Raw genomic sequence first — 54,750 nt, 5'->3', positions numbered from 1 at the left:
TTGCCGATCGGCTTCTCGGGGTCGCGCAGGCCCGCGCGGGACAGCTTGATCGCGGCCGAGAGCGCCTCGATCGCCTTGTCCTGGCCGAAGACCATGGCCTTGAGGTCGCGCTCGAGGTTGCGCAGCTGCTCGCGGTCGTCGGTACTCACGCTCTTGGGCGGGATGCGCGCGATCTTGGCGACGATGTCCTCGACATCCTTGAGCGTGACCGTCTTGCGCCGCTTGTTCTCGGGCAGGAGCATGCGGGATGCGCCGACCTCGTCGATCACGTCGATCGCCTTGTCGGGCAGCTTGCGGTCGTGGATGTACTTGGCGCTGAGCTCGACGGCGGCCTTGATGGCCTCCGGCGTGTAGCGGACCTTGTGGTGCTTCTCGTAGTTGCTCTTGAGGCCCTGCAGGATCTTCACCGCATCCTCGACCGTGGGCTCGTTCACGTCGATCTTCTGGAAGCGGCGGACCAGCGCGCGGTCCTTCTCGAAGTAGTTGCGGTATTCCTTGTAGGTCGTGCTGCCGATGCAGCGCAGCGTGCCCTGCGCGAGCGCGGGCTTGAGCAGGTTCGAGGCATCCATCGCCCCGCCGGAGGTCGCCCCGGCGCCGATCACGGTGTGGATCTCGTCGATGAAGAGGATCGAGCCGGCCTGGTTCTCCAGCTCCTGCACCACGGCCTTCAGCCGTTCCTCGAAATCGCCGCGGTAGCGCGTGCCGGCGAGCAGGCTGCCCATGTCGAGCGCGTAGATGGTGGACTTGAGCAGCACCTCAGGCACGTCGCCCTCGACGATGCGCTTCGCCAGCCCCTCGGCGATCGCGGTCTTGCCCACGCCCGGGTCGCCCACATAGAGCGGGTTGTTCTTGGTGCGCCGGCAGAGGATCTGGATGGTGCGCTCGATCTCCTGGTCGCGGCCGATCAGCGGGTCGATCTTGCCCTGCTGCGCCTTCTTGTTGAGGTTGACGCAGTAGTTCGACAGCGCGTCCTGGCCGCGGCCGCCGCGCGGCTTCTCCTCCTTCTCGGCGCTCTCCTCGCCGCTGTTCGCGCCGCCGGAGCCCTGCACCGGCCGGGGCTGCGAACGCCCCGGCGCCTTGGCGATGCCGTGGGAAATGAAGTTCACCGCATCGAGCCGCGTCATGTCCTGCAGCTGCAGGAAATAGACGGCGTGGCTCTCGCGCTCGCTGAACAGGGCGACGAGCACGTTCGCGCCGGTCACCTCGTCGCGTCCGCTGGATTGCACATGGATGGCGGCGCGCTGGACCACGCGCTGGAAGCCCGCGGTCGGCTTCGGGTCGCCGCTGCGCTCGGTGACCAGGCCGGCGAGATCCTTGTCCAGGAACTCGGTCAGGTCGCGCTTCAGGCGGTCGAGATCCACGCCGCAGGCGCGCAGGACGGTGGCCGCGTCCTGGTCGTCGCCGAGGGCAAGAAGAAGGTGTTCGAGCGTCGCGTATTCGTGTCGCCGTTCGCTGGCCAGTGCCAGGGCCCGGTGGAGCGTCTGCTCGAGGTTGCGGGACAGCATGTCAGTGACGCTCCCCTGTAGGTGCCGGCCTTGCCTCGTTCGGCGCGGACCGGACCGGATATCCGGTCGTGATGTGGGCCTCCCCCCGGTAGTCTGCGACCCCTATTCCTTCTCGATCGTGCATTGCAGCGGATGCTGGTTCTGGCGCGCGAGATCCATCACCTGGGTCACCTTGGTCTCCGCGACCTCGTAGGTGAAGACCCCGCAGACGCCGACGCCGCGGCGGTGCACATGCAGCATGATCCGCGTCGCCTCCTCCCGGTTCTTCTGGAAGAAGCGCTCGAGCACATGCACGACGAACTCCATCGGCGTGTAGTCGTCGTTGAGCATGAGCACCTTGTACATGGCGGGCTTCTTGGTGCGCGGGCGCGTCTTGACGACCACCCCGGTCTGGGGTCCGCCGCTTCCCTGTCCGCCGCCGGTGCGCTTGTCCTGGTCGCTCATGGCCTGATGAAGTTGGTTGTCCCGGCGCGCCCGGCAACCGCGCGCGCCGCGTCGCAGGATATCGGACTGCGCGGCGTCAGGTGAAGGGCCGAGCGGGGCCGGGCGAGAGATTGTCCGGCATGCGCCGGGCGCCGGGCCGGAATGCGGAAGGGCCCGGCCCCGGCCGCCGCCGCTCGCGCGGTGGCATGCCGGGGACCGGGCCCTTGCTGGACCGCCCCGCCCTCGGAGGGGAGGGGGAGTGCGGGCGGGGCGGCCTGGTCTCGTCGGATCAGGCCGCGATCGGCTTGCCGAACTTCTCCATCGCGGCCGTCATGCGGGCGCTGATCGGCGCCACCGCCTGCTCGGTCAGCTTGAAGACGGCTTCCTGCATCTTCGCGGACTCGGCGACGGCCTTCTCCATCGCGGCCTTGGCGAACTTCGCCTGGACCTCGGCGGCCTCGTTCAGGCTCTTCACCGCGGCGAGCGCCTTGGCACCCTCGAGGGTGTGGTCCGTCAGGCCCTGGGCCAGCGCCATCGCCTGGCGGGCGAGGTCCTGCGTGCCGACCGCCCAGGTCTGGGCGGCCTTCGCGAAGGCCTCCATGTTGCCGCGGCCGAACTCGGCGGCGTCCTCGGCGGCCTTCATGATGCCCTCGGCACCCTTGGTAATCTGCTCCATGCTCTTCTCCATCGCCTGGCGGGCCTGCGCCGCGCCCTCGGTCACGATCTTCTGCGCCTGCGCCGCGCCCTCGGCGGCGATCTTCTTCACGTCAGCCTTCTCGGCCATGGTCTCGGTCCTCTCGTTGATGGCGACCGGGGCCGTGGCGGCCCCGTTCCTGCGGGTCGGCCCGCTCTTCCGGGCCGCTGTGCTGCGCTGCAACATGACGGGGGTGTAGACGGCCCCGATCCACTCGCGCAAGAGTTTTTTTGCGCTGCACAAAAACTCTGGAGGGGCGGGCAGAGGCGCGGCGGTGGCCTGCCATGAGGCGGTTCTGAAAGAACAATCCGTAAACCATTGCCGAAAAAGGAAGTCGCGGCATCCATGAGAGTGGACGCGGGTCCGGGCCGCGGCTATGCTTCGGCTCGCATCGTGACCGGCGCCACCGCGCCGGGCGGAGGGGGATGCCGCATGACAGCGAGGAGCGCCCGGCTGCGCCCGTTTTCCAGGATTCGTGCGCTCGGGCCGCGCCTTGCCTTCCTCGCCGCGCTGCTCGCGGCTTGCGGCCTCGCCGCCCCGGCCGCCGCGCAGATCGGCAGCGACCGGTACGCGGCCATCGTGCTCGACGCCGCGACCGGCCGGGTGCTGGTCGCCGCCAATGCCGACGAGCCGCGCTACCCCGCCTCGCTCACCAAGATCATGACGCTCTACATGGTGTTCGAGGCGCTGCGCGAGGGCCGCATCCGCCTCGACACGCCGATCCGCATGAGCGAGGAGGCCGCCTCCCGCCCGCCCTCCAAGCTCGGCCTGCCGCCCGGCGCGACGCTCTCCGTCGAGCAGGCGATCCTCGCCCTCGTCACGCGCAGCGCCAATGATGTCGCCGCCGCCGTGGGCGAGCATCTGGCCGGCAGCGAGGAACGCTTCGCCCAGCTCATGACGATGCGCGCGCGCGCCATCGGCATGTCGCGCACCACCTTCCGCAACGCCTCGGGCCTGCCGGACCCGGACAACATCAGCACCGCGCGGGACATGGCGACGCTCGGCCTGCGCATCATCCGCGACTTCCCCAACCGCTACCACTATTTCGGCACGCAGCATTTCGCCTGGGGGCGGACGATGATCCGCAACCACAACCGGATGCTCGGGGATTACGACGGCGCGGACGGCATCAAGACCGGCTACATCCGCGCCTCGGGCTTCAACATCGTGACCTCCGCGCGGCGCGACGGCGTGCGGCTCGTGGGCGTCACCATGGGCGGCTCCTCCTGGGTGGAGCGCGACCAGCACATGAGCGCGCTGCTCGACCAGGGCTTCGCGCAGATGGGCGTCGCGGCGCGGCCGCCCGCCGCCATCATGGCGGCCACCGCGGTGGGCGCGGCCCGCGCCGCCGTCGCCCCGCGCCAGGCCGCGCCCGACCGGCGCGGCACGACGGCGGCGGCACGCAACGCCGCCGCGCGCCAGACCGTCGGCCGCGGGCGCGGAACCACCGCGGCCGCCGCCGCCGGTCGCGCGGTCTCGCCGGCCCGTCCGGCAACGGCGCGCCAGGCGGCGCCGGCGACGCGGCAGGCCGCCCCGGCCCGCGCCGCATCCCCGCCGAGAACGGCGCGCGCCCCGGCGCGGATCGAGCAGGGCAGCCGTGCGGCCACGCCCGTGAGCTCCGGCCGCGGCAGCCTGCCGGCGCCGGTGCCGCGGCGGGCGGCGACAAGCCAGCGGCGCTGAGCCCGCGCGGCCGGGGCGTCCGGCCGCCGGCCGGATCTTTACACCGGCACGTCGCCTTGCAGCGTGATGCGGTGCATCTCCCGCCGGTGGCCGTGGTAGTCGTTCACCGGGTAGTGCTGCACCGAACGATTGTCCCAGAAGGCGAGGGAGCCCGGCGCCCAGCGGAAGCGGCAGGTGAACTCGGGCTTCGTGATGTGCGCGAAGAGGAAGTCGAGCAGCGGCTTCGATTCCTCGACCGTCCAGCCCTCGAAATGCGCCGTGTGGCCGAGGTTGACGTAGAGCGCCTTGCGCCCCGTCTCGGGATGGGTGCGGACGACCGGGTGGATGCCTTCCAGCACCTCCGCATTGGTCACGGCGCCGCGCTCCCTCTGCCGGTCCTCCCGCGTCTTGGAGGCATCCGCCTTGCGCGACGAGTTGACGGCGCGCAGGCCCTCGAGCGTGGCGCGCAGGCCGGGCGAGAGCGCGTCATAGGCCGCGCGCGCATCGGCGAAGATGGTGTCCCCGCCGGCCGGCGGAACCTCGCGCGCGATGAGCATCGTCGCCATCGGCGGGCGTTCGAGATAGGCGGTGTCGGAATGCCAGACGCCGCCGAAATTGATGCGCTCGTGCGGTTCCTTGATCACCGGGGTGATCTGCGGGAAGCCGTCCAGGCCGCGCACGAAGGGGTATTCCACCGGCGTGCCGAACAGGCCCGCGAACTCCAGGAAGCGCGCGGGCGGCAGGTTCGCCTCGCGCAGGAACAGCACGCCGTGCTCGAGCCAGATGGCGCGCAGTTCGGCGACGGTGCGCGCATCGAGCGGCGCGGCGAGGTCGAGGCCCGAAACCTCCGCGCCGCAGGAGCCGGATGCGCGGGAGACGGTGAGGCGTTGCGCGGTGACGGACATGGCTTCCTCCCTGGCCGCGGAGGTTACGCCGCCCCTCGCAGCCGCGCCAGGAGGGCCGGCGCCTCCTCCCGCGGCAGGGCGTAGAAGACGAAGACGTAGGGGTCGGAGGCCTCGAACACCGCGGGATCGGGCGAGGCGCGCTGCATCGTCGCGCGGTCGAGTGCGGCGACGGGCAACCATTCGCCCCCCAGTTCGAACAGCACCTCGTAGCCGAGCGCGTCGAGATAGGCCGGCACCGCCCAGGTGCTGCCTTCCCGGTGGCGTTCCTCGATCTCGATCGTCAGCACCGGGCGGCAGCGCAGCAGCGTCTCCCGCGCCCCGCGCAGGATCTCGTATTCCGCCCCCTCGGCGTCGATCTTCATCGCCGTCAGGTCCGCGAGGCCGAGATCGTCCAGGCGCAGGAGCGGCACGGCGAAGCGTTCGACCGTGACGCGGGCGGAAAGATGCGCCGCATAGTCCTTCGCCGTGCTCGCCCACTGCTCCTGCGCGATGCCGTCGAGCACCGGCATGGCGAGCGTGATCTCCCCCGACCGGTCGCCGAGCGCCGCGGCGCGGCAGTCCACATGCGCGGGCAGGCCGCCGAAGGCCGCGCGCAGCGCCGCCTCAAGGCGCGCGAAGGCCGGCGGCAGCGGCTCGAAGGCCAGCACGCGGGAGCGCGGCAGCCGGGCGAGGGGGATGGTGATCAGCCCGTCATGCGCGCCGGCATCCACGAGCGTGCCTGGTCGGTGGAGCAGGGTGTGGAAGGTGATCTCGTCCAAGAGCGGGGCATCCTGCATCCGTTCGTGCCGCCGCAGCCTATCCCAGCCGCAACCGTCCCGCGACGGGGCCGGCATGCAGGGCCGCGCATTCGGCATCGGGCACTTGCGGCGCCGGTCTCCGCGAGGGCGTCCGCGCAGGCGCGCCGCGCCGCTCAGGCGGCGGCGATCGCCGCGTTCATCGCGCGCACCCCGGCCGCCGCCCCATCCGGATGGTTCCACACCGCGCCCACCACGGCCAGGAAATCCGCCCCCGCGCGCACCAGCGGCGCGCAGTTCTCCGCCGTGATGCCGCCGATCGCGACGCAGGGGATCTCCATCATCTCCGACCACCATTGAAGCAGGTCGGTGCCGGCGGTGTGCACTGTCTGCTTCGTGCCGGTCGGGAAGAAGGCGCCGAAGGCGACGTAATCCGCGCCGATCTCCCCCGCCGTCATGGCGAGGTGGCGGGAGGCATGGCAGGTGATGCCGAGGATCCGGCCCTCGAGCAGTTTCCGCGCCGCAGCATGGTCGCCGTCCGACTGGCCGAGATGCGCGCCGTCGCAGCCAAGCTCGTGTGCGAGGCGCGCATCGTCGTTCAGGATGAAGGCGACATCGCGCGCGTGGCAGACGGGCATGAGCACCTCGGCCGCCCGGGCGATGGCGTCCTTGTCCGCATCCTTCAGCCGCAGTTGCAGGCAGGCGACATCGCCGGCGTCGAGGGCTGCCGCCAGCACGTCACGAAAGCGTGGGATGTCGATGCGCGGCGGCGTGATCAGGTAGAGACGGCAGCCTTCCGGGGAGAGGTCCTGAGATGCCGCATTCATCCGCCGTGATTCCCTGCCTGCGCTATGCCGACCCGAAGGCCGCCATCCGCTTTCTGACCGAGGCCTCCGGCTTCGTCGAGACGATGGTCGTCGAAGGCCCCGATGGCGGGATCATCGATGCCGAACTTGCCCATGGCGAGGGCGGGACGCGCGGCATGGTGACGGTCGGCGGCAACCGCCCCTTCTTCGACATGCGCCTGCCGAAGGACGCCCGTGGGGTGACCGGCTGAAGCCATGTCGTCGTGAAGGATGCCGATGCGCATGGCGCCAGGGCGCGCGCCGCAGGGGCGGAGATCCTGGAAGGTCCGCTCGACCGCGACTATTGCTTGCGCGAATACGTCGCGCGCGGTCCTTGCGGGCATCTGTGGGATTTCGGGACCGATGATCCCTGGAAGGCGTAGGGCCGGGCGGCAGCGCCACCCGGCCCCGGGGCATCAAGGCTTGGTCCTGTAGATCTCGATCATGGAGGCGAGCAGCTTCAGCGCCTCCTCCTTCGGCCGCTGGAAGGCGTTGCGGCCGACGATCGAGCCGTTGCCGCCGCCGGCATGGATGGCGCGCACCTCATCGAGCAGCGCGTCGGCGCCCTTCGCCTCGCCGCCCGAGAACACCACGAGGCGGCGGCCGTTGAAGCAGGACTGCACGACGTGGCGGATGCGCGCGGCGAGGTCCTTGCCCTCGATCTTCCGCTCGACATAGACCTTCTTGGCCGCATCGAGGGAGAGCGCGTCGGTCGGCGGCTTCACCTTGATGATGTGCGCGCCGAGAAGGGCGGCCATGTGCGCGGCATAGGCGCAGATGTCGAAGGCCGTCTCGCCCGCCTTGTCGAGCATCGGGCCGCGCGGATAGGACCACACCACCACGGCGAGGCCGGCGGCCTTGGCTTCCTCGGCCAGTTCGCGCAGCTCCTCCATCATCTCGAACTGGTATTCGCTGCCCGGGTAGATGGTGAAGCCGATGGCCGAGCAGCCGAGGCGCAGCGCGTCCGCGACCGTGCCCGTCACCGCCTGGTCCTTGGTGGTGGAGAGGCTGTTGCTGCTGTTCACCTTAAGGATGGTCGGGATGCAGCCGGCGAAGGTGGCCGCCCCCGCCTCGATCATGCCGAGCGGCGCGGCATAGGCGTTCAGCCCCGCCTCGATCGCCAGCTCGAAATGGTAGTGCGGGTCATAGGCCGCCGGGTTCGGCGCGAAGGAGCGCGCGGGCCCGTGCTCGAAGCCCTGGTCCACCGGCAGGATCACCATGCGGCCGGTGCCGCCGAGCTTCCCCTCCATCAGGATGCGGGCGAGGTTCGCCTTCGTCCCGGGATTGTCGCTCTCGTACCAGGAGAGGATCTCCTTCACGCGGCGGCTGAGCTTCATCTGGCGTCCTTCCTTCGGTTCCGTGGCGTGTGCGGGGCGCGATAGCGCAGGCGCCCCCGCCTGTCACGGGGACGGGGGTTTCGGCCATGCCTGTGGCGCTTCCGTGGCGAGCCAGGCGCGCAGCGCCGCCATGTCCCGCCGCCGCCGCGCGTCGAAGCCCGCGAGGTCGAGGCTCGGCGGCCGTTCCGCGAGCAGCAGGGCGCCCGCCTCCGCCGCCGCGGCGGCGATGGCCGGGAAGGCCGGGCAGGCGCGATCGAGCACCAGGATGCGCGCCCCCGCCCGCAGCGCCGCGAGCGCCGCCCCGCCCGCATCCGCGCAATCGAGCGCCGCCGCATGGGGCACGCCCGGGTGGCGCTCCGCCGCCAGCGCGACGAGGGCGAGGAACCAGCCCGGCCCGGCATGGCCCGCCGCGCCGCGCCCGGACAGCAGCAGCACGCCCCGCGGCCCGGCCGCGGCGAGCGCCGCCTCGGCCTGGGCGAGGCCGTGCACCGTCACCGCGGGCATGCTGACACGCTTTGTCACCGTTGACCCCGAGGGCCCTCTCTGCCAAGGCTTTCCGATAGGGCCGCGCGGCAAGGCCCGGCAAGCAAGGCGCGTATCGCAAGGGGGCGAATGAGCGAGGCGGCGGACCCGGTGGCGGCAGCCACGACCCGGCTGGAAGCGGCCGTGCAGCGCCTCTCGCGCGCCGCGGCGAACCGGCCGGCCCCCTCCGCCTCCGACGGCGCGGCCGGCGTGGACCCCGCCGCCGTTGCGGCGCTGGCCGCGCGCCTCGATGCCACCATCGCCCGCCTGCGGGGCGTGCTGGGCGAGGAGGGCTGATGGCCCAGGTCACGGTCCGCGTCGGCGGCTATTCCCACCCCGTCGCCTGCCAGGACGGGCAGGAGAAGCACCTGACGAACATGGCCGCCGAGGTGGACAAGCGCATCGGCGCGCTCAAGGCCATGGGCATGCAGTTCGGCGAGACCCGGATGCTGCTGCTCGCCGCCCTGCAACTCGCCGACGAGACCTCCGACCTGCAGGCCGAGATCGCGGCGCTGAAGGCCGGTGGCGCGGTCGCCGCCCCGCCTCCCGCCGCCTCCGACCCCGCCCTCGCCGACCGCCTGAACGCGCTCGCCGAGGCGATCGAGGGCATTGCCGCGAGCCTGGAGGGCGCCTAGGTTCCCCTTGCGGGGCTGCCCGGCGCGCCAGGCACTTCATCCCCGGGGCCAATGCACATCCTCCGGGAGCTGGCTCTGCCCGGGCCGTGGTCCGGGTACCTGGCGCCCACCTGCGCAAGCAGGCCTTGGGAGGATGAGACGCCAGCGGCCATGGTGGCTCCGCACGTATTCCTTCGCCGTCGGAGGGTGGGCGGCCCGCATGGGCGGGCCTTGCCCATGCGCCGCAGGCCGCCATGCCGGGGCCGTCGGGCGGTTCGGGCGCGGCTGCGCGGTGTTGATGCACGCGGCGGCGTGTCCGCGCGCGCCTGGCCGGAATGGCCTGGCGGGGTCCGGCCGGGTGCACCGGTCGCCCCGGTGCGGTCATGCCATGCGCGCCGGGCCGCCCCCGCCCGCGCGGCCCGCCTCGGGCCATGGCCTTCGCGTCGGGACGGCGGCGCGTGGCCATGAGCGAAGGCGGCCCCCATTGCGACGTGCTGCTCGCCGAGATGAAGGCCGAGGCGCGCCGGGTCGCGCTCGCGCGCCGCGCGGCGGTGGACCCGGCGGGCAAGGGGGAGGCGCTCGCCGCCATCGTCCTGCGGGACTGCCCGCCGCCGCCCGGTGCGGTGGTCGCCGGCTTCTGGCCCATGGGGCCGGAGATCGACCTGCGCCCCCTTCTTCTCGCCCTGCATGACCGCGGCCAGCCGCTCTGCCTGCCGGTGACGCCGCGGCGCGGCAACCCGCTGCGCTTCCGCCTCTGGGCGCCGGGGGAGCCGCTCGGCCACGGGCCGATGGGCACGCGCCAGCCGCTGCCCGAGGCGCCCGAGGTCACGCCTGGCTGGCTCTTCGTCCCGCTGCTCGCCTTCGACCGCGCCGGGCGGCGCCTCGGCTATGGCGGCGGCTACTACGACCGCACGCTCGCCGCCCTGCCGGGTGCGACCGCGGTCGGGGTTGCCTATGCGGAGCAGGAAATGCAGGAAGTCCCGGCGGGGCCGATGGATGTCAGGCTTGCGCGCGTGGCGACGGAGACGGGCGTGGTGCTCTGCGGCGGGGCCTCGTGAGGCTTCTCTTCCTTGGCGACATCGTCGGACGGGCGGGACGGGACGCGGTGAACGCCGCGCTGCCCAACCTCCGCCGCGCGCTCAGCCTCGATCTCGTGGTGGTGAATGCCGAGAACGCCTCCCACGGCTTCGGCCTCGCCCCCGAGATGGCGCGGGCGCTCTTCGCCGCCGGGGCGGATGTGCTGACGCTCGGCAACCACGCCTGGGACCGCAAGGAGATCATCCCCTACATCGCGGATGAGCCGCGCCTCATCCGCCCGCTGAACTACCCCCCCGGCACGCCCGGGCGCGGGGCGGCGGTGGTGGAGGTGCCGGGCGGGCGGCGGGCGCTGGTGGTGCAGGCGATGGGCCGGCTCTTCATGGAGCCGCTCGACGACCCGTTCCGCGCCGTGCAGGCGGAGCTGGCGAAGCATTCGCTCGGCGCGCAGGGCAGCGTGCAGGCGGTGGTGGTGGACATCCACGCCGAGGCGAGTTCCGAGAAGCAGGCCATGGGCCATTCCTTCGACGGCCGCGCCTCGCTCGTGATCGGCACCCATACCCATGTGCCCACGGCCGATGCGCGGGTGCTGCCCGGCGGCACCGCCTTCCAGACCGATGCCGGGATGTGCGGCGACTACGACAGCGTGATCGGCATGGGCAAGGGCGGCGCCTCGCTGCGCTTCTGGCGCAAGGTGCCGAGCGAGCGCCTGGCCCCGGCCGAGGGCGAGGCCACCATCTGCGGCCTGTTCGTCGAGACCGACGACGCCACCGGCCTCGCCCGGCGGGCCGAGCCGCTGCGCCTGGGCGGCGGCCTCAGCCCGGCGATGCCGCGTCCCTGACCGCGCGTCGGCGGCGGATGTCGCGGCGCACCGACAGCGCCAGCGAGACCAGCATCAGCGCGACGATCGCCACCGCCCAGGGGTAGTTCAGCACGTACCAGGGATCGCCGCCGGCGAGCTGCCAGGCGCGCAGCATCTCGGTCTCGATCAGCCGGCCGAGCAGCAGCCCCACCACCACCGCCGCCACCGGGAAGCCGTAGCGCGACAGGAGCCAGCCGAGCACCGCGAAGACGAACAGCGTGATCGGCCCGGCGATCGAGCCCTCGATCGCGAAGGCGCCCATGGTCGAGACGACCAGCACCGAGGGGATCAGGTAGCGCAGCGGCAGCCGCACGATGGTGCTGGCGCCATAGACGAAGATCGTGCCCACCACGACCAGGATCGCCGCCTGCGCGAAGTTCGACAGGATGATGGCGTAGACCACGTCGCGGCTCTGCTCCATGAAGCGCGGCCCGCCGATCACATTGTGCATGGCGAAGGCCGCGAGCAGGATCGCGGTCGCCCCCCCGCCCGGGATGCCCAGCGCCAGCATGGTCGCCATCGAGCCGCCCTCGGAGCTGGAATTGGCGGATTCGGCCGCGATCACGCCGCGCACGTCGCCCTTGCCGAAGGCCGAGGGATCCGCCGCGCTGCGCTTCGCCTCGCCATAGGAGAGCAGGTTGGCGATGGAGGAGCCGATCCCCGGCACCGCGCCGACGAAGACGCCGATCGCCGAGCCGCGCAGCAGCGTGAGGGGGCTGCGCAGCACCATCGCCCCGCCGGCGAGGATGCGGCGCAGGCTGATGCGGCGTTCCGATTCCGCCTCGACGATGAACTTCGCATTGACCAGTGCGAAGAGCTGGCTGGCGGCGAGCAGCCCGACCATGGCCGGGATGGTCGGGATGCCGTCCAGCAGCCAGGGGATGCCCATGTCGCCGCGCATGTAGCCCGCGGTGTTCATCCCCACCGTGCCGAACAGGATGCCGAGGCCCGCGGCGAAGAGCCCCTTCGCGACGCTGGCGCCGCCGATCGAGCCCAGCAGCACCATCCCCCAGATGCCGATAGCCGCCATCTCGTAGGGGCCGATGCGCAGCACGACCTCCGCCATCGGCTGCACCAGCAGCAGCAGCACCAGGTAGGAGATCAGCACCCCGATGCAGGAGGCGAAGAGGGCCGCGCCCAGCGCCTCGTTGTGCCGGCCCTGGCGCGCCATCGGGTAGCCGTCGAAGGTGGTGGCGACCGCGGAGGATGTGCCGGGGATGTTGATCAGCACCGCCGGGATCGAGCCGCCGAACCCCGCCCCCGTATAGACCGAGGTGAGGAAGATGATCGCCGGCAGGAACTCCATGTAGAGCGTGGCGGGCAGCACCAGCGCCATCGCCATCGAGACCGAGATCCCCGGCAGCGCGCCGAAGACGAGGCCGATCAGCAGCCCCGGGACCACCCAGACCCAGGCATCGAGCGAGCCCGCCAGCATCGCGACGGCGCCCGCGAAGGCCGCGGTGTCGATCATGTCAGAGCAGGCCGGTCGGGAAGGGGTAGGGGATCAGCAGGCGGAAGCCGTGAACCACCGCCAGCGTGAAGATCGGCGGGAAGAGCAGCAGCGCGGCCGGGTGGCGCTCGCCGCCGATCAGCAGCCCGGCCAGCATGAAGACGCAGATGGCGACATCGTAGCCCACGCGCTCGAGCCCCGCGATGAACAGCCCGAAGGCGGCGACCATGGTGAGCACGCGCAGCACCTCGCCCGCGCTCTCGCGCGGCGCGGCGGGGTCCGCGCGCCGCATGAGGCAGCCGGCCGCGATCACCACCCACAGCCCGAGCACGAGCCACGCCGTGGGCTGCAGAAGCAGCAGGTTCTGCGGATCGAGCGAGACGCCGCGCGCCTCGATCAGATAGGCCAGCACGCCGGCGGCGAGCGCCGTGACGACGGCGAGCTCCGCCCAGGCCGGCTGCCGGGGCGCCTGCGCCCGTTCCATCGCTCAGTTGCCGCGCAGCAGCTCGGCGTAGCGCTCCATCAGCGCCGAGGTCGCGCGATAGGCGCGGTTCGACGCCTCCGGCCCGTACCAGGTGGTCGCGAGCTGCTGGCCGCCGAGGGTGGCGATGCAGTCCGGGTCCTTCGTCGCGCGCTCGACCGCCTGGAGCAGGATGCGGTAGCGCTCGGGCTGGGCCTGCACGAAGCGGCTCGCGACCACGAAGCCGCGCTGCGAGCCCTCGACGAATTGCGGCGCGAAGCCCGCGACGCGGGCGTGCTCGGTCAGGATGGGCGCGTCCGGGTAGTCGGTGCTCTTCTCGTCGGAGAAGATCAGCAGCGGGCGGATGCGTTCCTTGATCGGCAGGAAGCCCTCCGCGCCCACCAGGCCGACATCCACCACGCCGCCCGCGATGGCGTTGCGCGCCGGCCCGCCGCCGTCATAGGTGACGACGCGCACGCGGGAGCGCTCGATGCCGTGCGCCTGGCAGAACAGCGCGAAGTTCACGAGGTCGGCCGAGGCCGGCTGGATGCCGACCGAGAGGCTGCGCGGGTCGCGCCTGAGGCTCGCCACCACCTCCTCGACCGTGCGGATCGGCTTGTCGGCGGCGCAGGCGAGCACGGTCGCATCGCGCGAGGGCAGGTTGATCATGAAGAAGTCCTCGACCCGGTAGCGCGCGTTGCGCGTGATGATCGAGACCGGGATGAAGGGTGCCGCCGAATGCACCATCATCATGTAGCCGTCGTCGGGCTGCTGCAGGAAGAAGGTGTTGCCGAGCACGGTGGCCCCGCCCGGGCGGTTCATGACCGTCACCGGCTGGCCGATGTGCTTCTGCAGGAAAGGCGCCATGGCGCGCGCCAGGCGGTCATTGTAGCCGCCGGTGGCGAATGGCACGAGCAGCGTGATGGGCCTCTCGGGGAAGCCCTGCGCGCGCACGGCGGGCGCGGTGGCGACGAGGCCCGCGCCGGCAGCGAGCAGCGCGCGCCGGCGAGGCCCGTGCATGGTGGTGGTCATTCCCGTCCGTCTCCCGTGGCAGGCCGCCTGCGCCCTCGGCGCGGCGGCATTGAGCCGCGCAAGTAGACGCGAGCCTTCGCGCCGGTCAACGGGTCCGGCTTGATCGTCGCGCCGGGGCTGCGCATGGTCCGGCCACGGCGGGCGAGGGGGATTCGATGGATCTGGGCTTTGCGGGACGGCGCGTGCTGGTGGTCGGCGCCTCGGCGGGAATCGGCTTCGCGACCGCCGCGATGCTCGCCGCCGAGGGGGCGGAGGTGATGATCGCCTCGCGCGATCCGGCCGGCATCGCCGCGGCGGCGGCGCGCATCGCGGAGCAGACCGGCCGCCGCCCCGCCCATGCTGTCGCCGACATCACCGCCGCGGGCGCGGCCGAGCGCCTGCTCGGCGAGGCCGCGGCGCGCTGGGGCGCGCTCGATGCCGTGGTGGATGCGGTGGGCGGCTCGATCCGCTCCGGCTTCGAGGCGCTGTCCGATGCCGACTGGCTCGGCAACTACACCTTCAACGTGCTCTCCGCCGTGCGCGTGGTGCGCGCCGCGCTGCCGCTGCTGCGCAAGGGCCATGCGCCCTCCGTCGTGCTCCTGGGGGCCGCGGCCTCGCGCATGCCCTATCCGAACCAGGTCGTATCGAACGTCCACAAGGCGGGGCTGCTGGGGCTGACCAAGACGCTGGCCGGCGAATACGCGGCCGAGGGCATCCGGGTGAACTGCGTGGCCCCGGGCCGCACGCTGACGCGGCTGTGGACCGAGCGCGCCGCGAAGCTGGCCGCCGAGCGCAACGTCACCGCCGAGGAGGTCATCGCCGAATTCGCCCACGAGATCCCCCTCGGCCGCTTCGGCACGGCCGAGGAGGTGGCGGCGATGGTGGTCTGGCTGTCGAGCCCGCGCGCGGCCTATGTGACCGGCCAGACGGTCAACGTGGATGGCGGGATCGCGCGCGGGCTGCTCTAGCGGCGCGCGCGGTCAGTAGAGCGTCTGCCTCAGCCGCTCCGGCGCCTCGCGGTCATAGGCTTCGGGGTCGAGCGCGCCGTCGCCGCGATGGGCCGCGATCAGTTCGCCCATCGTCGGCAGCCCTTCCGGGCGCTGCCTTCCGTCCCACAGGCGCGAGCGCATGACGGATTTCGCGCATTGCATGAAGAGTTCCGTCACCGTGACCACCAGCACCGTCGTCGGCGTCTTGCCGCGCTCGACGAAGCGCGCGGTCAGCGCCGGGTCGGCGGTGATGCGCGCGCGGCCATGCACGCGCAGCACCTCGGCGGCGCCGGGGACGAGGAAGATGACCGAGACGCGGTCATCCTCGAGGATGTCGCGCAGCGCATCGAGGCGGTTGTTCCCCCGCCGGTCGGGGATGAGCAGCGTGCCGTCCGGCTCCACCGCGACGAAGCCCGGCGCGTCGCCGCGCGGCGTCGCGTGCACGCCGCGGCTTCCCACGGTCGAGAGGATGCAGAAGGGCGAGGCGGCGATCCAGGCGCGCGCCGTCGCCTCGATCCGCCGCGCGACCTTCTTCACCGCGCCCTCGAGCGGCGCGTCGTAGAGTTCGCGCAGGCGGGCCTCGGTGGTGACGGCGAAGGGGTCGGCGGCGGCGTGCGTGTCCATGGACTGATCCTGCACCGGAACGCGCCGCCCGGGCAGCCCCGTGGCGCGGATTTGATCCCGATCAGGTGACGGCCCCCGCGCATCGGGCTAATCGCACGGCGACAGCGGCGATGGAGGCGGCCTCGCGATGCGGCGGATCCTGGTGGCGACTGACCTTTCCTCGCGCGCGGACCGCGCCATGCGCCGCGCCGCGATCGCCGCTGCCGCGCGCGGGGCGGAACTGCTGATGCTCTACGCTGTGGATGACGACCAGCCCGCCGCCATCGTCGAGGCGACGCGACGCGAGGCCGCGGCGCTGCTCGCCCGCGCCGCGGACGGCCTGCCCGAGCTGCGCGGCCTCGCCACCCGCACCCTCGTCGAGGCCGGCGATCCCTTCGACGTCATCCTGCGCGTGGCGGAGGAGCAGGCCTGCGACCTCATCGTGCTCGGGGAGCATCGCCGCCGGCTGCTGCGCGACATGCTGGTCGGCACAACGGTCGAGCGCGTCATCCGCCTCAGCCGCCGCCCCGTGCTGATGGTCAACGCGCTGCCGACCGGTCCCTACCGGCAGGTGCTCGCGGCGAGCGACCTCGGCCCGGCCGCGGCGGCCATGCTCGGCGCGGCGGCCGCGACCGGGCTGCTCCACGATGCGGCGCTCTCGGTGCTGCATGCGCGCGAGAGCGCCGTCGGCGCGGTTCTGGCCGCCGGCGGCGCGCCCGCCGAACGCCGCGCCGAGCACAAGGAAGCGGCGCTGCGGCAGGCGCGCGAGGAACTCGCCACCTTCCTCGCCGGCCTCGGGCACCCGGCGCTGCGCGGGGCGGAGGCGCTGGCGGTCGCCCAGCCCCCGGTGCCCGCCATCCTCGGCGCGGTGGAGCGCCTGCGGCCGGACCTGCTCGTGATCGGCACGCGCGGGGCGGCCAGCATGGAGCGCGCGGTGCTCGGCTCGGTCGCCGCCGAGGTGCTGCGCCAGGTCGGCTGCGACACGCTGACAATCCCGGCGGCCGGCTAGCGCGGCGATGGAGTCGCTGACCGCCTTCCTCACCGGCTCCGTCTTCGGCGAGATCGCCGGGCTGCTCATGCTCGGCGCCGCGGCGGGCTTCGTGGCGCTCATGCTGCGCCAGCCGCTGATCGTGGGCCTGCTCGCCGCGGGCATCCTGGCCGGGCCGTCGCTGACCGGCCTCGCGCGCTCGGATGCGCATATCGAGCTGCTGGCCGAGCTCGGCATCGCGGTGCTGCTGTTCCTGGTGGGGCTGAAGCTCGACCTCAGGCTGATCCGCAGCCTCGGCGCCGTCTCGCTCGCCACCGGCCTCGGCCAGGTGGCCTTCACGGCGGGCTTCGGCTTCCTGATCGGGCTCGGCCTCGGGCTCGATGCGCTCACCAGCCTCTATGTCGCGGTGGCGCTGACCTTCTCCTCCACCATCATCATCGTGAAGCTGCTGTCGGACAAGCGGGAGATCGACAGCCTGCACGGGCGCATCGCGCTCGGCTTCCTGATCGTGCAGGACATCGTGGTGGTGCTCGCCATGGTGGTCGTCTCCGCGCTTGCGGCCGGGGCGGGGCAGGCGAGCGCGATGGCGGGGCTGATGCGCGCGATCCTGGGCGGCGGCGCGATGCTGCTGATGGTCGGGCTGTTCATCCGCTTCGTCGCCGGGCCGCTGACGCAGCGCCTCGCGCGCTCGCCCGAGCTCCTCGCCGGCTTCGCCATCGGCTGGGCGGCCCTGCTCGCGGCGATCGCGCACGAGGTCGGGCTGGGCAAGGAACTGGGCGGGCTGCTCGCGGGCGTCTCGCTCGCCTCGACCGCCTTCCGCGACGCGATCGCCGCGCGGCTCGCGACGCTGCGCGACTTCCTGCTGCTGTTCTTCTTCATCGGGCTCGGCGCGCGGCTCGATCTTGGCGTGCTCGGCGAACAGGTCTGGCCGGCGGTGGTGTTCTCGGTCTTCGTGCTGGTCGGCAATCCGCTGATCGTCGTCGCGATCATGGGCGCCATGGGCTACCGGCGCCGCACCGGCTTCCTCGCCGGGCTGACGGTGGCGCAGATCAGCGAGTTCTCGCTGGTGTTCATGGCCATGGGCGTCGCGCTGGGCCATGTGGCGGAGGATTCGCTCGGCCTCGTCACGCTGGTCGGCATGGTGACCATCGCCATGTCCACCTACATGATCGTGCATTCGCATCGCCTGGCGGAATGGTGCGACCCGCTGCTGCGGCCCTTCGAGCGCAGCAACCCCTGGCGCGAGGCGGCCCACGCGCCCGCCGCGGCGGGCGGCGCGGATGTCGTCGTCATGGGGCTCGGCCGCTACGGCAGCGTGATCGCGCGGCGCCTGGAGGAGAGGGGGCTGCGCGTGCTCGGGGTGGATTTCGACCCCGAGGCGCTGCGCCGCCGCCGCGCCGCGGGGCTGGAGGCGGTCTATGGCGACGCCTCGGACCCCGAATTCATCGCCCATCTGCCGCTGTCCGGCACCTCCTGGATTGTCTCGGCCATCCCGCCCGGCGCGGGCGGCCTGACGCATGAGGACCATCGCGTGGCCCTGCTCGACGCGCTGCGGGAACGGAACTTCGCCGGGAAGGTCGCGGTGGTCGCGCATGGCCCGGCGGAGGCCGAGGCGCTCAGGGCCCGCGGCGCGGATCTCGTGCTGATGCCCTTCCATGACGCCGCGCAGCAGGCGGCGGAGCTGATCGACGCGAGCCTGCCGCGAGACGCCTGATCCCCCGCGGGCCGGGCACCGGACCGGCCACGCCCGGCCCGCGCGACGAGGGCGCAGGGGCAGCCGGCCCCCGGCCTGCCGGTCCGAGGTTGGCGGCCGGGCCGGCCCCGGCCTATATGCGCCCCCCGACCCGATCGCGCGACCCGAGGAGAGAGGCGGCCATGGCCGGCCATTCGCACGCGAAGAACGTCATGCACCGCAAGGCCGCCCAGGGGGCCAAGCGCGCCCAGGCCTTCGGCAAGCTGATCCGCGAGATCACCGTCTCGGCCAAGATGGGCCTGCCCGACCCGGCGATGAACCCGCGCCTGCGCGCCGCGGTGAAGGCGGCGCTGAACGCCAACATGACGAAGGACACGATCGAGCGCGCCATCAAGCGCGCGAGCGAGGGCGGCCAGGGCGAGGGCTACGAGGAGGTCCGCTACGAGGGCTACGGCCCGCACGGCATCGCCATCATCGTCGAGGCGCTGACCGACAACCGCAACCGCACCGGCGGCGACCTGCGCTCGATCTTCGGCAAGCACGGCGGCGCGCTGGGGGAGACGAACTCGGTCGCCTTCCAGTTCGAGCGCAAGGGCGTGCTGCGGTTCAAGCCCGGCGTCGCCACCGCCGACGCCATGCTGGAGGCCGCGATCGAGGCCGGCGCCGAGGATGTGGAATCCGACGCGGAAGGCCACGAGGTCTCCTGCTCGGTCGAGGATTTCGCCGCCGTGCGCGACGCGCTGGAGGCAAAGTTCGGCCAAGCCGAGGCGGCGAAGCTCGAATGGTGGCCCTCCACCACCGTGGATCTTGACGAGGAGCGCGCGCGCGAGGTGCTGAAGCTCGTGGACGCGCTCGACGACCACGACGACGTGCAGACCGTCTATGCCAATTTCGAGGTGGACGAGGCGCTGGCGGAGCGGCTTTCGGCGGCCTGAGGCGGCACGCCGGCGCTTCTGCTAGAACGCGCGCGCCATGGCGCGCGCCCCGATTCGCATCCTCGGCCTCGATCCCGGCCTCCAGCACACCGGCTGGGGGCTGATCGAGCATGACGGCTTCCGCCTGCGCTTCCTGGCCGAGGGCGTGGTGTCCACCGCCGCCGCGGAGGACCTGCCCGACCGCCTGCTTGCGCTGCATCGCGGCCTCGCCGCCGTGATCGAACAGCACGCGCCGCAGGAAGCCGCCGTCGAGAACACCTATGTCGCGCGCAACCCGGATTCCGCGCTGAAGCTCGGCCAGGCGCGCGGGGTGGTGCTGCTCGCGCCGGCGCTGGCGGGCCTTGCCGTTGCGCAATACGGCGCGATGGAGGTCAAGCGCGCCGTGGTCGGCAACGGCCATGCGGGGAAGGAACAGGTGCAGGCGATGGTGAAGCACCTTCTGCCGGGTGTGACGTTCCGCCGCGCCGACGCGGCGGACGCGCTGGCGGTGGCGATCTGCCACGCGCACCACCGCCAGTCGCGCGCGGCGCTCGCACGCGGGTATCAGCCGGCATGATGGGGCGGGCTCGCGCGGCGGGGGAGGGCTCTGCCCTCCCCCGGACCCCCACCCGCCAAGGGCTTAAGGCCCTTGGAACCCTCGACTTAAAGCCCGCGGTCCAGGGGGCCGCAGCCCCCTGGTGGGGGAGGTCCGGAGGGGGCAAAGCCCCCTCCGCCGGCGTGCCCAGCCCATGATCGCCGCGCTGAAAGGCCGCGTGGACTCCACGCATGAGGGCGGCTGCATCTTCGACGTGAACGGCGTCGGCTACCTGCTTTCCTGTTCGCGCCGGACGCTCGATGCGCTGACCGCGCGCGAGGGCGTGCAGCGCGTGCTGGTGGAAACCCGCGTCAGCCAGGACGCCATCACCCTCTACGGCTTCGCCGACGCCGCCGAGCGCGAGGCGTTCCGCGCGCTGATCGAGGTCAAGACCGTGGGCCCGCAGAAGGCGCTGATCGTGCTCTCATCCCTCAGCCCCGACGGACTCGCGCGCGCCATCGCGGGCAAGGAGCGCAAGCGGCTGGCCGAGGTGAAGGGCCTGGGTGCGGCGACCGCGAACCGCATCATCGACGAGCCGGCGATGCAGAAATGGGCGGTCGGCCGTGCGACGCCGGAGGCGGACGGCGAAGGCGCGCTGCCCGCCGCGGCGCCCGAACGCGGCGCGGCGGCCGATGCCGTCTCCGCGCTGGTCAATCTCGGCTGGAAGCAGCCGCAGGCGGCCGGCGCCATCGCCCGCGCGGCGAAGCGCCTCGGTGACGCGGCCACGCTCGATGCCCTGATCCGCGAGGGCCTGAAGGAGATGGCGCGATGAGCGAGCGCCTGACCTCGCCCGAGAAGCAGGACGACGACTACGGCGAGCACGCGCTGCGCCCGCAGACGCTCGCCGACTTCACCGGCCAGGCGGCGCTGCGGGAGAACCTCGCGGTCTTCATCGCCGCGGCGCGCGCGCGGGCCGAGCCGATGGACCATGTGCTGTTCCATGGCCCGCCGGGCCTCGGCAAGACGACGCTGGCGCAGATCGTGGCGCGCGAGCTCGGCGTGGGCTTCCGCGCGACATCGGGGCCGGTGCTGCAGCGCTCGGGCGACCTCGCGGCCATCCTGACCAACCTGCAGCCGCGCGACGTGCTGTTCGTGGACGAGATCCACCGCCTGCAGCCCGCGATCGAGGAGACGCTCTATCCGGCGATGGAGGATTTCTGCCTCGACCTCATCATCGGCGAGGGGCCGGCGGCGCGCACGGTGCGCATCGACATCCCGCCCTTCACGCTGATCGGCGCCACGACGCGCGCGGGTCTGCTCGCCACACCGCTGCGCGACCGTTTCGGCATCCCGCTGCGCCTGGTCTTCTACACGCCTGAGGAACTGCACGGCATCGTCAGCCGCGGCGCGCGCAAGCTCGGCTTCGCGCTGTCGGAGGACGGCGCGATGGAGATCGCGCGCCGTTCCCGGGGCACGCCGCGCATCGCCGGGCGGCTGCTGCGCCGCGTGCGGGACTTCGCGATGGTCGAGAAGCGCGCCGCCGACCGCGCCATGGTGGATGCCGCGCTGATCCGGCTCGAGGTGGATGCGCTCGGCCTCGATGCCATGGACCGCCGCTACCTGCTCCGCATCGCCGAGCACCATGGCGGGGGGCCGGTCGGCGTCGAGACGCTGGCCGCCGCGCTGGCCGAGGGGCGCGACACGCTCGAGGAGGTGGTCGAGCCCTACCTGATCCAGGAGGGCCTCGTGCTGCGCACGCCGCGCGGGCGGATGCTGGGGGAGAGGGGCTGGCGCCATCTCGGCCTCGCGCCGCCGGCGGGCCTTGCGGCGCAACTCGACCTGCTGCGGGATGCGGATCCGTGAGCGACGCCGCCCACGAGACGCCCGACAGGGTCCATCGCTTCAACCTGCGCGTGTATTTCGAGGACACGGATGCAGGCGGCATGGCCTATCACGCTCGTTACCTGCACTGGGCCGAGCGGGCGCGCACGGAATCCTTGCGCGCCATAGGCTTGCCACACAATCTGATGATAGAACGTCATCGCGCGCTGCTCGTGGTGCGGCGCGTCGAAGTGGAGTATTGGCGCCCCGCCCGGCTCGACGACCCGGTGGTGGTCGAGACCGCCGTCCTGCGCGTCACCGGGGCGCAGGTCGTGCTCAGCCAGGTGGTGCGGGCGGAGGCCGGGGAGGGGGAACGGCTCGCGGGGCTGAAGGTCGGGCTGGTCTCGGTGGACCAGGACAGCCTCAGGCCCGTGCCGCTGCCGGAACCCTGGCGTTCCGTGCTGAAGGGGCTGGCCCTGCCGGCGGCGGCGGGCTAGGCGCGCCCCGGGAATTCGCAGCGCGGCCCGCGGGGCCGTGATCGCCCGGACGGGCGGGAAAGGAGAGACGGCGTGAACGGCACCGTGACCGCTCAGGCGCTGGGACAGGCGGCGCACGATCTTTCGCTCTGGGGGCTCTTCCTCCAGGCGGACTGGGTCGTGAAGGCCGTGATGATCGGGCTGCTGATCGCGAGCATCTGGGTCTGGGCGATCGTGTTCGACAAGGTGGTCTCGCTGCGCCGCGTCAACCGCGCCGCGGACGAGTTCGAGGAACGCTTCTGGTCCGGCGGCAGCCTCGACGAGCTCTACGCGCGCGAGGGCGAGGACCCGAAGCACCCCATGGCCTTCGTCTTCGATGCGGCGATGCGCGAATGGCGCCGCAGCGCCGGCGGCGGCGCCGTGCTCGGCGGCGCGAAGGAGCGCGTCGAGCGCGCCATGGCGGTGACCATCGGGCGGGAGATGGAACGCCTCGAACGCTGGATGGTCTTCCTCGCCTCGGTGGGCTCGGTCGCGCCCTTCATCGGGCTGTTCGGCACGGTCTGGGGCATCATGAACTCCTTCGCCGCCATCGCGGGGATGCAGAACACCAACCTCGCGGTGGTCGCGCCCGGCATCGCCGAGGCGCTCTTCGCCACCGCGATCGGTCTGGTCGCCGCCATCCCGGCGGTGCTCGCCTACAACAAGCTGACCACCGACCTCGCGCGCTTCGCCGGGCGGCTCGAATCCTTCGCGACGGAGTTCTCCGCCATCCTCTCCCGCCAGACCGAGGCGGCGGCGAACGACAAGGCCGCGCCGGCGGCCACCGCGGCGGAATAGGGCCATGGGCGCGCCCCTCGCCGGCGGCCGCGGCAATGGCCGCTCCCGCTACCGGCCGATGTCGGAGATCAACGTCACGCCGCTCGTGGACGTCATGCTGGTGCTGCTGATCATCTTCATGATCGCCGCGCCGCTGATGACCGTGGGCGTGCCGGTGGACCTGCCGCGCACCGCCGCCGCCCCGCTCAACCAGGAGACCGAGCCGCTGACCATCACGGTCAATCCGGAAGGCCGCGTCTTCCTGCAGGAGACGGAGGTGACGATGGACGAGCTCGTCCCCCGGCTGCAGGCGATCATGCGCAACCAGCCGCAAGGCGCGCCGGAACGCCGCATCTTCGTCCGCGGCGACCGCGCCATCGCCTATGGCCGGATCATGGAGGTGATGGGCACCATCGCCGGCGCCGGCTTCACCCGTGTCGCGCTGCTGGCCGAGCAGCCCGCCGGGCCGCGCCCCGGCGCCGCGCCGGCCGCCCCCGCCCGCCCGGCAGCGCCGCGGTAGGCCGGACGAAGGGGGCGAAGGGTGGGCATGCCCGCCTGGACCGCACGGATGGACCTCAAGCGCTGGGGCATGGTCTCGGCGGGCATCCACGCGCTGATCCTCGGGATCGGCGCGCTGTTCGTGCTCGCGCGGCCGATCCCGGAGCCGGAGGAGCAGGGCATCGCGGTCGAGCTCGTCTCGCCGGGCCCGCCGCTGCTCGCCCAGGCCGACACGCCAAGCCCCGTTCCGGCCCCGCCCGCGCCCGAACCCGTCCCGCAGCCCCCGACGCCCGAGCCGCCGGCGCCCGAGCCTCCGCGCAACCAGCCGCCGCAGCCCCCGCCTCCGCCGCCCCCGCCGCCGCCCGCGCCCGCCGCGACGCCGAGCCCGCCCGCGCCAGCGCCCGCGCAGCCGACGCCGCCCGCCCCGCCGCCGGCCCCGACCCCGGAGCCGACGCCGGCGCCGCGCCAGACGCAGCCCGTGCCGACGCCGCCCGCCCCCGCGCCGCCGCAGCAGGCCCAGCAGACGCCACGGCCCAACCCGCTGCCGCTGCCCCCCGCCCCGGTGCCGCCGCCGCCCGAGCCCGCCCAGCAGGCCGGCACCGGCCAGACGCCACCGGTCGCCCGCCCGCAGGAGCGCAGCCAGTCGGTCATGAACACGCTCGAGCGCCTGCGCACCGCCCAGCAGCAGGACCGACCGCCGACCGCCCGGCCCAACCCCTCGGGCAGCCCGCAGCAGGGCGGCGGCAGCCCGGCCGGCAGCGCCGCGCTGACCCAGGGCGAGATCCGCGGCCTCGCCGACCAGATCTCGGAATGCTGGAACGTGGACCGCGGCATGCTCGGCCTCGAGCAGATCGTGGTGGAATTGCGCGTGCAGCTCGACAGCCAGGGGGTGGTGCGCAACGTCGTGCCGAACGGCGCGCCGCCGACCGACCCGCGCGCGCGCTCGGTCTACGAATCGGCCCGCCGCGCGCTTATGTCGCCGCAGTGCAACCCGCTGCGCGTGCCGCCGAGCAAGTATCAGACCGTCATGGCATCCATCTTCCGCTTCAACCCGAGGGGCCTCGTTCGATGACCCTGATCACCCCCTTCGCGACGACCCGGCGCCGGGTGCTTCTCGGCGCCGGCGCGGGCCTCGTCGCCCCCGGCATCCTCGCCACCCCGCTGCCCGCCGCCGCGCAGCAGCCCCAGGGTGCCGTCATCGACATCACCCGCGCCCGCACCGACCCGATCCCGATCGCCATCCCCGACCTGCCCGGCACGGGGGAGGGGGCGCGCATCGGCCGCGACATCGCCCGCGTGATCCAGGCGAACCTGCGCAATTCCGGACTGTTCCGCCCGGTCGAGCGGCAGGCCTTCATCCAGACCGCCGAGGCCGCCGCGCAGACCCCGCGCTTCCAGGACTGGCGCGTGATCGGCGCCCAGGCGCTGGTCACCGGCCGGGTGGCCGACCAGGGCGGGCAGGTGCGCGTCGAGTTCCGCCTGTGGGACGTGCTGCCCGAGACGCAGCTCCAGGGCACCGCCTTCACCGCGCCCGCGGCCAACTGGCGGCGCATCGCGCACCTGATCTCCGACGTGATCTTCGAGCGGCTGCTCGGCGAGAAGGGCTATTTCGACACCCGCGTCGTCTATGTCAGCGAGACCGGGCCGCGCGACCGGCGGACGCGGCGCCTGGCCATCATGGACCAGGACGGGGAGAACCACCGCTTCCTCACCGACGGGCGCTTCAACGCGCTGACGCCGCGCTTCCACCCCTCGGCCGACCGCATCGCCTTCATGTCCTACCGCGACCGCGGCCAGCCGCAGGTGGTGCTGTTCGACATCGGCTCGGGCGCGCAGCAGGTGCTCGGCAACTTCCCCGGCATGACGCTCTCGCCCCGCTTCTCGCCCGATGGCCGCTCGGTCGTGCTCTCGGCGATGCGCGGCGGGGATGCGAACATCTACGTCGTGGACCTCGCCACCCGGCGGGAGCGGCAGCTCACCTCGGGCGGCGGGCTCGACGTCTCGCCCTGCTTCTCGCCGGACGGGACGCAGATCGTCTTCAACTCCGACCGCGGCGGCGACCAGCAACTCTACGTGATGGACGCCAATGGCGGGAACCTGCGCCGCATCTCCTTCGGCCGCGGCCGCTATGCCACGCCCGTGTGGTCCCCGCGCGGCGATGTCATCGCCTTCACGCGCTTCGGCGGCGGCGGCTTCGCCATCGGCGTGATGCGCCCGGACGGTTCGGGCGAGCGCATCCTCTCCGAAGGCTGGGCCATGGAGGGCCCGACCTTCGCGCCCAATGGCCGCGTGCTGATGTTCCACCGCGAGAGCCGGGCGACGGATGCCCGCGGCGGCGGCTATTCGGCGCGGATCGTCGCGATCAACGCCGACGGCTTCAACGAGCGGCCGGTGCCCACGCCCACGGATGCGACCGACCCGGCCTGGTCGCCGCTGCTTTCGTGACCAAACCGTTGCTTGACCCCGGGCGCCGCCGGTGCTTACCGGCGCATGCCGCATTGCACACGCAGGAGATCTTCCGCCGATGACCACCCGCCTCCTCGGCGCCTTTGCCGCCCTCGCCCTGCTCGCCGCCTGCTCGAGCACCGACGACGGTGCCCAGACCGGCGGCGCCGGCGGGACGATCCGCCCCGGCAGCCAGGAGGACCTGGTCGCCAATGTCGGCGACCGCGTCTTCTTCGACTTCGACCGCTCCAACATCCGCGCCGACCAGCGCCCGGTGCTGCAGCGCCAGGCCGAGTGGATGCAGCGCAACGCCTCGGTGCAGGTCCAGATCGAGGGCCATGCCGACGAGCGCGGCACGCGCGAGTACAACCTCGCCCTCGGCCAGCGGCGCGCCAATGCGGCGCGCGACGTGCTGATCGCCGGCGGCGTCTCCGGGGCGCGCATCACCACCATCTCCTACGGCAAGGACCGCCCGGCCGCGCTCGGCTCCAACGAGGAGGCCTGGGCGCAGAACCGCCGCGCCGTGACGGTCGTGCAGTGAGGGGACGGGCGGCCCGCGCCGTGCCGGGCCGCCGAGGGATGCGCGCCGTGTCGTTCCGCCTGATCGCCCTTCTCGCCCTGCCGCTGCTGGCCGCGCCGGCGGCGGCGCAGGTCATCGAGAGCCGCGAGGGGATCGCGCTGCAGAACCAGATCCTGGAGCTGCGCCGCGACCTCGACGCGCTGCGCCGCGGCGGGGGCATGGCCGCGCCGGTCGCGCCGCGCGGCGGTGCGGGCGCGCCGCAGGAGCTGCTGCAGCAGATGCTCGCGCGCCTCGGCGAGCTGGAGGAGGAGGTGCGCCGCCTGCGCGGCCGCCTCGAAGTGGCGGAGAACACCAACCGGCGGCTCGCCGAGGATGTCGAGAAGCTGCGCGGCGACATGGATTTCCGCCTCCAGCAGCTCGAAGGGGGGGCTGGCCGACCGGCCGCCCCGCGCCCTCCGCAGGGGCCGGCGGCCGCTCCGGCCCCGGCCCAGCCGCCGCCGGCCGCGGCCAGCCAGCCGCCCGGCCCGCGAACCGCTGAGCGCGCCATCGCGGACGGTCAGGCCGCGCTCGGGCGCGGGGATTACGCCGCGGCCGAGGCGGCGGCGCGCGAGGTGCTCGCCGGCCGGCCCGGCCCGCGCCGCCAGGATGCGCAGATCCTGCTCGGCGAGGCGCTGCTCGGCCGGCGCCAGTTCCAGAACGCGGCGCTGGCCTTCAACGATGCCTATGCGACGAACCGCCGCTCCTCCCGCGCGCCGGAGGCCTTGCTCGGCCTCGCCAATGCCTTCACCGGCTTCGGCGCGCGGCGGGAGGCCTGCGACACGCTCGACCAGCTCCGCAGCGAGTTCACCACCCTCTCCGCGCCGATGCAGCGCCGCGTCGCCGAGGCGCGCCGGCGCGCCCAGTGCCGCTGAGCCCGGCATGGGGATAGCGCGGACCTCGGGCCGGACCGCTTCGCCGGGCTGATGGCGCCGCTCGGGCCGTTCGGCCCGGCGCCCCGCATCGCGGCGGGCGTCTCCGGCGGCCCGCACAGCCTGGCCCTCGCGCTCCTGGCCGCCGGATGGGCGCGCGCGCGCGGCGGGGATCTGCTCGCCCTCATCGCCGAACACGGGCTGCGGCCCGAAAGCGGGGCGGAGGCGGCGCATGTCGCGGGGCTTCTCGCCTCCCGGGGGATCGCGGCGCGGGTGCTGCGCCTCGGCCTCGCGCCGGGGGCGCGCATGCAGGAGCGCGCGCGCGCGGCGCGGCTGCGGGCGCTCGCCGCGGCGGCCGCGGCCGAGGGGCGGCCCTGGCTGCTGCTCGGCCATCACCGCGGCGACCAGGCCGAGACGCTGCTGTTCCGCGCCCTGCGGGGCAGCGGTCCGGAGGGCCTCGCCGCCATGGCCCCGGCGCGGCCGTTCGGCCCGGTGCTGCTGCTGCGGCCGCTGCTCGGCGTGCCGCCGGCGGCGCTGGAGGCGGTGGTGGAGGCGGCCGGCCTCGCCCCGGTGCGCGACCCGAGCAATGCCGACCGCCGCTTCGCGCGCATCCGCCTGCGGCAGACGCTGGACGATCCGGGCGGGCAGGGGCCGCGCACCGCCGCCCTCGCCGGGGCTGCCGAGGCCTTCGCCCGGCGCCGCGCGCTGCGGGAGGCGGCGCTCGCCCGGCGGCTCGCGGCGGCGGCCGAGATCAGGCCCGAGGGCTTCGCGTGGATCGGCCCGGCGGCGCTGGGGCGGGATGAGCTGGCGGTGGCGGGGCTGGCGGCGCTGATCCGCCTCATCGGCGGGGCGGGCTTCGCGCCGCCGCGGGAGCGGGTGGCGGCGCTGCTCGCCGCGGGCGGCGGAACCCTCGGCGGGGCCTGGCTGCGTCCGGCCTCGGGCGGGCGCTGGCTGCTCGCGCGCGACCCTGGGATGCTCGGCCGGCCGGTCGAGGCGCGGCAGGGCGCGGTGTGGGACGGCCGTTTCCGGCTCACCGGGGCCGGGAGGGCCGGCTGGACCGTGGGCGCGCTCGGGATGGAGGCGCGGCGCCTCCGGGCCGCGAGCGACCTGCCCGGCGCCGTGCTGGCCGCCCTGCCCGCGATCCGCGAGGGCAACGGCGCGCTGGCCGTGGTGCCGGCGCTGCTCTATCCTGATCCCCAAGCCTGCGCGGATTTCGCGATGGTGCTGGAATCCGGCGGGGCGGGAGGCGCTTTGGCGGGCTGGCCATTCAATGCCCGTCAACCCGACCTATCTAGGGTGCAAGGCTGGGCGGCTGGTCCGACCGGCACGGAGACGATGACGACGTGAACAATTTCGGCCGGAACCTGGCGCTCTGGGTGATCGTCGCGCTGCTGCTGGTGGCGCTGTTCAACCTGTTCCAGCCCTCGGGCGGGGCGCGGATGGGCGTGCAGCAGGTCGCCTATTCCGACTTCCTGAACGAGGTGAATGCGGGCCATGTGCGGGAGGTCTCGATCCAGGGCCGCAACCTGACCGGCACGCTGACCGACGGGCGGAACTTCCAGACCTACACGCCGGAGGATCCCTCGCTGGTCTCCCGCCTGACGGAGAAGAACATCCGCGTCGTGGCGCGGCCCGAGGATTCGGACGTCAACCCGCTGCTGCACTACCTGATGTCCTGGTTCCCGATGCTGCTGCTGATCGGCGTCTGGATCTTCTTCATGCGCCAGATGCAGGGCGGCGGCGGGCGCGCCATGGGCTTCGGCAAGTCCAAGGCCAAGCTGCTGACCGAAAAGCAGGGCCGCGTGACCTTCGACGACGTTGCCGGCATCGACGAGGCCAAGGCCGAGCTCGAGGAGATCGTGGACTTCCTGCGCGACCCGCAGAAGTTCCAGCGCCTCGGCGGCAAGATCCCCAAGGGCGTGCTGCTGGTGGGCCCGCCGGGCACCGGCAAGACGCTGCTCGCGCGCTCCATCGCGGGCGAGGCGAACGTGCCCTTCTTCACCATCTCCGGCTCGGACTTCGTGGAGATGTTCGTGGGCGTGGGCGCCTCCCGCGTGCGCGACATGTTCGAGCAGGGCAAGAAGAACGCCCCCTGCATCATCTTCATCGACGAGATCGACGCGGTCGGCCGCCATCGCGGCGCGGGCCTCGGCGGCGGCAATGACGAGCGCGAGCAGACGCTGAACCAGATGCTCGTCGAGATGGACGGCTTCGAGAGCAACGAGGGCGTCATCATCATCGCCGCGACCAACCGGCCGGACGTGCTCGACCCCGCGCTGCTGCGCCCGGGCCGCTTCGACCGCCAGGTGGTGGTGCCGAACCCGGATGTGAACGGGCGCGAGAAGATCCTGCGCGTGCACATGCGCAAGGTGCCGCTCGCCTCCGACGTGGACCCCAAGATCATCGCGCGCGGCACGCCGGGCTTCTCTGGCGCCGACCTCGCCAACCTGGTCAACGAAGCGGCGCTGCTCGCCGCGCGCACCGGCCGGCGCACCGTCGGCATGGCCGAGTTCGAGGCGGCGAAGGACAAGGTGCTGATGGGCACCGAGCGCCGCTCGCTGGTGATGAGCGAGGCCGAGAAGCGCATGACCGCCTATCACGAGGCCGGCCACGCGCTGGTGGCGATGCACGAGCCCGAATGCGACCCGGTCCACAAGGCGACCATCATCCCGCGTGGCCGCGCGCTTGGCCTCGTGATGTCGCTGCCCGAGGGCGACCGATACTCCAAGCACAAGTCCAAGCTGAAGGCCGAGCTCGCCATGGCGATGGGCGGGCGCGTCGCGGAGGAGCTGATCTTCGGCCCCGACAAGGTTTCCAACGGCGCCTCGGGCGACATCAAGATGGCGACCAACCAGGCGCGGCTGATGGTCACCGAATGGGGCATGAGCGAAAGCCTCGGCATGATCGCCTATGGCGACAACAGCCAGGAGGTCTTCCTCGGCCATTCGGTGACGCAGACCAAGAACGTCTCGGAAGCGACCGCGCAGAAGATCGACGCCGAGATCCGCGCGATCATCGACGAGGCCTATGCGCGGGCGAAGAAGATCCTCTCCGAGCACATGGACGAGCTGCACCTGCTGGCCAAGGGCCTGCTCGAGCACGAGACGCTCTCGGGCGACGAGATCAAGCAGGTGATCCGCGGCGAGCCCATCGTGCGCAACCGCCCCGACGAGCCGGTGAACATGGGCCGCGGCAGCGTGCCGACGGCCGGGCGCGCGACGGCGCCGCCGCGCCCGCCGGGCGGTCTCAACCCGGGGCCCGCGCCGGCCACCTGAACCGGCGTCTCCCTACTGGACAGGCACGCGGGGCGCGCTATTCGGGGCGCGCCCCGTCTCGTTTGTGCCCCATCGTGACGCCCCGTGCCGACCATCGGCGCCCAGCGGCCCTCCGGGCCCTGGCGGGGCGGTCCCGAGGGGCGGAGCCCCGCCGATGCCCCCTGGCCGCTTCGTCGAACCCCTCGGCCTGATCACCGGTCCCGTCGCCTTCCACGCCCTGCGCGAAGGTTATGCGCTGCCGCTGCAGGGCGGCGACATCGCCTTCACCTTCGTCCGCCTGATCGAGGATGGCGAGGATCTCGGCGTCGGCCCGATCCGCGAGGTGCCGGAGGACTGGCACGACGCGATGCACGCCATCGCCCGCCGCCCGGCGGCCTTCGCCGGGCTCGAAGCGGACGGCCCGCTGGTGATGGGCGTGGTGAACGTCACGCCCGACAGCTTCTCCGACGGCGGGCGCCACTTCGCGGCGGATGCGGCGATCGCGGCGGGGCATGCCATGCTGGAGGCGGGGGCCGACATCCTCGACATCGGCGGCGAGTCCACCCGCCCAGGCGCGGCGCCCGTGACGGCGGAGGAGGAGATGGCGCGCATCCTTCCGGTCATCCGCGAACTCGCGAAGGCCGCGCCGGTCAGCGTGGACACGCGCAACGCCGCGACCATGCGCGCCGCGCTCGATGCAGGGGCGGAGATAGTCAACGACGTCTCCGCCCTGCGCCATGATCCCGATTCGGCCGGCCTCGTCGCGCGCTCCGAGGCGCCGGTGATCCTGATGCACATGCCGGGCGACGACCCGGCGACGATGCAGTCGCGCGCCGACTACGCCGATGTCGCGCTGGAGGTCGCCGCCTTCCTGCGCGACCGCATCGCGACCTGCGAGGCGCTGGGCATCCCGCGCGGGCGGATCGCCGTTGATCCCGGCATCGGCTTCGGCAAGACGCTCGCGCACAACCTCGCGCTGATCGACAGGCTGCCGCTGATCGCCGCCCTCGGCTGCCGGGTGGTGCTCGGGGTGTCGCGCAAGCGGTTCATCGGCACGCTCTCGGGCGTGGAGGAGGCGGCGCGGCGCGTGCCCGGCAGCATCGCCGCGGCGCTCGCGGGTGCGGCGCGCGGGGCGGCGGTGCTGCGCGTGCACGACGTGGCCGAGACGGTGCAGGCGCTGGCCGTCTGGCGCGCCTGCCAGGCCGGCCGCCCGCCCGAACCCGGCCCGGCGGCCTGATACCCTGCGGACAAGGGCCGATCCTGTGTCCGCAGGGCGCCAGGATTGGGTTCCGCGCGCGGCGGCCCCGCCCGCTGAAGCTCCGCATGGACGGCCGCGGCCGGCGGGGAGTAGGGATGCGCGCAGGGGGATGATGGCCATGCCCAAGGATTCGCATCAGGCGCCGCCCGCGCCCGCCCGGCGGCTGTTCGGCACGGACGGCATTCGCGGCACCGCCAACCGCGCGCCGATGGACGCGGCCACGGCGCTGCGCCTCGGCCAGGCGGCCGGACGCTACTTCAACCGCGGCGCGCCGCCGCATCGCGTCGTCATCGGCAAGGATACGCGGCTGTCGGGCTACATGCTGGAGCCGGCGCTGACTGCGGGCTTCATCGGCGCGGGGATGGACGTGGTGATCGTCGGGCCGCTGCCCACGCCCGCCATCGCGCTGCTGACGCGCTCGCTGCGGGCGGATCTCGGCGTGATGATCAGCGCCTCGCACAACCTGTTCGAGGACAACGGCATCAAGCTGTTCGGCCCGGACGGGCTGAAGCTGACCGACGAGCAGGAAGCCGCGATCGAGGCGCTGATGGAGGGCGACCTCGCCGGCGCGCTGGTGCCGCCGGGCAAGCTCGGCCGCGCGAGCCGGCTCGAGGACGCGCCCGGCCGCTACATCGAGGCGGCGAAGCAGTCCTTCCCGCGCGGGCGCACGCTGGAAGGCCTGCGCATCGTCGTGGATTGCGCCCATGGCGCGGCCTACAAGGTCGCGCCCACGGTGCTGTGGGAACTCGGCGCCGAGGTGGTGAAGATCGGCGTCGAGCCGGACGGCTTCAACATCAACCGCCGCTGCGGCTCCACCGCGCCGGGCCAGCTCACGGAGCTGGTGCGCGAGCGGCGCGCCGATCTCGGCATCGCGCTCGATGGCGATGCCGATCGCGTGGTGCTGGTGGACGAGCAGGGCCAGGTGGTGGACGGGGACCAGATCCTCGCGCTCATCGCGCGGTCCTGGCACCAGCAGGAGAGGCTGCGCGGCGGCGCGGTGGTCGCCACCGTGATGTCGAACATGGGCCTGGAGCGGTTCCTGGCCGCGCGCGGGCTGGGGCTGCTGCGCACCGCGGTGGGCGACCGCTATGTCGGCGAGCGGATGCGCGAGGAGGGTTGCAACCTCGGCGGCGAGCAGTCCGGGCACATGATCATGCCGGATTTCGGCACGACGGGTGACGGGCTGATCGCCGCGCTGCAGGTGCTCGCCGTGCTCGTCGAGGAACGGCGCCCGGCGAGCGAGGTTCTGCGCTGCTTCACGCCGCTGCCGCAGCGCCTCGTGAACGTGCGCTATGCCGGCGCCTCCCCGCTGAACGACGAGGGCGTGAAGGCGGCGATCGCGGCGGAGGAGGCCGCGCTCGGCGCGCGCGGGCGCGTGCTGATCCGCGCCAGCGGCACCGAGCCGGTGATTCGCGTGATGGCGGAGGCGGAGGAGGAGGCGCTGGTCGAGGCGACGGTCGAGCGGCTGGCCGAGGCGATCCGTGCGAAGGCGCGGGCGGCATAGAAGGCCGGGGGAGGGGAACCTCCCCCTCTGCTGTCAGTCCCCAGGTTCCGCAGAAGATTGAGGGGGGTCCGGGGGGAGAAGTTCGCTTCTCCCCCCGAGCAAGGGAGCGACCATGAAGGGACGAGTCCTCATCATCGCCGGCAGCGATTCCGGCGGTGGCGCCGGCATCCAGGCCGACATCAAGGCTGTCACCGCGCTCGGCGCCTTCGCCATGACGGCGATCACCGCGCTGACGGCGCAGAACACGCTTGGCGTGCATGGCGTCTCGGCCGTGCCGGTGGATTTCATCCGCCAGCAGATCGCGGTGGTGCTGGATGACCTCGGCGCCGATGCGCTCAAGACCGGGATGCTGCATGACGTGCCGGTGATCGAGGCAGTGTGCGCGGAGATCTCTGCCCGCGCGAAGGGCGTGCCGCTGGTGGCCGATCCGGTGATGGTGGCCAAGGGCGGGCATCCGCTGCTGGCGCCGGATGCGGTGGGGGCGCTGAAGGCGCGGCTGCTGCCGCTTGCCACCGTCATCACGCCGAACCTGCCGGAAGCCGAGGTGCTGGTCGGCCGGCCGATCCGCGACGTGGCGGCGATGCGGGAGGCGGCGGCGGCGCTGCGCGACCTCGGCGTGCCGGCGGTGCTGCTCAAGGGCGGGCATCTCGAGGGCGATGCCGTGACCGACCTGCTGGTGACGCCCGAGGGCGCGGAGGAATTCGTCTCCCCGCGCATCGTCACGCGGCACACCCATGGCACGGGCTGCACGCTGGCCAGCGCGATCGCGGCGGGGCTGGCGCAGGGCCTTGCGCTGCGGGAGGCGGTGGTGCGCGCGCGCGCCTATGTCCGCGCCGCCATCGCCGCCGCGCCGGGCTTCGGCGCGGGGCATGGGCCGCTCGACCATGGCGTGACCTTCGATCCCTCGCGGCTGCCCGGTTAAGGCGGCGTTCACGATCGGCGGGGCATGCTGCGGCATGGCCCTCTCGCTCGCCCAGGTGCAGTCGCTGTTCGGCGTGCCGGCTTCCGGCGCGGCCTCGGCCGGCGTGGCGCAGGCCATCCCGGCGCTGCGCCGCGCCACGGCCGAGGGCGCGGAGGCCAAGGGCATGGCGCGGGAGGCGAAGGATCCGGTCACGCTCTCCACCCTCGCCCGCTTCCGGCAGGCGCTCGACAAGGCCGAGAGCATCGAGCAGGCGCTGACCGACCCGCGCGTGCTCAAGGTGCTGATGCCCGCGCTCGGCCTGCCGGACCAGGTGGGCAATCCGGGGCTGGTGCGCCGGGCGCTGCTGTCGGACCCTGCCGATCCGAAGGGGCTCGCGGCGCAGCTCGGCGCCGCCTGGAAGGCCGCCGCCGCGACGCTCGGCGCCCATGCCGCCGGGCTCGACGCGCTGCGCGACCCGGCGATGGTCCAGCGCCTGACCGATGCCTACGTGAAATACGCCTATCGCTCGGGCCTCGATGAGCAGCAGGCGGGGCTTTCCGACGCGCTCTACTTCCTGGAATCGGCAGGCAGGGCCGAGCGCGTCTTCGACATCCTCGGCGACCCCGTGCTGCGGCGGGTGGTGACCGGCGCGCTGGGCCTGCCCGAGCAGATCGCGGTGCAGTCGGTGGAGGCGCAGGGCAGGGCGGTCACCGCGCGGCTGAATATGGCCTCCCTCAAGGACGAACGCGCGGTGCGCATGCTTGCCGAACGCTACCTGATCGCCGCCGCGGGCAAGGCCGCCGAGGCGGCGGCGGGGCAGCAGGCCGATCCGCTCTCCATGATCACGCGGCTCGCGATCCGGGCTTGATCATCCGGGGCCTCGCGGCGTAACCCTCCGCCCGGGCCACGCCCCCCCACCGGGGCGCATCCGCTTCTGGAAGGGAGCACACGCATGGCGAACGCCATCCCCACGCCGGGCATCCGCCCGGCCAATCCCCGATTCTCCTCCGGTCCCTGCGCGAAGCGCCCTGGCTGGTCGCTCGCCGCCCTCGAAGGCGCGCTGCTCGGGCGCAGCCACCGCGCGAAGGAACCCAAGGCGAAGCTCGCCGAGGTGATCGAGCGGTCGAAGGCCATCCTCGGCATGCCGGCCGACTGGCGGCTCGGCATCGTGCCGGCCTCGGACACCGGGGCGGTGGAGATGGCGCTGTGGTCGCTGCTCGGGCCCCGCGGCGTGGACATCCTGGCCTGGGAATCCTTCTCGAAGGATTGGGCGACGGATGTGGTGAAGCAGCTCCGCCTGCCGGATGCGCGGGTGATCGAGGCGCCCTATGGGCGCCTGCCCGATCTCTCGCAGGTGGATGCGGCGCGGCGCGACGTGGTGTTCGTCTGGAACGGCACGACCTCCGGCGTCAGGCTGCCGGATGCGGATTTCATCCCGGTCGAGCGCGAGGGGCTTTCGATCTGCGACGCGACCTCGGCGGCCTTCGCGATGGAACTGCCCTGGGACCGGCTCGATGTCGTCACCTGGTCCTGGCAGAAGGTTCTGGGGGGCGAGGCGGCGCACGGGATGCTGGCGCTCTCGCCCCGCGCGGTCGCGCGGCTCGAGAGCCACAGCCCGGCCTGGCCCATGCCGAAGATCTTCCGCATGACCAAGGGCGGCAAGCTGAACGAGGGCATCTTCAAGGGCGAGACGATCAACACGCCCTCCATGCTCTGCGTCGAGGATGCGCTGGACGGGCTGCGCTGGGCCGAGAGCGTCGGCGGGCTGAAGGGCCTGGTGGCGCGCTCGGAAGCGAACCTCGCCGCCATCGCGCGCTGGGTCGCGACGAATCCGGGCTACGGCTTCCTCGCGGAAGACCCGGCGACGCGCTCCTGCACCTCGATCTGCCTGACCATCACCGCACCGTGGTTCACCGTGATGGGGGCGGAGGCCCAGGCGGCGGCGGCGAAGAAGATCGCCTCGCTGCTCGAGAAGGAGGGGGTGGCGCTCGACGCCGGCGCCTATCGCGACGCGCCGCCGGGCCTGCGCATCTGGGGCGGCGCGACGGTCGAGACCTCCGATATCGAGGCGCTGCTGCCCTGGCTCGACTGGGCGCTCGCCGTCGTCGAATCCGAAGTGGTGGTGGCCTGAGCGATGCTGACCAAGACGCCGAAGGTCCTGATTTCCGACAAGCTCTCGCCCGCCGCCGTCCAGATCTTCAAGGACCGCGGCATCGAGGTGGACTTCAGGCCGGGCCTCAAGCCCGCCGAACTGCGCGAGATCATCGGGGCCTATGACGGCCTCGCGGTGCGTTCCGCCACCAAGGTCACGCGCGAGCTGATGGAGGCCGCGCCGAACCTCAAGGTCGTGGGCCGCGCCGGGATCGGCGTGGACAATGTCGATGTCACCAGCGCGACCGCGCGCGGCATCGTCGTGATGAACACGCCCTTCGGCAACGCCATCACCACGGCCGAGCACGCCATCGCCATGATGTTCGCCCTCGCCCGCCAGATCCCGGAGGCGAGCGCCTCCACCAAGGCGGGCAAGTGGGAGAAGAACCGCTTCATGGGCGTCGAGCTGTTCGGCAAGACGCTCGGCCTGATCGGCTGCGGCAATATCGGCTCGATCGTGGCCGACCGCGCCATCGGGCTGAAGATGAAGGTGATCGCCTTCGACCCCTTCCTGTCGGAGAAGCGCGCGCTCGATCTCGGCGTGGAGAAGGTGGAACTCCACGACCTGCTGCATCGCGCGGATTTCGTGACGCTGCACACCCCGCTGACGGAGCAGACGAAGAACATCCTCTCGCGCGAGGCCATCGCGCGCATGAAGCCCGGCGCGCGGCTGATCAACTGCGCGCGCGGCGGCCTCGTGGACGAGGCGGCGCTGTATGACGCGCTGAAGTCAGGGCACCTGGCCGGCGCGGCGCTCGACGTGTTCGAGACGGAACCGGCCACCGACAGCCCGCTCTTCACGCTGGAGAACGTCGTCTGCACCCCGCATCTCGGTGCTGCGACGGCCGAGGCGCAGGAGAACGTCGCCCTGCAGGTCGCCGACCAGATGGCCGACTTCCTGCTCACCGGCGCCGTCTCCAATGCCATCAACATGCCCTCGGTCACGGCGGAGGAGGCGCCGCGCCTCAAGCCCTACATGGAACTGGTGCGGCTGATCGGCGGCATGGCCGGGCAGCTCACCGCCGCGCAGGACGGTGCGATCAAGGCCATCCGCGTCGAATACGAAGGCCATGCGGCGGAGCTGAACCACCGGCCGCTGACCGCCGCCGCGCTCGCCGGCGTGCTGACGCCGCTGATGGGCGCGGTGAACATGGTCAACGCCCCGGTGCTGGCGAAGCAGCGCGGCATCGAGGTGGCCGAGACGACAGTCGAGCGCAGCGGCGAGTACCAGACGCTCGTGCGCCTGACCGTGACGACCGACCGCTACGAGAAGTCCATCGCCGGCACGCTGCTCGCCGAGAACCGCCCGCGCCTCGTGGAGATCAAGGGCATCGCGGTGGAGGCCGATTTCGCCCCGCACATGCTCTACGTGACCAACCAGGACAAGCCGGGCTTCATCGGCCGCTTCGGCATGGCGCTGGCCGAGGCCGGGATCAACATCGCGACCTTCCATCTGGGCCGGGCGGCGCCGGGCGGGGATGCGATCTGCCTCGTCGGCCTCGACGGGCCGATCCCGGAGGAGGTGCTGGCCGGGGTGCGCCGCCTGCCGCTGGTGGTGCAGGCAACGCCGCTCGCCTTCTGATCGCGGGACCGGGCGGCGGCCGCCCGGAACCCCAGGCGTCAGCCGGCCTGGAACAAGGCCCAGGCCGCGACGCCGATCAGCCCCCAGAGCGGCAGCGAGAGCAGGATGCCGTTGGCGAAGCCCCGCGCGGGGTCGTCCTCCTCCCGCGCCGGGAGTTCGACAGGCATGGCGCGGCTGGCTTCGCGCATGGCACGCTCTCCCCGGTGGTGGCGTGCGCCGAGGATGGGTGCGGGATTATTGACCGATGGTGAATGCACGAGCGGATATGTCGCCCGGCGTCCGGGCCAAGACGCGGCGGCCTTGCGGCATGATGGTGGCAGGGCCGCGGGCGTGACCGGCAGCCGCACCGCCGCCCGCCCCGACCCGGCCAACTGGACCCACAACCCCCGCCGCGTCAGCCCCCGCGCGATCTTCGAGGAGGACGCCTCCTGGCCCGAGGGCCATTGGTACGAGGTGACCCGCGCCATCCTCGAGACCGAGACCGCCGAGCAGGAGGTCCGCATCCTCGAGACGGTGGAATACGGCAAGATCCTCGTCCTCGACGGCCATCTGCAATCGGCCGAGGAGGACGAGGCGATCTACCACGAGGCGCTGGTCCAGCCTGCCATGCTGCTCCACCCCGCGCCGCGGTCGGTGCTGATCGTCGGCGGCGGGGAGGGGGCGACGGCGCGCGAGGCGCTGAAGCACCCCTCCGTCTCCCGCGTGGTGATGGTGGATCTCGACGCCGAGCTGATCGCGATCTGCCGGCAGCACCTGCCCGAATGGCACCGCGGCGCGCTCGACGACCCGCGGCTCGAACTCGTGATCGCCGATGGCCTCGACTACGTCGCCGCCTGCAACGAACGCTTCGACGTGATCGTCCTCGACCTCGTGGACGCCTTCGAGGACGGGCCGTCCGAGGCGCTGTTCTCGGAAGCCTTCTTCGCCGAGGTGAAGCGCCTGCTCGCGCCGGGCGGGGTGCTCGCGGTGCAGGCGATGGAACTCAACCCCAACGGCGTCGAGGACCACGCGGTGGTGCGGCGCAACCTTCGTCCGGCCTTCGCGCATGTGATGTCCTATTCGGCGATGATCCCCTCCTTCTGGTCGGAATGGGGCTTCATCCTCGCCGCCGACGCCCCCGATCCCGCCGGCCTGACGCCGGAGGAGGCGGATCGCCGCATCGCCGCCCGCGGCCTTGCGCTCAGCGCGCTGGACGGCGCCACGCTCCTGCGGATGCGCACGCTGTCGAAGCCGGTTCGGGACCTGCTCGCCGCGGCCGGGGCGCCCTGAGCCCCGGGGCTTGCCCCGCGGGATGCGCCCTGCCACACCCTCCCGCCTGAGATGACCGACGACCTGCCCAACCCCGCCTTGCTGCCCGCGGGCCTCGCCGACCTGCTGCCGCCCGAGGCCGAGCGGGAGGCCGCGCTCGTCGAGGCGATGATGGCCGTTTTCGCCTCCCACGGCTACGAGCGCGTCAAGCCGCCGCTGCTCGAGTTCGAGGACAGCCTGCTGGCCGGCTCCGGTGCCGCTGTCGCGGAACAGACCTTCCGCCTGATGGACCCGGTGAGCCAGCGCATGATGGGCCTGCGGGCGGACACCACGCCGCAGGTCGCGCGCATCGCGGCGACGCGGCTCGGCGCGCTGCCGCGGCCGCTGCGCCTCTGCTACGCGGGGCAGGTGCTGCGCGTGCGCGGCACCCAGCTCGCGCCCTCGCGGCAATTGCCGCAGGCCGGCGTCGAGCTGATCGGCGGCGCCGCGCCGGAAGCCGATGCCGAGGTCGCGATCGTCGCGGTCGAGGCGCTCGCGGCCGTCGGCGTCTCGGCCGTCAGCCTCGATGTCACGCTGCCCACCATGGTGCCGGCGCTGCTCGATGTGGCGGGGGCGGAGGGCGCGCTGCGCCATCGCCTCGCCCGTGCGCTCGACCGCAAGGACAGCGCCGCGGTGGCCGCGCTGGTGCAGGGGCAGGGACCGGCGCTCGCCGTGCTGCCCGCGCTGATGGCCGCGGCGGGGCCGGCCGATGGCGCGCTCGCCGCGCTGGACGCCGCCGAGCTGCCGCCCGCCGCCGAGGCCATCGCGGTGAACGCGGCCTCGGTGCTCGGCGCCATCCGCGCCCGCGCGCCGGGCCTGCGGATCACCCTCGATCCGGTGGAGTTCCGCGGCTTCCGCTACCACACCGGCGTCGCCTTCACCCTCTACGGCCCGGGCATGGCGGGCGAGCTCGCGCGCGGCGGGCGCTACGTCTCGCAGAACGACGAGCCGGCGACCGGCATGACGCTCTACCCCGACGCCGTGCTGCGCGCCGCCCCGCCGGCCACGCCGCGCCCGCGCCTGTTCCTGCCCCCCGGCGTGGACGGCGCGCGCTTCCGCGCCGAGGGCTATGCGACCGTCGCGGCGCTCGCGCCCGGGGACACGCCGCAGCGCCTGCGCTGCACCCATGAACTGCGGGACGGCCGGCCCGTCCCGATCCCGGCAAAGGACTGAATGCCATGGCCAATGTCGCCGTGATCGGCGCCCAGTGGGGCGACGAGGGCAAGGGCAAGGTGGTGGACTGGCTCGCCAGCCGCGCCGACATCGTCGTGCGCTTCCAGGGCGGGCACAATGCGGGCCATACGCTGGTGGTGGGGGAGCAGACCTACAAGCTCTCCCTGCTGCCTTCGGGCGTGGTGCGCGGCAAGCTCGGCATCATCGGCAATGGCGTGGTGCTCGACCCGCTGGCGCTGCTCTCGGAGATCGAGAAGGTCAGCGCGCAGGGCCTCAAGGTCGGGCCCGAGAACCTGCGCATCGCCGAGAACGTGCCGCTGATCCTGCCGCTGCACCCGGCGCTGGACCGCGCGCGGGAGACGGCGCGCGGGCAGGACAAGATCGGCACCACCGGGCGGGGGATCGGCCCCGCCTACGAGGACAAGGTGGGCCGCCGCTCGATCCGCCTCTGCGACCTCGCCGAGCCGGAGACGCTGAGCGCCAAGCTCGACGAGCTGCTGCTGCACCACAACTCGCTGCTGCGCGGCCTCGGCGCGCCGGAGTTCATCAAGAAGGACCTGCTCGACGGGCTGCTCGCGCTCGCGCCGCGGCTGCTGCCCTATGCCGAGCCGGTGTGGGAACGCCTCGACGCCGCGCGGCTCGCGGGCCAGCGCGTGCTGTTCGAGGGTGCGCAGGCGGTGATGCTCGATGTGGACCACGGCACCTACCCCTATGTCACCAGCAGCAACACGGTCGCCGGCAATGCGGCGGCTGGCGCGGGCATCGGGCCGGATGCGATCGGCTTCGTGCTCGGCATCGCCAAGGCCTACACCACGCGCGTCGGCTCCGGCCCCTTCCCCTCGGAACTGCACGACGAGACGGGAAGGCTGCTCGGCGAGCGCGGGCACGAATTCGGCACGGTGACAGGCCGGCCGCGCCGCTGCGGCTGGTTCGACGCCTGCATGGTGCGCCAGGCGGTGAAGGTCGGCGGCATCAACGGGCTGGTGCTGACCAAGCTCGACGTGCTGGACGGGCTGCCGGAACTGAGGATCTGCACCGGCTACACCGTGAACGGCGAGCCGATGCGGCGCCTGCCCGCCGCCTTCCGCGCCCAGGCCGCCGCCCAGCCGGTCTATGAGACGATGCAGGGCTGGTCGGGCTCGACCCGCGGCGCGCGCTCCTATGCCGAGCTGCCGGCCGAGGCGGTGAAATACATCCGTCGCATCGAGGAACTGGTCGAGGCGCCGGTGGTGCTGCTCTCCACCAGCCCGGAGCGCGACGACACGATCATGATGCGCGACCCCTTCGCGGGTTGACGCAACGGCGCATCGCGCCGGCCGGACGGGGCGCCCGTCAGCGCCCGGCGTCGAGCACCACCGGCAGCTCGATCCGCCGCCCCTCGCGCAGAAGGGTGAGCGTCACCTCCGCCCCCGGCTCCAGCCGATCGAGCGCGGCGAGCAGGTCGGGCACGCCGCGCAGGGGCCGCCCGCCGAGGGCGAGGATCACGTCGCCCGGCGCGAAGCCGCCCTCGCGCGTCAGCCGGCCCGGGCGGATGCCGGCCTTCTCCGCCGCCGAGCCAGGTTCCACATCGAGCACGAACACGCCCTCGATGCCGAGCCGCGCGGCGAGCGCGGCGTTGATCTGCTGCTCGACGCGCACGCCGAGCGTGGGGCGGAGATAGCGCCCGGCCGCGATCAGCCGCGGCACCACCCGGTTCACCGTGTCCACCGGCACCGCGAAGCCGATGCCGGCATAGGCGCCGGAGGGGGAGAAGATGGCGGTGTTGACCCCGATCACCCGCCCCGCGGAATCGAGCAGCGGCCCGCCCGAGTTGCCGGGGTTGATGGCGGCATCGGTCTGGATCAGCCCCTCCATCACCGCCCCCGCCTCCCCCGGCAGTTCGCGGTTGAGGGCGGAGACGATGCCGGTGGTCAGCGTCCAGTCGAGGCCGAAGGGATTGCCGATGGCGAAGACCTTCTGCCCGACGCGCAGATCGTGGCTGGTGCCGATGGGCAGCGGTTCGGGGCGGAAGGCGCCGATGCCGATGCGCAGCACCGCGAGGTCGTGCGCCGGGCTCGCGCCGACCAGCGCGGCGTTGTAGGCGCGCCCGTCGGCCAGCCGCACCGTGGCCGAGGAGGCACCGGCGATGACATGGTGGTTGGTGACGATGTGGCCGAGCCGGTCCCAGACGAAGCCGGTCCCGGTGCCGCGCGGCACCTGCAGCGGGTTGCGCGTCCAGGGGTTGATGACGCGCTCGGTGGTGGCGATGAAGACCACCGCCGGGCGCGCCGCCTCGAACAGCGCGACCGTGCTGCGCTCGTCCTCGGCGAGGTCCCCGCGCGGGGTGACGGCGCGCGGCTCGGCCTGGCGGGCGAGGATCTGCGCCTGCACATGCGGCCAGGACTGCCAGAGCATGATGAGCAGCGCCGCGGCGCCCGTCACGGCCGCGAGCCTTGCGAGAAAACGTGGTCCGTCCTGCATCGTCGCCTTCCGCGTCCTGCCGGTTCAGCCGCCCCGCTCCTCGGCCGCGTCGCGCCTGTCCTGCTCGCGCAGCAGCCAATAGACCACGCCGAGCGCGAGCACCGCCGCGCCGAGGGCGAGCACCTTGAAGGCCTCGGTCTGCGCGCTGTCGAGCACGATGAACTTGCGCGTCAGCGCGAGCAGTGCGATCAGCACCACCGTGCGCACCTGCACGATGCCGCGCTTGCGGTTCAGCACGCCCATGATCGAGTGGTTGAACTCGAGCGCGATCAGCACCGTCATCACCATGCCGAAGACCGCCTGGAACATGGCGAAATCCGACGCGCCGGCGAGGCTCTGCACGACCAGCGCCACCACCGTCGCGGCAAGATGCAGGAGCGCCAGCAGGATCAGCGCCGAGACCAGCGCGCCGACCACGAGCACCACCACTTGCTCGAAGCGCTCGTAGCCGGAGAGGAACGGCCAGGCGCGCCGCGTGTCGCCCATGTTGGTGGCCGAGAGCGCGTCGAGGCGCTGCGACAGGCCGGCGCGCGCCTTCTCGCGCGCGGATTCGGCCTGGCTGTCGGGGCTGATCGGCATCGCGCGCATCCTGCTCCTGCCTGGCCGCGAGGATAAGGGGCGGCCGCCGGGGCGACAACGGCACCACCGCCCGCGCCCGCGCGCTTGACCGCGGCCGCGCCGCGGCGGCAAGTGCGGCGCGCATGGCCGCCCCGCCCCTCCTGCTGCTATCCGACATCCGCCACGGCTTCGGCAGCACGCGGCTGCTCGACGGCGCCTCGCTGTCGGTCGCGCCCGGCGAGAGGCTCGCCCTTGTGGGGCGCAACGGGTCGGGCAAATCCACGCTGCTGCGCATCGCCGCGGGCCTGATCGAGCCCGATGGCGGCACGCGCTTCGTCCAGCCGGGCGCGACGCTGCGCTACCTCGAGCAGGAGCCGGATCTATCCGCCTTCGCCGATGTCGCGGCCTATGTGCGCGCCGGGGCCGGCCCGGCGGATGATCCGCACCGCGCGCGCTACCTGCTGGAACAGCTCGGCCTGACGGGCGAGGAGGAGCCGCGCGCGCTCTCGGGCGGGGAGACGCGGCGCGCCGCACTCGCCCGCGCCCTCGCACCCGCCCCGGACATCCTGCTGCTCGACGAGCCGACCAACCATCTCGACCTGCCGGCGATCGAGTGGCTGGAGGCGGAACTCGCCGCCATGAACGGCGCGCTGGTGCTGATCAGCCACGACCGGCGGTTCCTCGAGGGCCTTTCGCGGGCGATGGTCTGGCTGGATCGCGGCACGACGCGGCGGCTCGAGCGCGGCTTCGCCCATTTCGAATCCTGGCGCGACCAGGTGCTGGAGGAGGAGGAGCGGGACGCGCAGAAGCTCGCGCGCAAGATCGTGCGGGAGGAGCACTGGCTGCGCTACGGCGTGACCGCGCGGCGCAAGCGCAATGTCCGGCGGCTCGAGAACCTGCACGCCCTGCGCGCGAAGCGGCGCGAGCGTGTCGCCGCCCCCGGCCGGGTCGCCATGGAGGCGGCCGAGGCGGCGGGGTCGGGCAGCCTCGTCATCGCCGCGGAGGGGATTTCCAAGGCCTATGGCGGGCGGTCCGTGGTGCGGGACTTCTCGACGCGCATCATGCGCGGGGACCGGGTCGGCATCGTCGGGCCGAACGGGGCGGGCAAGACGACGCTGCTCGCCATGCTGACCGGCGTGCTGGCGCCCGATTCGGGGCAGGTGCGGCTCGGCACGGGGCTGGAGATGGCCGGCCTCGACCAGCGGCGCGCGAGCCTCGATCCTTCCCTCACGCTGGCCGAGGCGCTGACCGAGGGCCGCGGCGACCAGGTGCATGTGAACGGCCAGCCGCGCCACGTCATCGGCTACATGAAGGACTTCCTGTTCACGCCGGAGCAGGCGCGCACGCCGCTCTCCGCGCTCTCGGGCGGGGAGCGGGGGCGGCTGATGCTCGCCCGCGCCTTCGCCCGCCCCTCGAACCTGCTGGTGCTCGACGAACCGACCAACGACCTCGACCTCGAGACGCTGGACCTGCTGCAGGAACTGGTCGCCGACTATGCCGGCACCGTGCTGCTGGTCAGCCACGACCGCGACTTCCTCGACCGCACCGTGACGAGCGTGATCGCCTGGGAGGGGGAGGGGCGCTGGGTCGAATATGCCGGCGGCTATTCCGACTTGGTGGCCCAGCGCGGGCATGGCGTGCGGGCGCGCGCCGCGGCCGCCGCGGCCGCCGCGGCGAAGCCGGCGCTTGCCGCGCCGAAGCCAGACGCCGCGCCGCGTGCAGCCCCGCCCGCGCGCCGCAAGGGCCTGAACGCGAAGGAGCAGCACGAGTTGAAGACCCTGCCCGCGCGGATGGAGGCGCTGGGCGCGGAGATCGCCGCGCTGGAGGCGAAGGTGGCGGACACCGCCTTCTATGCCCGCGACCCGCAGGGCTTCGCCCGCGCCACCGAGGCGCTGGCCGCCGCCCAGGCCGCCCTGGCCGCGGCCGAGGAGCGCTGGCTGGAACTCGAGATGCTGCGCGAGGAGGTGGGCTGACAGTGGGCGGACACGGGAGGCGCCTCGAACTCCACCACCCCGCGCAGCCGCTGCTCCGCGTCGAAGCACCTCGCCTGTCACGACATGCCTCGCCTCCGCCGCTGCCAAGGTCAGCGAATCAACGCGCAACAGTTAGCGGCCGGGAGTTTTCGAGGCGTCCGATGGATGGCCGGTCGGGGCGCTATGCGGGTGGCGTGCCAGAGCATCCCGATCGAAGATCCAGTGGCGTCTACCATGAGCTGAAAGCGCCAGGACTACCGCCACCCTCAACGGTCGGCTTTTCGCAGCCAGATCATGTCCCGATCCTGACTGCCCTTGTCAGACAGCAGTACGTCCCAGCCCGCGCCGCACGGAGCCGGGCGCGCATAGGCGCGGCCCGAGTCGTCCTCGCCGGTGCTGACGTGGCGCTCCCACCATTCTTCCGCGGCGCGCACCTTCTTCCAAGCGGGAGGCAGACGCGGTCCGCCCTCCGTCAGTTCGCGCAGTGCGCGGTAGAAGCCGCTGCGGTCGCGGAACTCAACGCTCGCGACCGTCAGGCTGTCGCGCAGCAGGCGGACGCCCGGCAGCAGGGCCTGCAGCACGGTGGCAACCTCCTCCTGGATGCGACGTGCAAGCCGGGGAGCAGGTTGAATGGTCGGCGACGCCTCCACGGACGGTGTCGTGGCCGGCTGTCGATGCACAAGCTGCTCCTCGGCACGCGCGAGGTCGGCTTCGAGTCTGGCGACGCGGTCGGCCAGCGCGGTGGCGTTTGCGGCGTCGGTCTTGAGGCGCTCGACTTCCGCCCCGAGCGCCGCGGCTTCCATGCGGGCCCGTTCCAGTTCGCTCTTCACGAGCCGCCGGCGCAGATCCTCCGTCGCCTCGCCGGCGGCCGGCGGCGCGGCCGCGCGCGGGCCGAGGATGGCCTCGAGCGCCGCGGCGAGAGATCGGCTTTCCGCCGGCCGCGCGATGCGGACAAACCAATCGGGCTCCAGCCCGTCGGTGGGTTCGCCAAGCCAGGCACCGCTGCGCAGGACCGCAAGGCCGGCTCCGCGCAGCCGGTATGCCATCTCGTCGCGCTCTGCGACCGAACCGGCGACGAGCACCCAGGCTTCCTCGGCGCCTTCCACGAGTCCCCACCGCAGCCCTGGCCCGGCATGCGGCGATGGCGCAGCGGCAGGCAAGCATTCGGCCGGCGGCACGCCGGACTCGCTGATGTCGATAGTGTCGCCGGGGCCGATCGCAAAGGCGAGGCCGCGCCAAACGGCGGCCGCGCGCCCGTCCCGCAGACGAAGGAGACGGCAAACGCGGCTCTCGAGCTGCCGATCGCCATCTAGGACTTGGATGAGGGCTGTTGTAGTCACCGTATCACTTTGAACGTCTGATTCGTGCGGTTGGTGAATAATTAATTCCCTAACAAGCCTAGCAAGATCCGGAGCCGAGACGGAATGCAACTCCTCGCACAGCTGGTCGCGCATCCCGGTGTGATCGGGTCCGTGGTGGGCCTGTTGATCGCCTGGGCCTGGTGGTCGGCGGTGCGGCTTCGCTCCGGCACGCGCGAGGTGACGCGCGCCCTGGCAACGGCCCGGCAGCGCATCGAGGAGGCGCAGGATCCCCTGGGATTCGCGGCCATCTATGAGCGCGTCTCCGCCGAGCTGGCCACGGTGCCGCTCTTGGGCCCCCGCTGGAGGGAGTATCGCGAAACGCTCCTGGTGCCGGCGCAGCCGAATGTACCCGTGCGAGCGACAAGCCGCGCGGAACTGTGGTTTGACAGCGCTGCGCTGCTTCGCGCAGCCGGGATGGATGTCCGCTACCATGCCGCCTTGCCGAACCTGCTGGTCGGCGCCGGCCTCTTGTTCACCTTCTTCGGCCTGATGGTGGCGCTGGGCGAGGCCGGCGGCATCGTCGCGCCAAGCGCGGACCAGGGCGCGCGCAACAACAGCCTTCGAAAACTGCTGGACGCCGCCTCGTTCAAGTTCATCACCTCGCTGGTCGGGCTTGCCCTGTCCATCGCCTACGCTCTCCTGCGGAAGCACTGTCTGAAGCAGACTGACGCGGCGCTCGACGGATATCTGTCGGCCCTCGAGGCGCGTGTGCCGATCATCACGCCGGTGGCGCTACAGGCGGAGGCGAACCGCCTGCTGGAGAAGCAGCAGGAGCAGCTGGAGACATTCTCGACCGAACTGGCCGTCAACATCGGGACCGCGTTCGACAAGGTGTTCGACACGCGGCTCGGCGAGCATATCGGCCCGCTGACGAACGCGATGCAGGAGCTGGCCACCGGCATGTCCTCTCGCAACGAGGACGCTGTCCGGACCATGCTATCGACCTTCCTCGAGCGTCTGCAGGGCGGGACCGGGGACCGGATGGAGCACGTGGCGGCGAGCCTCGCCGGCTTGGCCGCCCGGCTCGAGGGGCTGCAGGGTGGCCTTGGGGAAGCCGCCGTCCGCATGGCCCAGTCCGCCGACGCGATGGCGAGACGAATGGGCGAGGGAGCGGAGCAGGCGCTGAGCCGCGTCACGGACCAGATGGCCGCTGTCGCGCAGTCCCTGCGCGAGGTCGCCGACCGGACCCGGACGGCCGGGGCGGACGCAGGCGACAGGCTCTCCGCCAGGGTGGAGGAGGCGGCGAAGGGCTTCCAGGACGCTGCGAATCAGGTCGCCGAGTCACTATCGCAGGCGGCCGAGGCCATGCAACGTCGGATGGGGGCCGAGGCGGAGGCTGCGAACGCCCGTCTTGCCCAGCAGTTCGAGGCGATGCTGGGCGAGCTCCGCTCAATGGCGGAGGCCAGCCGCACGGCGGGAACGAGCGCCCTCGATGCCGTCGCCGAGCGCATCGCCGCCGCGGCTGAGGGCTTTGAGGCCACGGCGGCGAAGGTCGCGAGGGCGATGGAGCAGGCGGGCGAGGCGTCCGGCGGCGCGTTGGGGCGCGGTGCGCAAGAGGCCGTGAAGCGGATCGCGGACGCGACCGAGGGCATGCGTATCGAGCTGCGCGCGATGCTCGAGGAGCTACGGAACGGCGTCACCGACGCCGGGGAGGCGGTCCGTTCCAGCGCGACAACGGGCGGCCAGGCGCTTCGCGAGTCCCTCGACGGGGCCGGAGCATCGCTTGCCCAGGCGCTGGGCAAGGCGGCCCAGGATCTGGCTGCCTCCGGGCATGCCGCCGGAACCGCTCTGGCGAAGGGCGGAAGCGAGGCCGGCGTCCATCTGCAGGGGGCGGCGACCGCCGCGGCAGGCGGGATCGGCCGTCTCGGCGAGCAGGCGCGCTTGGTCGCGGACGCAGCCGAGCGACTGTCGGCAAAGGTGTCGCAGCTCGAGAGCGCCGTCGTCGGCGCCGCGACGCCCCTCACGTCCGGCGCCGCCGACATGAAGGCGGCTGGCGCGACGGTGAAGGACGCGCTGCAGCCGCTCCGCGCCGTGGCCGAAACCCTGCGCTCCGCCATGGAGCAGGTCACGGGCGCCATAAGCCGGCTGGAGACGACGCAGGCCGCTGGCAGCCGCCTGACAGAGGAACTCACGCGAGCGGCTGGCCGGTTCGAAGGGGTGGACAGGGAACTCGGGCGCACCCTGGATGAGCTGCAGAAGGGCCTGAAAGGCTTCACGACGCAGGTCACGTCCTTCGTCACGCAGACCGACACCAACCTCGCAAAGGCGACGACCCACCTCGGCGCGGCCGTGAAACAGCTTGAGGAGACGCTGGCCGACTTCCTCGACCAGGTGAAGAAGCGCTGACCATGGCTAGGTCGTCCGCCGAAGCCGACACGGAGGGTGGCGAAGGCTACTTCGCCTCCGTCAGCGACCTGATGGTCGGCATCCTGTTCGTGTTCCTGCTGATGCTCACCGTGTTGGCGCTGAACTTCCGGGAAGCAGAACAGCAGCAGGTCGTCGCGCTCGAGCGGTACGAGCAGTTGCGGATCCAGGCCGAGGAAGCCCGCCGCCGCGCCGAGGAGCAGGAGGCGGAGGCCCGTCGGCTGGCCGATGTAGTTCGCCTCGCGCTGAGCGACGCGCAGCGGCAGCGCGCCGAGGCGGAACGCCAGGCCGAAATCGCGCGCCTGGCCGAGGCCGAGGCGCGAAGGCAGCAGGAGCTTGCCCGCGAGCGGACGGCTGAGGCTGAGGCCCTGCGCGCCCGGAACGAGCGGCTGCAGGTCGCGCTCGATGCCGCGGTCGCTCGGCTGCAGCAGGAGATTCGAGAACGCGAAGAGGCGCGTGCCAACCTTCTCGAACGCCTCCGAGCGATTCTTCGGGGCCGTGGCGTTATTGTCGACCCAGAACATCAATCAGGCCTGCTGCGCCTTTCCGGCGACGTGCTGTTCGCGTCCAACAGTGCCGAACTTTCAGAGGGTGCGCGGCGGGCGGTGGAGATCCTGGCGGACGTGTTTGTGCGGCTGCTTCCCTGTTTCACCGTCGGCATGGAGCGGACCAATTGCGGCCCGCTGGACAAGCCGATCCTGGAAGCCGTGTTGATCGAGGGGCACACGGACCAGCGGGGAACGATTTCCAACAACGACCGTCTTTCGGCGGAGCGAGCCTTAAGCGTGTTCGCCGCAATGCGCGACCGCCAACCGACACTCGAGAACATCCTGAACAGCAACTCGGTGCCCCTTCTCGGCATCTCTGGCTACGGCCAGCGCCGGCCGGTCGCCCTGGGTTCGGACGAGGCGGCCTTCGCCCAGAACCGCCGCATCGATATCCGCTTCGTGCTGTCCGCCCGCACCTCCGAGGAGCTGCGTCGGCTGATCGAGCAGATCGACGCCTTGCGGCAAGTGCCACCATGACGCACACCCGCAATGCGATGGGTCGCCTGCGCGCCGGCATCGCACTGGTGCCAAGGGCGTTCGTTCCACCGCCCAAGACACCGAGCCAGCGTCTCGTCGAAATGCTGCAGGCAACCGACCTGGACCGTCGCCCTCCGACGGACCAGGCGATGGAGGCGTTACGCCGCCGTCTGCACGCCTTCTACACCGGCCGGGACAAGGCGCCGCCTACGCGGCGTGAGTTGCGCGATGCCGCATGGCTGTTGTGGAACGGCGCCCCGCAGGGGGCTGAGATCCCGGGACTGATGGCGGCTGTGGTCGAGGCTGCCAGCGCGTCGCCGAGGCGGAGCCGATCGCTCATCGAGGCATGGCTGCGGGATTTCGTTCCCGGTAGCGCGACCGTTAGGGCCGGGGGGGGCTCCATCCGCACCTTGCTCGCCTACGGCCGGGATCCGCTGCTGGACCACTGGCGACAGGCGCAAACCGCCTTCGCGATGTTCGATGCCGATGCCGGACCGGCCCGGATCGGCGCGGCACTCCTGACAGGTCCGCAGCGCGTGGAAGAGGTGCTCGCTGCCACGGGCCTCGATGATGCCTTCCGTGCGTCCGGCGGCTACATGCGGGCGATCCTGCGCGGCATGCTGGGCGTGATGCCGAAGGTCCTGCGCGGTGGAGCGGCTCACGTCGGGCTGGAGCGCGCGTTTGCGGTGCTGGCCCCGGACGGGGAACTTCGCTTCGGTCAGGAACTGCGCGGAGAGGTCGGCCGCGGGCTGCTTGCCGCCTGGCTGGACGGGGGCCGTCCGCCGGCGCCGACCCTTCGTGAGCCGGTGCGGGACTTCCTGCTGCGCCATCTGGGCGATCCGCGCACCCGGGCGCCGATGTGGACGCCGGTCGGCGAGGCGGCGACCGCGCTGATGCGGCAGTGGCTGGCGCGCGCTTCGCTGGCCGCCTTCTTCGACCTGATCGCCGAGCATGCGCTGGACCACCAGTGGCGCTATCGCCAGGCGTTCTGGTCGGCCTATCTGGAGCGCGGGGCCATCGAGGACGCGTGGCTTGCGCTCGGCAGCCGCGTCCATTCCTCGGCCAAGACGGTGAGCGACCTCGCCGGAGCCTTCGGCCGGCTTGAAGGCGGGGGTGTGGACAGCAATCAGTCCGTGCTGCTCATGCGCATCGGCCCGCTCGTTCTGTGCGAATGGAGCCACAACGGGAAGCTGCGCGCCTGGCCGGCCGAGTGGAAGAACGCGCCGGCATTGTACCGGTCATCGTACTCGCGCGACGACCTGACGGGGAAGGGGCTCCCGTTTCCGTCCAATCCGGCGACCGGCTCCAGAGGGTCAGACGACGGCTCCGGCTTGGCCCATAACGGCTCCGACCGCGGGCTCTGGCAGGGCAGCGCGGCGGAACTCCTCGCGCGCCGCGCTGGCTTCCGGATCACCCCGGCCGAGTGGACACCGCGATGACGATCACCTTCACCCATGACGTATCGCGGGATTGGACAGAGATTCGGCTTGAGCGGAACGGCGCGGCCCTGCCGCTCGATGCCTGGGCCATCGAGGCGCCGTCCGCGCTGCTGCCCGGCGTGGATCTCGCGCAGCGACTGATCGCTGCGGGCAGCGCCATTGCCGAAGCGGACGCGCTGTTCGTCGCGCATGACGCGATCGCCGGGCTTTCGGCGCGCGAAGCGGCGGCGCTCAGCCTGCCGCCCGCGACTGCGTTGCGCGCAGTGGTGGAAGGCAGCGGATTGATTGTCCGCCCCGACTTCCGCGCCACCCTCTCCTGGCAGCGCCCCACCGGGCAGGCGGTGATCGGGGTCGAGCGCATCGGTGCTTGGCTGCGGGTTGGCGGGGCGTTGCAGCGGCTGCCGACAAGCCTGTTCGACATTGCCGAGGCCATTGACCGGCTGGCTGGGGCGCCGGTGGAGGACATCACCTCACGCCTGTCGGCCATTGCCGCTTTGCGAGAGGTTCTGCCTGCGGCCGAACAGCAGGGCGAGGCATCCGCGCGTGGCCTGCTCGGGCGCATGACGATCGTCCAGGCCGACGCCTTCTCGCTCGACCTGAAAGGCGAAGGCGAGGACCTGCGATTGTTGCCCGTTCTGCACCGCAGCGGCGCTGCAGAGAAGGAACCTCTACTGCCGCCAGAGCAGCAACGGACCTTCGGCGAGGACCAGTTCCTGCGCTTCAGCAACGCCCGCCCAGTCTACGCGCTGGGGGAGGGATGGTATGTTGTCCTCTCGCCGGTGCTGCGCCACGCGCTGGCGGAGGTGCGCCGCATCGCCTCCGCACCGGCGGAAACCCGCCGCGCCTTCGCTGCAGCGCCGCGCGCCTTCCTCCGCGAAGCGCTGGGCGAGGATGCCGATCCGACGGTGATCGAGCAGCTGTTCCAGGAGACCGCCGCCTGGTCGGAGAGGGTCGTCGGCCTCGGCCTGTGGACGAAGCGGGTCGTGCCGTGGGTGCCGCTGTCCGCGACCGACTGGTTCGGTCCCGAGACTCCCGGGGCTGATGGCGCAGGAGAACCAAAGGGCCCGTATGCCGGCATCGAGGTTGATGGGCGACGGATCCCGCTCTCGCGCGATCAGATCGCCGATCTGCAGGCCCGCGTCGAGTCGGCCATCGGTGCGGGCCATGCGAGCGTTGACCTCGTCATGGACGGCAAGACGATCGCTATCCCCGCGCATCACGAGACGCTGTCCGCGCTGCAGAGGGCGGAAGCGGCGTTGCTGCCGCGCCGTCGCGAGACGTCTGCGGTTTCCGGGGCGCCTGAGGTTCTCATCATCAAGCCGAATGAGGAGACGATCGAGGTCGAGGAGGCGGTGGCGCCGGGCCGATCCGCGCCAGCGATGGCTTTGCCGGCCAGTCTGACGACGGTTCCGAAGCCGCATCAGGCCGAGGGGATCGCTTGGCTACAGCGCGCATGGATGAAGGGGCTGCCGGGTGTCCTGCTGGCCGATGACATGGGCCTGGGCAAGACGCTGCAGGGCTTGGCTTTCCTGGCGTGGCTGCGGGAAGGGATGCAGAGTGGCGTTGTTGAGCGGGCGCCGGTGATGATCGTCGCCCCGACGGGGCTGCTCGAGAACTGGCGCGCCGAACACGATCGCCATCTCGTGGCGCCGGGGCTTGGGCGCTGTCTGCCAGCCTTCGGCCAGGGGTTGGCCGCAATCCGACGCCGCGACGCCGATGGGCGGCCGGCCCTGGACGTCGGACGGCTTCGCGAGGCGGACTGGGTGCTCACGACCTACGAGACGCTGCGAGACTACGACCGCGATTTTGGCCAAGTGCGGTTCGCCGCACTGCTGTTCGACGAGGCGCAGAAGATCAAGACGCCGGGCGTCCGGCTGACCGATGCGGCGAAGGCGATGCAGGCCGAGTTCCGCATGGCGCTGACCGGCACGCCGGTCGAGAACCGGCTGGCCGATTTGTGGTGCATCGTGGACACCGTGCATCCGGGCTGCCTCGGCGACCTGAAGTCGTTCAGCGTCCGCTACGAGGAGGCTGCGGATGCCGCGAAGCTGCGGCACCTGCGCGAAAGCCTGGACCGGGAGAGATCGGGACGGCCGCCGCTTCTGCTGCGCCGGTTGAAGGAGGATCGCCTCCCGGAATTGCCGCCGCGTGAAGAAATCATCCGTGCCGCGCCGATGGAGGGTGCCCAGCTCGCGGCCTATGAGACGACGCTCCGGGACGCTCGCGAGGCTGGAAAGCGCGGCGGAGTGCTGGAGGCGTTGCAGCGGCTGCGCGCCATCTGCCTGCACCCGGACACGCAATCGGATCCAGGGGACGAGGCGTTCGTCTCCGCGTCCGCGCGTCTTCGCACGGCGATCGAGGCACTCGACGGGATCGCCGCGAAGAACGAGCGCGCGTTGATATTTCTTGACGACCTGGAAATGCAGTCCCGGCTCGTGGGACTGCTGCAACGGCGCTACCGCCTTTCGTCACCGCCCATGGTGATCAACGGTGCGGTGAACGGTAAGACGCGTCAGGCGCGCGTGGATCGGTTCCAGTCGTCCGAGGGCGGTTTCGACGTCATGCTGCTCTCGCCGCGAGCTGGCGGGGTGGGGCTGACGCTGACCCGCGCGAACCATGTGATCCACCTCTCCCGCTGGTGGAATCCTGCAGTCGAGGACCAGTGCACGGGGCGCGTGCTGCGGATCGGGCAGTCGCGCCCGGTCACCATCCACATCCCCATGGCTGTATTGCCGGACGGGCGGCGGTCGTTCGACGAGAACCTCCACGCCTTATTGGAACGCAAGCGCCGACTCATGCGAGAGGCGCTGCTGCCGCCTGCCGCGACGGATGCTGATCGGGAGGACTTGCTCGAGCAGACGCTCCGGGGTGAGGGCCGTTGAGCATGGGGTGCGGGGCGCCGACAGGCCGGGCCACGCATAGCCGTGCTCCATTTCTTCGAGGGCCTCTGCAAGCCGACCAAGCGCCGTTCGTTCCGCGGCTACCTCTCGCCGATCGAGTTCGAACCGGCGAAGCTGCTCAAAACGGGCTGACCGCTACCCACAAACCGCCCACGCAACGGGGAAATTTCAACATCAAGCCTGCCGCTTTTCCGCCCGGTATCACCGCAGGATGATCTCCACGCGCCTGTTCTGTGGTTCGCGTGTGTTGTCCGGTGTCGGGACCAGCGGCTGGGTCTGGCCGAGGCCGCGGGTGACG

General features: G+C 72.4%; 53 protein-coding genes and 1 other RNA gene (1 of these 54 only partly in view). 38 read left to right on the top strand and 16 right to left on the bottom strand.

Annotation, left to right across the window (positions count from 1 at the left end; translation table 11 throughout):
• From clpA to FHS88_RS18625, 3 genes are all read right to left on the bottom strand, one after another.
• Positions 1-1,505, bottom strand: partial view of an ATP-dependent Clp protease ATP-binding subunit ClpA gene (gene clpA, locus FHS88_RS18635; RefSeq protein WP_184487008.1) — the 5' portion only. It extends 844 nt beyond the left edge of the window; only the first 1,505 of its 2,349 coding nucleotides appear in the window; its start codon is at positions 1,503-1,505; its stop codon lies off the left edge, out of view.
• Positions 1,506-1,607: 102 nt separating this feature from the next.
• Positions 1,608-1,949 carry an ATP-dependent Clp protease adapter ClpS gene (clpS, locus tag FHS88_RS18630; RefSeq protein ID WP_184487007.1) on the bottom strand — a complete coding sequence of 114 codons (342 nt, stop codon included), beginning with the start codon at positions 1,947-1,949 and terminating at the stop codon, positions 1,608-1,610.
• Positions 1,950-2,217: 268 nt separating this feature from the next.
• On the bottom strand, positions 2,218-2,712 hold the full coding sequence (locus FHS88_RS18625; RefSeq protein ID WP_184487006.1) for a phasin family protein: 495 nt from the start codon (positions 2,710-2,712) through the stop codon (positions 2,218-2,220).
• 342 nt (positions 2,713-3,054) lie between these two features.
• On the opposite strand from FHS88_RS18625, the gene FHS88_RS18620 reads away from it, so the two are divergent.
• Positions 3,055-4,302 carry a D-alanyl-D-alanine carboxypeptidase family protein gene (locus FHS88_RS18620; RefSeq protein ID WP_184487005.1) on the top strand — a complete coding sequence of 416 codons (1,248 nt, stop codon included), beginning with the start codon at positions 3,055-3,057 and terminating at the stop codon, positions 4,300-4,302.
• 38 nt (positions 4,303-4,340) lie between these two features.
• Here the strand turns inward: FHS88_RS18620 and FHS88_RS18615 are convergent, their stop codons facing one another.
• From FHS88_RS18615 to thiE, 3 genes are all read right to left on the bottom strand, one after another.
• Entirely contained in the window at positions 4,341-5,186 is an 846-nt protein-coding gene (locus FHS88_RS18615; RefSeq protein WP_184487004.1) for a TauD/TfdA dioxygenase family protein, read from the bottom strand.
• 23 nt (positions 5,187-5,209) lie between these two features.
• On the bottom strand, positions 5,210-5,944 hold the full coding sequence (locus FHS88_RS18610; protein WP_184487003.1) for an FkbM family methyltransferase: 735 nt from the start codon (positions 5,942-5,944) through the stop codon (positions 5,210-5,212).
• Between the two features lie 152 nt (positions 5,945-6,096).
• On the bottom strand, positions 6,097-6,747 hold the full coding sequence (gene thiE / locus FHS88_RS18605; RefSeq protein WP_184487002.1) for a thiamine phosphate synthase: 651 nt from the start codon (positions 6,745-6,747) through the stop codon (positions 6,097-6,099).
• A 5-nt stretch (positions 6,748-6,752) separates the two neighbouring features.
• Here thiE and FHS88_RS20605 point away from each other — a divergent pair, with 5 nt between their 5' ends.
• Together FHS88_RS20605 and FHS88_RS20600 are read left to right on the top strand one after the other, a co-directional pair.
• Positions 6,753-6,977, top strand: coding sequence for a VOC family protein (locus FHS88_RS20605; protein WP_221244489.1), 225 nt, complete (start codon positions 6,753-6,755; stop codon positions 6,975-6,977).
• 12 nt (positions 6,978-6,989) lie between these two features.
• Complete coding sequence (locus tag FHS88_RS20600) at positions 6,990-7,148, top strand: VOC family protein (protein ID WP_211842841.1); 159 nt, start codon at positions 6,990-6,992, stop codon at positions 7,146-7,148.
• Between the two features lie 33 nt (positions 7,149-7,181).
• Here the strand turns inward: FHS88_RS20600 and FHS88_RS18595 are convergent, their stop codons facing one another.
• Entirely contained in the window at positions 7,182-8,102 is a 921-nt protein-coding gene (locus FHS88_RS18595) for a class I fructose-bisphosphate aldolase (RefSeq protein WP_184487001.1), read from the bottom strand.
• 63 nt (positions 8,103-8,165) lie between these two features.
• Entirely contained in the window at positions 8,166-8,606 is a 441-nt protein-coding gene (locus FHS88_RS18590) for a hypothetical protein (protein WP_184487000.1), read from the bottom strand.
• Positions 8,607-8,714: 108 nt separating this feature from the next.
• Here FHS88_RS18590 and FHS88_RS18585 point away from each other — a divergent pair, with 108 nt between their 5' ends.
• The 5 genes from FHS88_RS18585 (at position 8,715) to FHS88_RS18565 (ending at position 11,114) form a co-directional block, all read left to right on the top strand.
• Positions 8,715-8,921, top strand: a complete 207-nt coding sequence (locus FHS88_RS18585) for a hypothetical protein (RefSeq protein ID WP_184486999.1) — start codon at positions 8,715-8,717, stop codon at positions 8,919-8,921.
• On the top strand, positions 8,921-9,259 hold the full coding sequence (locus tag FHS88_RS18580; protein WP_184486998.1) for a cell division protein ZapA: 339 nt from the start codon (positions 8,921-8,923) through the stop codon (positions 9,257-9,259). Before FHS88_RS18585 ends, FHS88_RS18580 begins: the two co-directional genes overlap by 1 nt.
• 9 nt (positions 9,260-9,268) lie before the next feature.
• Positions 9,269-9,423, top strand: a non-coding RNA gene (gene ssrS / locus FHS88_RS18575) — 6S RNA.
• Between the two features lie 279 nt (positions 9,424-9,702).
• On the top strand, positions 9,703-10,296 hold the full coding sequence (locus FHS88_RS18570; protein ID WP_184486997.1) for a 5-formyltetrahydrofolate cyclo-ligase: 594 nt from the start codon (positions 9,703-9,705) through the stop codon (positions 10,294-10,296).
• Positions 10,293-11,114 (top strand): YmdB family metallophosphoesterase, encoded by an 822-nt coding sequence (locus tag FHS88_RS18565; protein ID WP_184486996.1) that lies wholly within the window; start codon positions 10,293-10,295, stop codon positions 11,112-11,114. The genes FHS88_RS18570 and FHS88_RS18565 overlap by 4 nt, the downstream gene beginning before the upstream one ends.
• Here the strand turns inward: FHS88_RS18565 and FHS88_RS18560 are convergent.
• Genes FHS88_RS18560 through FHS88_RS18550 form a run of 3 tightly spaced genes read right to left on the bottom strand, consistent with a single transcriptional unit; the run spans position 11,089 to position 14,077 of the window.
• Positions 11,089-12,606, bottom strand: coding sequence for a tripartite tricarboxylate transporter permease (locus FHS88_RS18560; protein WP_184486995.1), 1,518 nt, complete (start codon positions 12,604-12,606; stop codon positions 11,089-11,091). The genes FHS88_RS18565 and FHS88_RS18560 overlap by 26 nt on opposite strands.
• Before the next feature lies 1 nt (position 12,607).
• Positions 12,608-13,069 carry a hypothetical protein gene (locus FHS88_RS18555; protein WP_184486994.1) on the bottom strand — a complete coding sequence of 154 codons (462 nt, stop codon included), beginning with the start codon at positions 13,067-13,069 and terminating at the stop codon, positions 12,608-12,610.
• A gap of 3 nt (positions 13,070-13,072) precedes the next feature.
• Positions 13,073-14,077, bottom strand: a complete 1,005-nt coding sequence (locus FHS88_RS18550) for a Bug family tripartite tricarboxylate transporter substrate binding protein (protein ID WP_184486993.1) — start codon at positions 14,075-14,077, stop codon at positions 13,073-13,075.
• Positions 14,078-14,232: 155 nt separating this feature from the next.
• Between FHS88_RS18550 and FHS88_RS18545 the strand changes: the two genes are divergently transcribed.
• Complete coding sequence (locus FHS88_RS18545; RefSeq protein ID WP_184486992.1) at positions 14,233-15,024, top strand: SDR family NAD(P)-dependent oxidoreductase; 792 nt, start codon at positions 14,233-14,235, stop codon at positions 15,022-15,024.
• 12 nt (positions 15,025-15,036) lie between these two features.
• On the opposite strand, the gene FHS88_RS18540 is transcribed toward FHS88_RS18545, so the two are convergent.
• Positions 15,037-15,669 carry an MSMEG_1061 family FMN-dependent PPOX-type flavoprotein gene (locus tag FHS88_RS18540; protein WP_184486991.1) on the bottom strand — a complete coding sequence of 211 codons (633 nt, stop codon included), beginning with the start codon at positions 15,667-15,669 and terminating at the stop codon, positions 15,037-15,039.
• A gap of 127 nt (positions 15,670-15,796) precedes the next feature.
• On the opposite strand from FHS88_RS18540, the gene FHS88_RS18535 reads away from it, so the two are divergent.
• The 21 genes from FHS88_RS18535 to serA all read left to right on the top strand — a co-directional run bounded on the left by FHS88_RS18535 (position 15,797) and on the right by serA (position 37,912).
• Complete coding sequence (locus FHS88_RS18535; RefSeq protein WP_272872848.1) at positions 15,797-16,657, top strand: universal stress protein; 861 nt, start codon at positions 15,797-15,799, stop codon at positions 16,655-16,657.
• A gap of 7 nt (positions 16,658-16,664) precedes the next feature.
• Complete coding sequence (locus tag FHS88_RS18530) at positions 16,665-18,350, top strand: cation:proton antiporter (protein ID WP_184486989.1); 1,686 nt, start codon at positions 16,665-16,667, stop codon at positions 18,348-18,350.
• Positions 18,351-18,511: 161 nt separating this feature from the next.
• Positions 18,512-19,264 carry a YebC/PmpR family DNA-binding transcriptional regulator gene (locus FHS88_RS18525; protein WP_184486988.1) on the top strand — a complete coding sequence of 251 codons (753 nt, stop codon included), beginning with the start codon at positions 18,512-18,514 and terminating at the stop codon, positions 19,262-19,264.
• A gap of 37 nt (positions 19,265-19,301) precedes the next feature.
• Complete coding sequence (ruvC, locus tag FHS88_RS18520) at positions 19,302-19,820, top strand: crossover junction endodeoxyribonuclease RuvC (protein ID WP_184486987.1); 519 nt, start codon at positions 19,302-19,304, stop codon at positions 19,818-19,820.
• Positions 19,821-19,992: 172 nt separating this feature from the next.
• Positions 19,993-20,610, top strand: coding sequence for a Holliday junction branch migration protein RuvA (gene ruvA / locus FHS88_RS18515; RefSeq protein WP_184486986.1), 618 nt, complete (start codon positions 19,993-19,995; stop codon positions 20,608-20,610).
• Positions 20,607-21,641: a Holliday junction branch migration DNA helicase RuvB gene (gene ruvB, locus FHS88_RS18510; protein ID WP_184486985.1), complete on the top strand. Its 1,035-nt coding sequence runs from the start codon at positions 20,607-20,609 to the stop codon at positions 21,639-21,641. Before ruvA ends, ruvB begins: the two co-directional genes overlap by 4 nt.
• Positions 21,638-22,096, top strand: coding sequence for a YbgC/FadM family acyl-CoA thioesterase (locus tag FHS88_RS18505; RefSeq protein ID WP_338146660.1), 459 nt, complete (start codon positions 21,638-21,640; stop codon positions 22,094-22,096). The genes ruvB and FHS88_RS18505 overlap by 4 nt, the downstream gene beginning before the upstream one ends.
• 72 nt (positions 22,097-22,168) lie before the next feature.
• Positions 22,169-22,912, top strand: coding sequence for a protein TolQ (gene tolQ, locus FHS88_RS18500; RefSeq protein ID WP_184486984.1), 744 nt, complete (start codon positions 22,169-22,171; stop codon positions 22,910-22,912).
• A 4-nt stretch (positions 22,913-22,916) separates the two neighbouring features.
• Positions 22,917-23,411, top strand: coding sequence for a protein TolR (tolR, locus tag FHS88_RS18495; protein ID WP_184486983.1), 495 nt, complete (start codon positions 22,917-22,919; stop codon positions 23,409-23,411).
• Positions 23,412-23,438: 27 nt separating this feature from the next.
• Positions 23,439-24,461: a hypothetical protein gene (locus FHS88_RS18490; protein WP_184487030.1), complete on the top strand. Its 1,023-nt coding sequence runs from the start codon at positions 23,439-23,441 to the stop codon at positions 24,459-24,461.
• Positions 24,458-25,834, top strand: a complete 1,377-nt coding sequence (tolB, locus tag FHS88_RS18485) for a Tol-Pal system beta propeller repeat protein TolB (protein ID WP_184486982.1) — start codon at positions 24,458-24,460, stop codon at positions 25,832-25,834. The genes FHS88_RS18490 and tolB overlap by 4 nt, the downstream gene beginning before the upstream one ends.
• Positions 25,835-25,913: 79 nt before the next feature.
• Positions 25,914-26,375: a peptidoglycan-associated lipoprotein Pal gene (pal, locus tag FHS88_RS18480; protein ID WP_184486981.1), complete on the top strand. Its 462-nt coding sequence runs from the start codon at positions 25,914-25,916 to the stop codon at positions 26,373-26,375.
• A 38-nt stretch (positions 26,376-26,413) separates the two neighbouring features.
• Positions 26,414-27,265 carry a YbgF trimerization domain-containing protein gene (locus FHS88_RS18475; RefSeq protein ID WP_184486980.1) on the top strand — a complete coding sequence of 284 codons (852 nt, stop codon included), beginning with the start codon at positions 26,414-26,416 and terminating at the stop codon, positions 27,263-27,265.
• A 51-nt stretch (positions 27,266-27,316) separates the two neighbouring features.
• Positions 27,317-28,609, top strand: coding sequence for a tRNA lysidine(34) synthetase TilS (gene tilS / locus FHS88_RS18470; protein ID WP_184486979.1), 1,293 nt, complete (start codon positions 27,317-27,319; stop codon positions 28,607-28,609).
• Positions 28,606-30,537, top strand: a complete 1,932-nt coding sequence (gene ftsH / locus FHS88_RS18465) for an ATP-dependent zinc metalloprotease FtsH (RefSeq protein WP_184486978.1) — start codon at positions 28,606-28,608, stop codon at positions 30,535-30,537. The genes tilS and ftsH overlap by 4 nt, the downstream gene beginning before the upstream one ends.
• 154 nt (positions 30,538-30,691) lie before the next feature.
• The gene (gene folP / locus FHS88_RS18460; protein WP_184486977.1) at positions 30,692-31,753 is read left to right on the top strand and encodes a dihydropteroate synthase; all 1,062 of its coding nucleotides are present in this window, start codon (positions 30,692-30,694) and stop codon (positions 31,751-31,753) included.
• 139 nt (positions 31,754-31,892) lie between these two features.
• The gene (glmM, locus tag FHS88_RS18455) at positions 31,893-33,278 is read left to right on the top strand and encodes a phosphoglucosamine mutase (protein ID WP_184486976.1); all 1,386 of its coding nucleotides are present in this window, start codon (positions 31,893-31,895) and stop codon (positions 33,276-33,278) included.
• A gap of 112 nt (positions 33,279-33,390) precedes the next feature.
• Positions 33,391-34,200, top strand: coding sequence for a bifunctional hydroxymethylpyrimidine kinase/phosphomethylpyrimidine kinase (gene thiD / locus FHS88_RS18450; RefSeq protein WP_184486975.1), 810 nt, complete (start codon positions 33,391-33,393; stop codon positions 34,198-34,200).
• A gap of 34 nt (positions 34,201-34,234) precedes the next feature.
• The gene (locus tag FHS88_RS18445; RefSeq protein WP_184486974.1) at positions 34,235-35,047 is read left to right on the top strand and encodes a DUF1217 domain-containing protein; all 813 of its coding nucleotides are present in this window, start codon (positions 34,235-34,237) and stop codon (positions 35,045-35,047) included.
• A gap of 84 nt (positions 35,048-35,131) precedes the next feature.
• Positions 35,132-36,310, top strand: coding sequence for a phosphoserine transaminase (locus FHS88_RS18440; protein WP_184486973.1), 1,179 nt, complete (start codon positions 35,132-35,134; stop codon positions 36,308-36,310).
• A 3-nt stretch (positions 36,311-36,313) separates the two neighbouring features.
• Entirely contained in the window at positions 36,314-37,912 is a 1,599-nt protein-coding gene (gene serA / locus FHS88_RS18435; RefSeq protein ID WP_184486972.1) for a phosphoglycerate dehydrogenase, read from the top strand.
• Positions 37,913-37,950: 38 nt separating this feature from the next.
• On the opposite strand, the gene FHS88_RS18430 is transcribed toward serA, so the two are convergent.
• Positions 37,951-38,100 carry a hypothetical protein gene (locus FHS88_RS18430; protein ID WP_184486970.1) on the bottom strand — a complete coding sequence of 50 codons (150 nt, stop codon included), beginning with the start codon at positions 38,098-38,100 and terminating at the stop codon, positions 37,951-37,953.
• Positions 38,101-38,242: 142 nt separating this feature from the next.
• On the opposite strand from FHS88_RS18430, the gene FHS88_RS18425 reads away from it, so the two are divergent.
• From FHS88_RS18425 to FHS88_RS18415, 3 genes are read left to right on the top strand one after another with little or no spacing between them, the layout of a single operon-like run.
• A complete protein-coding gene (locus tag FHS88_RS18425) occupies positions 38,243-39,181 on the top strand; it encodes a spermine/spermidine synthase domain-containing protein (protein WP_184486968.1) in 939 nt (312 codons plus the stop codon).
• 51 nt (positions 39,182-39,232) lie between these two features.
• Complete coding sequence (locus FHS88_RS18420; protein WP_184486966.1) at positions 39,233-40,372, top strand: ATP phosphoribosyltransferase regulatory subunit; 1,140 nt, start codon at positions 39,233-39,235, stop codon at positions 40,370-40,372.
• A 5-nt stretch (positions 40,373-40,377) separates the two neighbouring features.
• On the top strand, positions 40,378-41,667 hold the full coding sequence (locus tag FHS88_RS18415; RefSeq protein WP_184486964.1) for an adenylosuccinate synthase: 1,290 nt from the start codon (positions 40,378-40,380) through the stop codon (positions 41,665-41,667).
• A 37-nt stretch (positions 41,668-41,704) separates the two neighbouring features.
• On the opposite strand, the gene FHS88_RS18410 is transcribed toward FHS88_RS18415, so the two are convergent.
• Together FHS88_RS18410 and FHS88_RS18405 are read right to left on the bottom strand one after the other, a co-directional pair.
• A complete protein-coding gene (locus FHS88_RS18410; RefSeq protein ID WP_456306810.1) occupies positions 41,705-42,793 on the bottom strand; it encodes a S1C family serine protease in 1,089 nt (362 codons plus the stop codon).
• Positions 42,794-42,856: 63 nt separating this feature from the next.
• Positions 42,857-43,411 carry a phosphate-starvation-inducible PsiE family protein gene (locus FHS88_RS18405; protein WP_408902427.1) on the bottom strand — a complete coding sequence of 185 codons (555 nt, stop codon included), beginning with the start codon at positions 43,409-43,411 and terminating at the stop codon, positions 42,857-42,859.
• A 122-nt stretch (positions 43,412-43,533) separates the two neighbouring features.
• Between FHS88_RS18405 and FHS88_RS18400 the strand changes: the two genes are divergently transcribed.
• A complete protein-coding gene (locus FHS88_RS18400) occupies positions 43,534-45,363 on the top strand; it encodes an ABC-F family ATP-binding cassette domain-containing protein (protein ID WP_184486960.1) in 1,830 nt (609 codons plus the stop codon).
• Positions 45,364-45,629: 266 nt separating this feature from the next.
• Here the strand turns inward: FHS88_RS18400 and FHS88_RS18395 are convergent, their stop codons facing one another.
• Positions 45,630-46,817, bottom strand: coding sequence for a hypothetical protein (locus FHS88_RS18395; RefSeq protein ID WP_184486958.1), 1,188 nt, complete (start codon positions 46,815-46,817; stop codon positions 45,630-45,632).
• Between FHS88_RS18395 and FHS88_RS18390 the strand changes: the two genes are divergently transcribed.
• The 4 genes from FHS88_RS18390 to FHS88_RS18375 are packed head-to-tail and all read left to right on the top strand — an operon-like array spanning position 46,788 to position 54,434.
• On the top strand, positions 46,788-49,070 hold the full coding sequence (locus FHS88_RS18390) for a hypothetical protein (protein ID WP_184486956.1): 2,283 nt from the start codon (positions 46,788-46,790) through the stop codon (positions 49,068-49,070). The genes FHS88_RS18395 and FHS88_RS18390 overlap by 30 nt on opposite strands.
• Positions 49,071-49,072: 2 nt before the next feature.
• Entirely contained in the window at positions 49,073-50,113 is a 1,041-nt protein-coding gene (locus FHS88_RS18385; protein ID WP_184486954.1) for an OmpA/MotB family protein, read from the top strand.
• Positions 50,110-51,552 carry an EH signature domain-containing protein gene (locus FHS88_RS18380; RefSeq protein ID WP_184486952.1) on the top strand — a complete coding sequence of 481 codons (1,443 nt, stop codon included), beginning with the start codon at positions 50,110-50,112 and terminating at the stop codon, positions 51,550-51,552. Before FHS88_RS18385 ends, FHS88_RS18380 begins: the two co-directional genes overlap by 4 nt.
• Complete coding sequence (locus tag FHS88_RS18375) at positions 51,549-54,434, top strand: DEAD/DEAH box helicase (protein WP_184486950.1); 2,886 nt, start codon at positions 51,549-51,551, stop codon at positions 54,432-54,434. The genes FHS88_RS18380 and FHS88_RS18375 overlap by 4 nt, the downstream gene beginning before the upstream one ends.
• Positions 54,435-54,750 lie beyond the last annotated feature (316 nt).

It is taken from the genome of Neoroseomonas alkaliterrae (genome assembly GCF_014199195.1).
Lineage (GTDB): Bacteria > Pseudomonadota > Alphaproteobacteria > Acetobacterales > Acetobacteraceae > Neoroseomonas > Neoroseomonas alkaliterrae.
Note: the sequence above shows the minus strand (reverse complement) of the source record. Positions and strands in the feature narration are given on the sequence as shown.

Excerpts from the sequence above, each read along its gene's own strand:
- FHS88_RS18440 (WP_184486973.1), top strand. The coding sequence starts at position 35,132 with ATGGCGAACGCCATCCCCACGCCGGGCATCCGCCCGGCCAATCCCCGA.
- FHS88_RS18395 (WP_184486958.1), bottom strand. The coding sequence starts at position 46,817 with ATGCGCGACCAGCTGTGCGAGGAGTTGCATTCCGTCTCGGCTCCGGAT.
- ruvA (WP_184486986.1), top strand. The coding sequence starts at position 19,993 with ATGATCGCCGCGCTGAAAGGCCGCGTGGACTCCACGCATGAGGGCGGC.
- tolR (WP_184486983.1), top strand. The coding sequence starts at position 22,917 with ATGGGCGCGCCCCTCGCCGGCGGCCGCGGCAATGGCCGCTCCCGCTAC.
- FHS88_RS18615 (WP_184487004.1), bottom strand. The coding sequence starts at position 5,186 with ATGTCCGTCACCGCGCAACGCCTCACCGTCTCCCGCGCATCCGGCTCC.
- FHS88_RS18580 (WP_184486998.1), top strand. The coding sequence starts at position 8,921 with ATGGCCCAGGTCACGGTCCGCGTCGGCGGCTATTCCCACCCCGTCGCC.
- FHS88_RS18400 (WP_184486960.1), top strand. The coding sequence starts at position 43,534 with ATGGCCGCCCCGCCCCTCCTGCTGCTATCCGACATCCGCCACGGCTTC.
- thiE (WP_184487002.1), bottom strand. The coding sequence starts at position 6,747 with ATGAATGCGGCATCTCAGGACCTCTCCCCGGAAGGCTGCCGTCTCTAC.
- FHS88_RS18415 (WP_184486964.1), top strand. The coding sequence starts at position 40,378 with ATGGCCAATGTCGCCGTGATCGGCGCCCAGTGGGGCGACGAGGGCAAG.
- FHS88_RS18375 (WP_184486950.1), top strand. The coding sequence starts at position 51,549 with ATGACGATCACCTTCACCCATGACGTATCGCGGGATTGGACAGAGATT.
- FHS88_RS18570 (WP_184486997.1), top strand. The coding sequence starts at position 9,703 with ATGAGCGAAGGCGGCCCCCATTGCGACGTGCTGCTCGCCGAGATGAAG.
- FHS88_RS18530 (WP_184486989.1), top strand. The coding sequence starts at position 16,665 with ATGGAGTCGCTGACCGCCTTCCTCACCGGCTCCGTCTTCGGCGAGATC.
- FHS88_RS18595 (WP_184487001.1), bottom strand. The coding sequence starts at position 8,102 with ATGAAGCTCAGCCGCCGCGTGAAGGAGATCCTCTCCTGGTACGAGAGC.
- FHS88_RS18560 (WP_184486995.1), bottom strand. The coding sequence starts at position 12,606 with ATGATCGACACCGCGGCCTTCGCGGGCGCCGTCGCGATGCTGGCGGGC.
- FHS88_RS18540 (WP_184486991.1), bottom strand. The coding sequence starts at position 15,669 with ATGGACACGCACGCCGCCGCCGACCCCTTCGCCGTCACCACCGAGGCC.
- FHS88_RS18420 (WP_184486966.1), top strand. The coding sequence starts at position 39,233 with ATGACCGACGACCTGCCCAACCCCGCCTTGCTGCCCGCGGGCCTCGCC.
- thiD (WP_184486975.1), top strand. The coding sequence starts at position 33,391 with ATGAAGGGACGAGTCCTCATCATCGCCGGCAGCGATTCCGGCGGTGGC.
- FHS88_RS18490 (WP_184487030.1), top strand. The coding sequence starts at position 23,439 with ATGCCCGCCTGGACCGCACGGATGGACCTCAAGCGCTGGGGCATGGTC.
- FHS88_RS18390 (WP_184486956.1), top strand. The coding sequence starts at position 46,788 with ATGCAACTCCTCGCACAGCTGGTCGCGCATCCCGGTGTGATCGGGTCC.
- FHS88_RS18590 (WP_184487000.1), bottom strand. The coding sequence starts at position 8,606 with ATGCCCGCGGTGACGGTGCACGGCCTCGCCCAGGCCGAGGCGGCGCTC.
- FHS88_RS18380 (WP_184486952.1), top strand. The coding sequence starts at position 50,110 with ATGACGCACACCCGCAATGCGATGGGTCGCCTGCGCGCCGGCATCGCA.
- FHS88_RS18625 (WP_184487006.1), bottom strand. The coding sequence starts at position 2,712 with ATGGCCGAGAAGGCTGACGTGAAGAAGATCGCCGCCGAGGGCGCGGCG.
- pal (WP_184486981.1), top strand. The coding sequence starts at position 25,914 with ATGACCACCCGCCTCCTCGGCGCCTTTGCCGCCCTCGCCCTGCTCGCC.
- tilS (WP_184486979.1), top strand. The coding sequence starts at position 27,317 with ATGGCGCCGCTCGGGCCGTTCGGCCCGGCGCCCCGCATCGCGGCGGGC.
- clpS (WP_184487007.1), bottom strand. The coding sequence starts at position 1,949 with ATGAGCGACCAGGACAAGCGCACCGGCGGCGGACAGGGAAGCGGCGGA.
- ruvC (WP_184486987.1), top strand. The coding sequence starts at position 19,302 with ATGGCGCGCGCCCCGATTCGCATCCTCGGCCTCGATCCCGGCCTCCAG.
- FHS88_RS18445 (WP_184486974.1), top strand. The coding sequence starts at position 34,235 with ATGGCCCTCTCGCTCGCCCAGGTGCAGTCGCTGTTCGGCGTGCCGGCT.
- FHS88_RS18475 (WP_184486980.1), top strand. The coding sequence starts at position 26,414 with ATGCGCGCCGTGTCGTTCCGCCTGATCGCCCTTCTCGCCCTGCCGCTG.
- tolB (WP_184486982.1), top strand. The coding sequence starts at position 24,458 with ATGACCCTGATCACCCCCTTCGCGACGACCCGGCGCCGGGTGCTTCTC.
- FHS88_RS18585 (WP_184486999.1), top strand. The coding sequence starts at position 8,715 with ATGAGCGAGGCGGCGGACCCGGTGGCGGCAGCCACGACCCGGCTGGAA.
- FHS88_RS18385 (WP_184486954.1), top strand. The coding sequence starts at position 49,073 with ATGGCTAGGTCGTCCGCCGAAGCCGACACGGAGGGTGGCGAAGGCTAC.
- glmM (WP_184486976.1), top strand. The coding sequence starts at position 31,893 with ATGCCCAAGGATTCGCATCAGGCGCCGCCCGCGCCCGCCCGGCGGCTG.
- serA (WP_184486972.1), top strand. The coding sequence starts at position 36,314 with ATGCTGACCAAGACGCCGAAGGTCCTGATTTCCGACAAGCTCTCGCCC.
- FHS88_RS18430 (WP_184486970.1), bottom strand. The coding sequence starts at position 38,100 with ATGCGCGAAGCCAGCCGCGCCATGCCTGTCGAACTCCCGGCGCGGGAG.
- ruvB (WP_184486985.1), top strand. The coding sequence starts at position 20,607 with ATGAGCGAGCGCCTGACCTCGCCCGAGAAGCAGGACGACGACTACGGC.
- FHS88_RS18535 (WP_272872848.1), top strand. The coding sequence starts at position 15,797 with ATGCGGCGGATCCTGGTGGCGACTGACCTTTCCTCGCGCGCGGACCGC.
- FHS88_RS18555 (WP_184486994.1), bottom strand. The coding sequence starts at position 13,069 with ATGGAACGGGCGCAGGCGCCCCGGCAGCCGGCCTGGGCGGAGCTCGCC.
- folP (WP_184486977.1), top strand. The coding sequence starts at position 30,692 with ATGCCCCCTGGCCGCTTCGTCGAACCCCTCGGCCTGATCACCGGTCCC.
- FHS88_RS18545 (WP_184486992.1), top strand. The coding sequence starts at position 14,233 with ATGGATCTGGGCTTTGCGGGACGGCGCGTGCTGGTGGTCGGCGCCTCG.
- FHS88_RS18550 (WP_184486993.1), bottom strand. The coding sequence starts at position 14,077 with ATGACCACCACCATGCACGGGCCTCGCCGGCGCGCGCTGCTCGCTGCC.
- FHS88_RS18405 (WP_408902427.1), bottom strand. The coding sequence starts at position 43,411 with ATGCCGATCAGCCCCGACAGCCAGGCCGAATCCGCGCGCGAGAAGGCG.
- FHS88_RS18620 (WP_184487005.1), top strand. The coding sequence starts at position 3,055 with ATGACAGCGAGGAGCGCCCGGCTGCGCCCGTTTTCCAGGATTCGTGCG.
- FHS88_RS18525 (WP_184486988.1), top strand. The coding sequence starts at position 18,512 with ATGGCCGGCCATTCGCACGCGAAGAACGTCATGCACCGCAAGGCCGCC.